This is a genomic window from Thauera sp. WH-1 (assembly GCF_047806685.1).
Lineage (GTDB): Bacteria > Pseudomonadota > Gammaproteobacteria > Burkholderiales > Rhodocyclaceae > Thauera.
The window spans coordinates 1-56,443 of record NZ_JBLQGP010000001.1; the positions used below are offsets into that span (position 1 = coordinate 1).

Annotated in this window: 50 protein-coding genes and 1 pseudogene; 33 read left to right on the plus strand and 18 right to left on the minus strand. The window is 68.4% G+C overall.

Going from position 1 to position 56,443, the window contains the following annotated elements; all coding sequences use genetic code 11:
* Both ACMV5O_RS00005 and fba read left to right on the plus strand, forming a co-directional pair.
* The coding region (locus ACMV5O_RS00005; protein ID WP_416161537.1) for a pyruvate kinase alpha/beta domain-containing protein at nucleotides 1-342 on the plus strand (342 nt) is incomplete at its 5' end.
* 153 nt (nucleotides 343-495) lie between these two features.
* Nucleotides 496-1,560, plus strand: a complete 1,065-nt coding sequence (fba, locus tag ACMV5O_RS00010; protein ID WP_416161538.1) for a class II fructose-bisphosphate aldolase — start codon at nucleotides 496-498, stop codon at nucleotides 1,558-1,560.
* A gap of 56 nt (nucleotides 1,561-1,616) precedes the next feature.
* On the opposite strand, the gene ACMV5O_RS00015 is transcribed toward fba, so the two are convergent.
* Entirely contained in the window at nucleotides 1,617-2,537 is a 921-nt protein-coding gene (locus ACMV5O_RS00015) for a LysR substrate-binding domain-containing protein (protein ID WP_416161539.1), read from the minus strand.
* A 106-nt stretch (nucleotides 2,538-2,643) separates the two neighbouring features.
* On the opposite strand from ACMV5O_RS00015, the gene ACMV5O_RS00020 reads away from it, so the two are divergent.
* The 19 genes and pseudogenes from ACMV5O_RS00020 (at nucleotide 2,644) to ACMV5O_RS00110 (ending at nucleotide 21,296) form a co-directional block, all read left to right on the plus strand.
* The gene (locus ACMV5O_RS00020) at nucleotides 2,644-4,110 is read left to right on the plus strand and encodes a form I ribulose bisphosphate carboxylase large subunit (RefSeq protein WP_416161540.1); all 1,467 of its coding nucleotides are present in this window, start codon (nucleotides 2,644-2,646) and stop codon (nucleotides 4,108-4,110) included.
* 35 nt (nucleotides 4,111-4,145) lie between these two features.
* Nucleotides 4,146-4,571, plus strand: coding sequence for a ribulose bisphosphate carboxylase small subunit (locus ACMV5O_RS00025; protein ID WP_416161541.1), 426 nt, complete (start codon nucleotides 4,146-4,148; stop codon nucleotides 4,569-4,571).
* A 190-nt stretch (nucleotides 4,572-4,761) separates the two neighbouring features.
* On the plus strand, nucleotides 4,762-5,664 hold the full coding sequence (gene cbbX / locus ACMV5O_RS00030) for a CbbX protein (RefSeq protein ID WP_416161542.1): 903 nt from the start codon (nucleotides 4,762-4,764) through the stop codon (nucleotides 5,662-5,664).
* A gap of 71 nt (nucleotides 5,665-5,735) precedes the next feature.
* Nucleotides 5,736-6,824 carry a class 1 fructose-bisphosphatase gene (locus ACMV5O_RS00035; protein ID WP_416161543.1) on the plus strand — a complete coding sequence of 363 codons (1,089 nt, stop codon included), beginning with the start codon at nucleotides 5,736-5,738 and terminating at the stop codon, nucleotides 6,822-6,824.
* 18 nt (nucleotides 6,825-6,842) lie between these two features.
* Nucleotides 6,843-7,724 (plus strand): phosphoribulokinase, encoded by an 882-nt coding sequence (locus ACMV5O_RS00040; RefSeq protein WP_416161544.1) that lies wholly within the window; start codon nucleotides 6,843-6,845, stop codon nucleotides 7,722-7,724.
* A 25-nt stretch (nucleotides 7,725-7,749) separates the two neighbouring features.
* A complete protein-coding gene (gene tkt / locus ACMV5O_RS00045; protein WP_416161545.1) occupies nucleotides 7,750-9,777 on the plus strand; it encodes a transketolase in 2,028 nt (675 codons plus the stop codon).
* 34 nt (nucleotides 9,778-9,811) lie between these two features.
* Nucleotides 9,812-11,050: a phosphoglycerate kinase gene (locus ACMV5O_RS00050; protein ID WP_416161546.1), complete on the plus strand. Its 1,239-nt coding sequence runs from the start codon at nucleotides 9,812-9,814 to the stop codon at nucleotides 11,048-11,050.
* 27 nt (nucleotides 11,051-11,077) lie between these two features.
* Nucleotides 11,078-11,242: pseudogene (locus ACMV5O_RS00055) on the plus strand (class II fructose-bisphosphate aldolase); the annotation flags it as partial.
* A gap of 425 nt (nucleotides 11,243-11,667) precedes the next feature.
* Nucleotides 11,668-12,966, plus strand: a complete 1,299-nt coding sequence (locus ACMV5O_RS00060) for a DUF3422 family protein (protein ID WP_416161547.1) — start codon at nucleotides 11,668-11,670, stop codon at nucleotides 12,964-12,966.
* Nucleotides 12,967-13,123: 157 nt separating this feature from the next.
* A complete protein-coding gene (locus tag ACMV5O_RS00065) occupies nucleotides 13,124-13,786 on the plus strand; it encodes an intradiol ring-cleavage dioxygenase (protein ID WP_416161548.1) in 663 nt (220 codons plus the stop codon).
* Nucleotides 13,787-13,875: 89 nt separating this feature from the next.
* Nucleotides 13,876-14,400, plus strand: a complete 525-nt coding sequence (def, locus tag ACMV5O_RS00070; RefSeq protein WP_416161549.1) for a peptide deformylase — start codon at nucleotides 13,876-13,878, stop codon at nucleotides 14,398-14,400.
* A 197-nt stretch (nucleotides 14,401-14,597) separates the two neighbouring features.
* Complete coding sequence (locus ACMV5O_RS00075; RefSeq protein WP_416161550.1) at nucleotides 14,598-14,843, plus strand: FitA-like ribbon-helix-helix domain-containing protein; 246 nt, start codon at nucleotides 14,598-14,600, stop codon at nucleotides 14,841-14,843.
* Complete coding sequence (locus ACMV5O_RS00080) at nucleotides 14,840-15,232, plus strand: type II toxin-antitoxin system VapC family toxin (protein ID WP_416161551.1); 393 nt, start codon at nucleotides 14,840-14,842, stop codon at nucleotides 15,230-15,232. The genes ACMV5O_RS00075 and ACMV5O_RS00080 overlap by 4 nt, the downstream gene beginning before the upstream one ends.
* Nucleotides 15,233-15,352: 120 nt before the next feature.
* Complete coding sequence (locus ACMV5O_RS00085) at nucleotides 15,353-16,288, plus strand: phosphoribosylaminoimidazolesuccinocarboxamide synthase (RefSeq protein WP_416161552.1); 936 nt, start codon at nucleotides 15,353-15,355, stop codon at nucleotides 16,286-16,288.
* A 170-nt stretch (nucleotides 16,289-16,458) separates the two neighbouring features.
* Entirely contained in the window at nucleotides 16,459-17,232 is a 774-nt protein-coding gene (locus tag ACMV5O_RS00090) for a DUF2189 domain-containing protein (RefSeq protein WP_416161553.1), read from the plus strand.
* Nucleotides 17,233-17,348: 116 nt separating this feature from the next.
* Nucleotides 17,349-19,457 (plus strand): M3 family metallopeptidase, encoded by a 2,109-nt coding sequence (locus ACMV5O_RS00095; RefSeq protein WP_416161554.1) that lies wholly within the window; start codon nucleotides 17,349-17,351, stop codon nucleotides 19,455-19,457.
* Nucleotides 19,454-20,218, plus strand: a complete 765-nt coding sequence (xth, locus tag ACMV5O_RS00100) for an exodeoxyribonuclease III (protein ID WP_416161555.1) — start codon at nucleotides 19,454-19,456, stop codon at nucleotides 20,216-20,218. The genes ACMV5O_RS00095 and xth overlap by 4 nt, the downstream gene beginning before the upstream one ends.
* Nucleotides 20,219-20,257: 39 nt before the next feature.
* Nucleotides 20,258-20,977 carry a Crp/Fnr family transcriptional regulator gene (locus ACMV5O_RS00105; RefSeq protein WP_416161556.1) on the plus strand — a complete coding sequence of 240 codons (720 nt, stop codon included), beginning with the start codon at nucleotides 20,258-20,260 and terminating at the stop codon, nucleotides 20,975-20,977.
* A 127-nt stretch (nucleotides 20,978-21,104) separates the two neighbouring features.
* The gene (locus ACMV5O_RS00110; protein WP_416161557.1) at nucleotides 21,105-21,296 is read left to right on the plus strand and encodes a DUF2892 domain-containing protein; all 192 of its coding nucleotides are present in this window, start codon (nucleotides 21,105-21,107) and stop codon (nucleotides 21,294-21,296) included.
* Nucleotides 21,297-21,376: 80 nt separating this feature from the next.
* Here the strand turns inward: ACMV5O_RS00110 and rsmA are convergent, their stop codons facing one another.
* From rsmA to ACMV5O_RS00130, 4 genes are read right to left on the minus strand one after another with little or no spacing between them, the layout of a single operon-like run.
* Entirely contained in the window at nucleotides 21,377-22,192 is an 816-nt protein-coding gene (gene rsmA, locus ACMV5O_RS00115) for a 16S rRNA (adenine(1518)-N(6)/adenine(1519)-N(6))-dimethyltransferase RsmA (protein WP_416161558.1), read from the minus strand.
* Between the two features lie 32 nt (nucleotides 22,193-22,224).
* On the minus strand, nucleotides 22,225-23,250 hold the full coding sequence (gene pdxA / locus ACMV5O_RS00120) for a 4-hydroxythreonine-4-phosphate dehydrogenase PdxA (protein ID WP_416161559.1): 1,026 nt from the start codon (nucleotides 23,248-23,250) through the stop codon (nucleotides 22,225-22,227).
* Complete coding sequence (locus ACMV5O_RS00125; RefSeq protein ID WP_416161560.1) at nucleotides 23,247-24,563, minus strand: peptidylprolyl isomerase; 1,317 nt, start codon at nucleotides 24,561-24,563, stop codon at nucleotides 23,247-23,249. Before ACMV5O_RS00125 ends, pdxA begins: the two co-directional genes overlap by 4 nt.
* Before the next feature lie 30 nt (nucleotides 24,564-24,593).
* A complete protein-coding gene (locus tag ACMV5O_RS00130) occupies nucleotides 24,594-27,230 on the minus strand; it encodes an LPS-assembly protein LptD (RefSeq protein ID WP_416161561.1) in 2,637 nt (878 codons plus the stop codon).
* 102 nt (nucleotides 27,231-27,332) lie between these two features.
* Here ACMV5O_RS00130 and ACMV5O_RS00135 point away from each other — a divergent pair, with 102 nt between their 5' ends.
* From ACMV5O_RS00135 to ACMV5O_RS00150, 4 genes are read left to right on the plus strand one after another with little or no spacing between them, the layout of a single operon-like run.
* A complete protein-coding gene (locus ACMV5O_RS00135; RefSeq protein ID WP_416161562.1) occupies nucleotides 27,333-28,373 on the plus strand; it encodes an aminoglycoside phosphotransferase family protein in 1,041 nt (346 codons plus the stop codon).
* Between the two features lie 17 nt (nucleotides 28,374-28,390).
* Nucleotides 28,391-29,086 carry an N-acetylmuramate alpha-1-phosphate uridylyltransferase MurU gene (gene murU, locus ACMV5O_RS00140; RefSeq protein WP_416161938.1) on the plus strand — a complete coding sequence of 232 codons (696 nt, stop codon included), beginning with the start codon at nucleotides 28,391-28,393 and terminating at the stop codon, nucleotides 29,084-29,086.
* Between the two features lie 8 nt (nucleotides 29,087-29,094).
* Entirely contained in the window at nucleotides 29,095-30,468 is a 1,374-nt protein-coding gene (locus ACMV5O_RS00145; RefSeq protein ID WP_416161563.1) for an aminopeptidase P N-terminal domain-containing protein, read from the plus strand.
* Nucleotides 30,461-31,669 (plus strand): FAD-dependent monooxygenase, encoded by a 1,209-nt coding sequence (locus ACMV5O_RS00150; protein ID WP_416161564.1) that lies wholly within the window; start codon nucleotides 30,461-30,463, stop codon nucleotides 31,667-31,669. The genes ACMV5O_RS00145 and ACMV5O_RS00150 overlap by 8 nt, the downstream gene beginning before the upstream one ends.
* A 104-nt stretch (nucleotides 31,670-31,773) precedes the next feature.
* Here the strand turns inward: ACMV5O_RS00150 and ACMV5O_RS00155 are convergent, their stop codons facing one another.
* Genes ACMV5O_RS00155 through ACMV5O_RS00165 form a run of 3 tightly spaced genes read right to left on the minus strand, consistent with a single transcriptional unit; the run spans nucleotide 31,774 to nucleotide 34,285 of the window.
* Entirely contained in the window at nucleotides 31,774-32,574 is an 801-nt protein-coding gene (locus ACMV5O_RS00155) for a MetQ/NlpA family ABC transporter substrate-binding protein (protein ID WP_416161565.1), read from the minus strand.
* Nucleotides 32,575-32,597: 23 nt separating this feature from the next.
* The gene (locus tag ACMV5O_RS00160; RefSeq protein ID WP_416161566.1) at nucleotides 32,598-33,257 is read right to left on the minus strand and encodes a methionine ABC transporter permease; all 660 of its coding nucleotides are present in this window, start codon (nucleotides 33,255-33,257) and stop codon (nucleotides 32,598-32,600) included.
* Nucleotides 33,257-34,285, minus strand: coding sequence for a methionine ABC transporter ATP-binding protein (locus tag ACMV5O_RS00165; RefSeq protein WP_416161567.1), 1,029 nt, complete (start codon nucleotides 34,283-34,285; stop codon nucleotides 33,257-33,259). The genes ACMV5O_RS00160 and ACMV5O_RS00165 overlap by 1 nt, the downstream gene beginning before the upstream one ends.
* A gap of 194 nt (nucleotides 34,286-34,479) precedes the next feature.
* Between ACMV5O_RS00165 and ACMV5O_RS00170 the strand changes: the two genes are divergently transcribed.
* The 6 genes from ACMV5O_RS00170 to hemF all read left to right on the plus strand — a co-directional run bounded on the left by ACMV5O_RS00170 (nucleotide 34,480) and on the right by hemF (nucleotide 40,996).
* Nucleotides 34,480-35,628, plus strand: coding sequence for a trans-sulfuration enzyme family protein (locus tag ACMV5O_RS00170; RefSeq protein ID WP_416161568.1), 1,149 nt, complete (start codon nucleotides 34,480-34,482; stop codon nucleotides 35,626-35,628).
* A 176-nt stretch (nucleotides 35,629-35,804) separates the two neighbouring features.
* Nucleotides 35,805-36,839 (plus strand): tRNA dihydrouridine synthase DusB, encoded by a 1,035-nt coding sequence (gene dusB, locus ACMV5O_RS00175; protein ID WP_416161569.1) that lies wholly within the window; start codon nucleotides 35,805-35,807, stop codon nucleotides 36,837-36,839.
* Nucleotides 36,836-37,072, plus strand: coding sequence for a helix-turn-helix domain-containing protein (locus ACMV5O_RS00180; protein ID WP_324543935.1), 237 nt, complete (start codon nucleotides 36,836-36,838; stop codon nucleotides 37,070-37,072). The genes dusB and ACMV5O_RS00180 overlap by 4 nt, the downstream gene beginning before the upstream one ends.
* 96 nt (nucleotides 37,073-37,168) lie before the next feature.
* Complete coding sequence (purH, locus tag ACMV5O_RS00185) at nucleotides 37,169-38,758, plus strand: bifunctional phosphoribosylaminoimidazolecarboxamide formyltransferase/IMP cyclohydrolase (protein ID WP_416161570.1); 1,590 nt, start codon at nucleotides 37,169-37,171, stop codon at nucleotides 38,756-38,758.
* Between the two features lie 34 nt (nucleotides 38,759-38,792).
* Complete coding sequence (gene purD / locus ACMV5O_RS00190) at nucleotides 38,793-40,085, plus strand: phosphoribosylamine--glycine ligase (protein ID WP_416161571.1); 1,293 nt, start codon at nucleotides 38,793-38,795, stop codon at nucleotides 40,083-40,085.
* Nucleotides 40,082-40,996: an oxygen-dependent coproporphyrinogen oxidase gene (gene hemF, locus ACMV5O_RS00195; RefSeq protein WP_416161572.1), complete on the plus strand. Its 915-nt coding sequence runs from the start codon at nucleotides 40,082-40,084 to the stop codon at nucleotides 40,994-40,996. The genes purD and hemF overlap by 4 nt, the downstream gene beginning before the upstream one ends.
* Nucleotides 40,997-41,110: 114 nt before the next feature.
* Here hemF and ACMV5O_RS00200 read toward each other — a convergent pair whose 3' ends face one another.
* From ACMV5O_RS00200 to hemC, 4 genes are all read right to left on the minus strand, one after another.
* Entirely contained in the window at nucleotides 41,111-42,298 is a 1,188-nt protein-coding gene (locus ACMV5O_RS00200) for a heme biosynthesis HemY N-terminal domain-containing protein (protein ID WP_416161573.1), read from the minus strand.
* A 10-nt stretch (nucleotides 42,299-42,308) separates the two neighbouring features.
* Complete coding sequence (locus ACMV5O_RS00205; protein ID WP_416161574.1) at nucleotides 42,309-43,838, minus strand: uroporphyrinogen-III C-methyltransferase; 1,530 nt, start codon at nucleotides 43,836-43,838, stop codon at nucleotides 42,309-42,311.
* Nucleotides 43,839-43,847: 9 nt separating this feature from the next.
* On the minus strand, nucleotides 43,848-44,630 hold the full coding sequence (locus tag ACMV5O_RS00210) for a uroporphyrinogen-III synthase (protein WP_416161575.1): 783 nt from the start codon (nucleotides 44,628-44,630) through the stop codon (nucleotides 43,848-43,850).
* Nucleotides 44,631-44,698: 68 nt separating this feature from the next.
* A complete protein-coding gene (gene hemC, locus ACMV5O_RS00215; RefSeq protein ID WP_416161576.1) occupies nucleotides 44,699-45,631 on the minus strand; it encodes a hydroxymethylbilane synthase in 933 nt (310 codons plus the stop codon).
* 114 nt (nucleotides 45,632-45,745) lie between these two features.
* Between hemC and ACMV5O_RS00220 the strand changes: the two genes are divergently transcribed.
* Together ACMV5O_RS00220 and ppc are read left to right on the plus strand one after the other, a co-directional pair.
* A complete protein-coding gene (locus tag ACMV5O_RS00220; protein WP_416161577.1) occupies nucleotides 45,746-46,180 on the plus strand; it encodes a thioredoxin fold domain-containing protein in 435 nt (144 codons plus the stop codon).
* Between the two features lie 85 nt (nucleotides 46,181-46,265).
* Nucleotides 46,266-49,019, plus strand: coding sequence for a phosphoenolpyruvate carboxylase (gene ppc / locus ACMV5O_RS00225; protein ID WP_416161578.1), 2,754 nt, complete (start codon nucleotides 46,266-46,268; stop codon nucleotides 49,017-49,019).
* A 60-nt stretch (nucleotides 49,020-49,079) separates the two neighbouring features.
* Here ppc and ACMV5O_RS00230 read toward each other — a convergent pair whose 3' ends face one another.
* The 6 genes from ACMV5O_RS00230 to ACMV5O_RS00255 are packed head-to-tail and all read right to left on the minus strand — an operon-like array spanning nucleotide 49,080 to nucleotide 56,388.
* Nucleotides 49,080-49,484: a type IV pilin protein gene (locus ACMV5O_RS00230; protein ID WP_416161579.1), complete on the minus strand. Its 405-nt coding sequence runs from the start codon at nucleotides 49,482-49,484 to the stop codon at nucleotides 49,080-49,082.
* A gap of 1 nt (nucleotide 49,485) precedes the next feature.
* Entirely contained in the window at nucleotides 49,486-53,781 is a 4,296-nt protein-coding gene (locus ACMV5O_RS00235; RefSeq protein ID WP_416161580.1) for a pilus assembly protein, read from the minus strand.
* 7 nt (nucleotides 53,782-53,788) lie between these two features.
* Complete coding sequence (locus tag ACMV5O_RS00240) at nucleotides 53,789-54,358, minus strand: PilX N-terminal domain-containing pilus assembly protein (protein WP_416161581.1); 570 nt, start codon at nucleotides 54,356-54,358, stop codon at nucleotides 53,789-53,791.
* On the minus strand, nucleotides 54,355-55,398 hold the full coding sequence (locus tag ACMV5O_RS00245; RefSeq protein ID WP_416161582.1) for a PilW family protein: 1,044 nt from the start codon (nucleotides 55,396-55,398) through the stop codon (nucleotides 54,355-54,357). The genes ACMV5O_RS00240 and ACMV5O_RS00245 overlap by 4 nt, the downstream gene beginning before the upstream one ends.
* Nucleotides 55,395-55,859: a type IV pilus modification protein PilV gene (gene pilV / locus ACMV5O_RS00250; protein WP_416161583.1), complete on the minus strand. Its 465-nt coding sequence runs from the start codon at nucleotides 55,857-55,859 to the stop codon at nucleotides 55,395-55,397. Before pilV ends, ACMV5O_RS00245 begins: the two co-directional genes overlap by 4 nt.
* Nucleotides 55,849-56,388, minus strand: coding sequence for a GspH/FimT family pseudopilin (locus ACMV5O_RS00255; RefSeq protein WP_416161584.1), 540 nt, complete (start codon nucleotides 56,386-56,388; stop codon nucleotides 55,849-55,851). The genes pilV and ACMV5O_RS00255 overlap by 11 nt, the downstream gene beginning before the upstream one ends.
* Nucleotides 56,389-56,443: the final 55 nt, after the last annotated feature.

A 56,443-nucleotide genomic window follows, 5' to 3' on the forward strand; every position in this document is an offset into this window, starting at 1 on the left:
GCGATCGCCTCGCTCACCCAGACCGGCTCGACCGCGCTGTGGATGAGCCGGCTCAATGCCGGCGTGCCGATCTACGCCCTGACCCCGGAGGTGTCGGCGCGCAACCAGATGACGCTGTACCGCGAGGTCCATCCCCTGCTGATGAGCCAGACCCACCAGGACCGCGACGTGCTGCTGTGGGAGGCCGAGCAGGTGCTGCTGGAACAGGGCGTGGTCGATTACGGCGACCTCATCGTGCTCACCATCGGCGAGCCGATCGGCGCCTCGGGCGGCACCAACACGCTCAAGATCGTGCGCGTCGGCGAACACCACATGCCGGGCACGCTCGACGACCCGGTGTGAGCCACTCGCGGCGGCGAGCCGCGCCGCCCGCTTCGCTTCGACCTCACGCCTGTGCCGCACGGGCCGTGCTGCGCTCATGCAGCGCACGACACAGGCTAAAATAGCGTTCTCAACCTCGCCCCGCGCCACCGGCGCCCCCTGACGGAGATACTCATGCCCCTCGTTTCCATGCGCCAGCTGCTCGACCACGCGGCCGAACACAGCTACGGCCTGCCCGCCTTCAACGTGAACAACCTCGAACAGGTCCAGGCCATCATGGAAGCGGCTGCCGAATGCGACAGCCCGGTGATCATGCAGGCCTCGGCCGGCGCGCGCAAATACGCGGGCGAGGCCTTCCTGCGCCACCTCATCGACGCCGCCGTCGAGGCCTATCCCAACATCCCCATCGTCATGCACCAGGACCACGGCCAGAGCCCGGCGATCTGCATGGGCGCGATCCGCTCGGGCTTTTCCAGCGTGATGATGGACGGCTCGCTGCTGGAAGACGGCAAGACGCCCTCCTCCTACGACTACAACGTCGCCGTCACCCGCGAGGTGGTGAAGTTCTCGCACGCGATCGGCGTCAGCGTCGAAGGCGAGCTCGGCTGCCTCGGCTCGCTGGAGACCGGCCAGGCCGGCGAGGAAGACGGCGTCGGTGCCGAAGGCACGCTCGACCACAGCCAGATGCTGACCGACCCCGACCAGGCCGCCGACTTCGTCAAGCAGACCGACTGCGACGCGCTCGCCATCGCCATCGGCACCAGCCACGGCGCCTACAAGTTCAGCCGCAAGCCCACCGGCGACATCCTCGCCATCGAGCGCATCAAGCAGATCCACGCCCGCATCCCCAATACCCACCTGGTGATGCATGGCTCCAGCTCGGTGCCGCAGGAGCTGCTCGAGATCATCCGCCAGTACGGCGGCGACATGAAGGAGACCTACGGCGTGCCGGTCGAGGAGATCGTGCAGGGCATCAAGTACGGCGTGCGCAAGATCAACATCGACACCGACATCCGCCTGGCGATGACCGGCGCGGTGCGCAAGTTCCTGGTCGAGAACCCGTCCAAGTTCGACCCGCGCGAGTTCAACAAGCCCGCACGCGAGGCCGCCAAGCAGGTGTGCAAGGCCCGCTTCGAAGCCTTCGGCTGCGCCGGCATGGCGAGCAAGATCAAGTCGGTGCCGCTGGAGAAGATGGCCGCGCGCTACAAGGCGGGCGAGCTGACGCAGGTCGTGCGCTGAGCGCCTACCCCGCCCCTTGACAGACGCGCCTCCGGGCGCGTTTTTCGTTTACCTGCTCACCGTTCCATCGCCCGCATCCGCGCCGCCCCCTCGGTCTGCAGGAACTCCAGCAGCGCATCGAGCGCGGGCGTCATCGGCCGGTCGGTGCGCGAGACCACGTTCCATTCCCGGATCACCGGCGTATCGGCCACGTCCAGGCGCACCAGGCGGCCGCTTTCCACCTCCATCGCGAAGGTGTGGTGCGACAGGAAGGCGATGCCCATGCCGGCCATCACCGCCTGCTTCAGCGTTTCGTTGCTGCCGAGCTCGTCCGCCGCCAGCGGCTTGACGCCGTGCGCGCGCAGGAAGCGCTCGAGGTTGTCGCGCGTGCCCGATCCCTGCTCGCGCAGCAGCAGGCGCTCGTCGGTGAGCGCGGCGGGCGGGATGCGCTTGCGTCCGGCCAGGCGGTGATCCGGGCGCGCCACGAACGAGAGCCGGTGCGGCGCGAACGGGATGCGGCGCAGATCCAGCCCACGTGGCGGCTGGCCCATGATCGCGACGTCGCAGCGCTGCTCCTGCAGCAGCGTGCGCACGCGTTCGCGGTTTTCCACCGTCAGGCGGAAGGTGATGTCCGGGTGGCGGCGGCCGAATTCGGCCAGCAGGTGCGGCACGAAATATTCCGCGGTGGTGATCGCCACCACGTCGAGCGTACCTGCCGCCACGCCCATGCGCGCCTTCAGTTCGACCTCGGCCAGTTCCAGGCTGTGCAGCGCCTGGCGCGCCGCTCGCACCAGGATCTCACCCGCCTGGGTGAGGTGGATCTCACGCCGGCCATCGACCAGCACCTGACCGACCACGGCCTCCGCATCGCGGATCTGCATCGAGATCGCCGGCTGCGTGAGGTGCAGCAGGCGCGCGGCCTGGGTGAAGCTGGCGCTGTCGGCCACCGCCACCAGGGCGCGGAGCTGCTTCAAGGTCAGGCGTTGCGCCAGCTTCATCAGAAAACCTTATCTCAATAGAGCAAAAAACGTCATTTGAGCTTATTCAAGCACCGCCCTATTGTCCAGTCACCACCTCGAAGCACACACAGGAAGGAGACAGAAAATGGGCGCCGCAGAAAACCCGCAACAGATCCTCGATCCCAAGAAGCGCTACCAGGCCGGCGTGCTCAAGTACGCGCAGATGGGCTACTGGGACGCGGACTACGAACCGAAGGACACCGACGTGCTCGCCGTCTTCCGCATCACCCCGCAGGAAGGCGTCGATCCGATCGAGGCCGCCGCCGCGGTGGCCGGCGAATCGTCCACGGCGACCTGGACCGTGGTGTGGACCGACCGCCTGACCGCCTGCGACAAATACCGCGCCAAGGCCTATCGCATCGACCCCGTGCCGGGCCAGGAGGGCCAGTATTTCTGCTGGGTCGCCTACGACCTCGACCTGTTCGAGGAAGGCTCGATCGCCAACCTCACCGCGTCCATCATCGGCAACGTGTTCAGCTTCAAGCCGCTCAAGGCCGCGCGCCTCGAGGACATGCGCCTGCCGGTGGCCTACGTGAAGACCTTCCGCGGCCCGCCCACCGGCATCGTGGTCGAGCGCGAGCGCCTGGAAAAATACGGCCGCCCGCTGCTGGGCGCGACGATGAAACCCAAGCTCGGCCTCTCCGGCAAGAACTACGGCCGCGTGGTCTATGAAGCCCTGCGCGGCGGGCTGGACTTCACCAAGGACGACGAGAACATCAACTCGCAGCCCTTCATGCACTGGCGCGACCGCTTCCTGTACTGCATGGAAGGCGTCAATCAAGCTGCGGCGCAGACCGGCGAGAGCAAGGGCCACTACCTCAACATCACCGCCGGCACCATGGAGGAGATGTACAAGCGCGCCGAATTCGCCCGCGACCTCGGCTCCTGCATCGTCATGATCGACCTCGTGATCGGCTGGACCGCGATCCAGTCGATCAGCAACTGGTGTCGCGATAACGACATGATCCTGCACATGCACCGTGCCGGCCACGGCACCTATACCCGGCAGAAGAACCATGGCGTGAGCTTCCGCGTGATCGCCAAGTGGCTGCGCCTGGCCGGCGTCGACCACATGCATGCCGGCACCGCGGTCGGCAAGCTCGAGGGCGACCCGATGACGGTGCAGGGCTTCTACAACGTCTGCCGCGACATGGTGACGAAGCAGGACCTGCCGCGCGGCCTGTTCTTCGACCAGGACTGGGCCAGCATCAAGCGCGTGATGCCGGTGGCCTCGGGCGGCATCCACGCCGGCCAGATGCATCAGCTGCTCGACCTCTTCGGTGATGAAGTGGTGCTGCAGTTCGGCGGCGGCACCATCGGCCACCCGATGGGCATCCAGGCCGGCGCCACCGCCAACCGTGTCGCCCTCGAGGCCATGGTGCTCGCCCGCAACGAGGGCCGCGACATCGCCAACGAAGGCCCGCAGATCCTCGCCGATGCCGCCAAGTGGTGCCAGCCGCTGCGCGCGGCGCTCGATACCTGGGGTGACATCACCTTCAACTACACCAGCACCGACACGTCCGACTTCGTGCCGACCGCCAGCGTGGCCTGAAGCCGACGCCCATCCCGGAACCGAGGAGACACATCATGCGCATCACCCAAGGCTGCTTTTCCTTCCTGCCCGACCTCACCGACACCCAGATCGCGGCCCAGGTCAACTACTGCCTCGACCAGAACTGGGCGGTCGCGATCGAATTCACCGACGACCCCCACCCGCGCAACACCTACTGGAACATGTGGGGCCTGCCGATGTTCGACCTGCGCGACCCCGCCGGCGTGATGGGCGAGTTGAAGGCCTGCCGCGAGGCCAACCCCGAGACCTACATCCGCATCAACGCCTTCGACTCGACCAAGGGCTGGGAGACGGTACGCATGTCCTTCATCGTCCAGCGCCCCACCGCCGAGCCGGGTTTCCGCCTCGTCCGCCAGGAGACGAAGGGGCGCAGCCTGCGCTACACGATGGAGAGCTACGCCGTCGGCCGTGCGCCGGAAGGTGCACGCTACGCCGGCTGACAACCCGGCGCCTGAGCAAAGGCGCCGGAACAGGCCGATCGGGTGATCTGCGAAGCGCGGCGAGGACTGTCCGAGCGCGCGCAGCGTGCGAGTTCCGCAGCCAAGCGGCGCAGATCACCCGGTCGGCCGGCGAGCCCGCGCACACGCCCACCCACGCCCCGATGAACCGACACCCGCAGGAGACGCGACCATGAACGCCCCCGAGAAGGCCCCCGCCCCCGCCCGCATCGACCTCGGCGCCGAGTTCCGCGACGCCGGCATCGGCGAAGTGCTCGACGCCCTCGAACGCGACCTCGTCGGTCTCGCCCCGGTCAAGCGCCGCGTGCGTGAGATCGCCGCCCTGCTGCTGGTCGACCGCGTGCGCCAGCGCCTGGGGCTGGCCACCGAGCACCCCTCGCTGCACATGAGCTTCACCGGCAACCCCGGCACCGGCAAGACCACGGTGGCGATGCGCATGGCCGAGATCCTGCACCGGCTGGGCTACTGCCGCCGCGGACACGTGGTGGCGGTGACGCGCGACGACCTCGTCGGCCAGTACATCGGCCACACCGCACCCAAGACCAAGGAGGTGCTCAAGCGCGCGATGGGTGGCGTGCTCTTCATCGACGAGGCCTACTACCTCTACCGCCCGGAGAACGAGAAGGACTACGGCCAGGAGGCAATCGAGATCCTGCTGCAGGTGATGGAGAACCAGCGCGACGATCTGGTGGTGATCCTCGCCGGCTACGCCGAGCGCATGGAGCGCTTCTTCGAATCCAACCCGGGCATGAAGTCGCGCATCGCCCACCATGTCGACTTCCCCGACTACAGCAACGACGAGCTCGGCGAGATCGCCCAGCGCATGCTCGCCGGCTGGAACTACCGTTTCGACGAGGCCGCGCGCCGCGCCTTCGACGAATACATCGTGCTGCGCCGCCGCCAGTCGCACTTTGCCAACGCACGCAGCATCCGCAACGCACTCGACCGCATGCGCCTGCGCCAGGCCCTGCGCCTGTTCGAATCCGGCGCCACGGTCGACGCCGAGGCGCTGACCACGATCACCGAGGCCGACGTCCGCGCCAGCCGCCACTTCCAGCCCGCCGAGCCGAGCTAGGCGCCACGGCCCACCGCCCCGCGACCCAAAACAACACGCACCGATCCGGCACCGCATCGGAGGAGACCCTCATGTTCAGCCTCGACCGCAGCACGCTCACCGAATACCTGATCGAACACCGCCGCCGCAACCCGGAGGCCACCGGCGAATTCAACGCCCTGATCCTGCAGGTCGCCCAGGCCTGCAAGGCGATCTCGCGCGCGGTCGCCCACGGCGCGCTGGCCGACGTGCTCGGCAGCCAGGGCAGCGCCAATGTGCAGGGCGAGGAGCAGAAAAAGCTCGACGTGCTCGCCGACGAGATCTTCCTGCGCGCCACGCACTGGGGCGGCGACCTCGCCGGCATGGTCTCCGAAGAGAACGAAGCCCCCATCCCGCTGCCGGCCAGCGACCAGCGCGGCAAGTACCTGCTCGCCTTCGACCCGCTCGATGGCTCGTCCAACATCGACGTCAATGTCGCGGTGGGCTCGATCTTCTCCATCCTGCGCGCGCCGCGCCCGGGCGAGGACGCCGCCGCCGAGGACTTCCTGCAGCCCGGCAGCCGCCAGGTCGCCGCCGGCTACGCCATCTACGGCCCCTCGACGATGCTGGTGCTGTCGGTCGGCAGCGGCGTCGCCGGCTTCACCCTCGACCCCATCATCGGCGAGTTCTACCTCACCCATCCCGACATCCGCGTGCCCGAGACCACGCGCGAGTTCGCCATCAACGCCTCCAACTCGCGCTTCTGGGAGCCGCCGGTGCGGCGCTACGTGGACGAGTGCCTGGCCGGGCGCAGCGGGCCGCGCGGCGTCGACTTCAACATGCGCTGGATCGCCTCGCTGGTGGCCGAGACCCACCGCATCCTGATGCGCGGCGGCGTCTTCCTCTACCCGCGCGACCGCAAGGACCCCGCCAAGCCCGGGCGGCTGCGGCTGCTCTACGAATGCAACCCGATCGGCTTCCTGATCGAGCAGGCGGGCGGGCGCGCCAGCACCGGCGTGCGCCCGGTGCTCGAGGTCCAGCCCGAGAGCCTGCACCAGCGCATCGGCTTCGTGTTCGGCTCGCAGGCAGAGGTCGAGCGCATCGAGCGCTACCACCACGAGCCGATCGTCGGCGGCGTCGAGGACGAGCTGCCGCTGTTCCACGCCCGCTCGCTGTTCCGCGACACCGAATTCGCTCAATAAGCCCCGGGGAGAAGCACCATGTCCGAACGTCATCCGATCGTCGCCATCACCGGCTCGTCCGGTGCCGGCACCAGCACCGTGCAGCGCACCTTCGAGGAGATCTTCCGCCGCGAGGGCGTCACCGCCGCCGTCATCGAGGGCGACAGCTTCCACGCCTACGACCGCAAGACCATGCGCGAGAAGCTCGCCGCCTGCGAGGGCGACCCCCGCTGCCAGCTCAGCCACTTCGGCCCCGAGGCCAACCTGTTCGGCGAGCTCGAGCACCTGTTCCGCAGCTACGCCGAGTCCGGCGGCGGCAAGCGGCGCAAGTACCTGCACAGCGCGGAGGAAGCCGAGCCCTGGAAGCAGGAGCCGGGCACCTTCACCCCGTGGGAAGAGCTCCCCACCGGCACCGACCTGCTGTTCTACGAGGGCCTGCACGGCGCCGTGCAGCATGAGCAGGTGGATGTGGCCCGCTTCGTCGACCTGCTGATCGGCGTGGTGCCGGTGGTGAACCTGGAGTGGATCCAGAAGCTGCACCGCGACAAGAGCACCCGCGGCTACTCCACCGAGGCGGTCACCGACACCATCCTGCGCCGCATGCACGACTACGTGCATTACATCTGCCCGCAGTTCGCCCGCACCCATGTGAACTTCCAGCGCGTGCCGATGGTGGACACCTCCAACCCCTTCATCGCGCGCTCGATCCCGACCGCCGACGAGTCCATGGTGGTGATCCGCTTCGCCAACCCCAAGGGCATCGACTTTCCCTACCTGCTCAACATGATCAACGACAGCTTCATGAGCCGGGCAAACACCGTCGTGGTGCCGGGCGGAAAGATGGAGCTGGCGATGCAGCTGATCTTCACCCCCTTCATCTGGCGCCTGATGGACCGCCGCCGCAAGGCGCTGGCGCAATGACGCACACCGAACTGGAGATGCCCCGATGAACATGCGACTCACCCAGGCCCCGATCGACACCCTGTGCGCCAACGCGCTGCGCTTTCTCGCCATCGACGCCGTCGAGGCGGCCCAGTCCGGCCACCCCGGCATGCCCATGGGCATGGCCGAGATCGCGGTGGCGCTGTGGACGCGGCATCTGAAACACGACCCCGCCGACCCCGCCTGGCCCAACCGCGACCGCTTCGTGCTGTCCAACGGCCACGGCTCGATGCTGCTCTACGCCCTGCTGCATCTCTCGGGCTACGACCTGCCGCTGGATGAGCTCAAGCGCTTCCGCCAGCTCGACAGCCGCACGCCCGGCCACCCCGAGGTCGGCCACACGCCCGGCGTCGAGACCACCACCGGCCCGCTCGGCCAGGGCCTCACCAACGCGGTGGGCATGGCGCTGGCCGAGAAGCTGCTCGCCGCCGAGTTCAACCGCCCCGGCCACACCCTGGTCGATCACCGCACCTGGGTCTTCCTCGGCGACGGCTGCCTGATGGAAGGCATCAGCCACGAGGCCGCCAGCTTTGCCGGCGTGCAGCGCCTGTCCAAACTCATCTGCTTCTGGGACGACAACCGCATCTCGATCGACGGCGACGTCGCAGGCTGGTTCGCCGACGACACCCCGGCGCGCTTCCGCGCCTATGGCTGGAACGTCATCGAGGCGGTCGACGGCCACGACGTCGAGGCGGTCGACCGCGCGATTCGCGAGGCGCGCGCCAACGCCGACAACGACATCGGCCCCACCCTGATCTGCTGCCGCACCACCATCGGCCGTGGCAGCCCGGCGCGCGCCGGCACGGCGGATGTGCACGGCGCGCCGCTCGGCGCCGACGAGCTCGCCGCCACCCGCGCCGCGCTCGCCTGGCCGCACCCGCCCTTCGAGATCCCCGCCGAAATCCGCAGCGCTTTCGACGCCCGCGCCCGCGGTGCCGAACAGCGCGCCGCCTGGCAGGCCGCCTGCGAGGCCTATGCCGAAGCCTACCCGGACGCGGCGAAGGAGTTCGGCCGGCGCATGGCCGGCACGCTGCCGGTCGGCTTCCCGGTGCTGGCCAATGCCATCCTGCGCGGGGTGCACAACGAAGCGGCCACGCTCGCCACCCGCAAGGCCAGCCAGCAGGCCATCGGCCGCCTGGCGCGCGCGCTGCCCGAGCTGCTCGGCGGCTCGGCCGACCTCACCCACTCCAACCTCACCGACTGGCCGGGCTGCGGCGCGGTGCGCGCCGACGACGCCGGGCGCCACATCAACTGGGGCGTGCGCGAATTCGGCATGGCCGCCGCCCTCAACGGCATCGCCCTGCATGGCGGCTTCATCCCCTTCGGTGCCACCTTCCTGGTGTTTTCCGACTACGCCCGCAACGCGATCCGCATGAGCGCGCTGATGAAGCAGCGCGTGGTGTACGTGATGACGCACGACTCGATCGGCCTCGGCGAGGACGGCCCCACCCACCAGCCGGTCGAGCACCTGCCCAGCCTGCGCCTGATCCCCGGGCTGGACGTGTGGCGCCCGTGCGACGCGGTCGAGACCCAGGCGGCCTGGAACGCCGCGGTGATGCGCGCCGACGGTCCCAGCCTGCTCGCGCTGTCACGCCAGAACCTGCCCCACCAGGCGCGCGACGGCGAACAGCTGCAGGCCATCGCCCGCGGCGGCTATGTGCTGGCCGATGCCGCGGAACCGGCGCTGGTGATCATCGCCACCGGCTCGGAGGTGGCGCTGGCGATGGCGGCGCGCGCCACCCTCGCCGCCGAAGGTGTCGCCGTCCGCGTCGTGTCGATGCCCTGCACCGCGGTGTTCGACCGCCAGGACGCCGCCTACCGGCAGCAGGTGCTGCCGCCCGACGCACCGCGCCTGGTCATCGAGGCCGCGCGCAGCGACGGCTGGTGGCGCTACCTCGCCGGGGTGCGCGGCGCCGTGATCGGCATGGACGGCTTCGGCGAATCGGCCCCCGCCGCCGCGCTGCTGCGGCGTTACGGCTTCGAGGCCGAGTCCGTCCTCGCCCACGCCCGCGCGCTGCTGCAGGCCGCGTGACGATACCCGCCCGCCCCTGAAGGAGGATTTCCCGATGAACTTCCTGCGTCTCTCCGAGCTCGACCTCGCCGGCAAACGGGTCTTCATCCGCGCCGACTTCAACGTCCCCTTCAACCCCGACGGCAGCCTGGCGGACGACACCCGCATCCGCGCCACCCTGCCCGCCATCCGCCACTGCCTGGACGCCGGCGCCGCGGTGATGATCACCTCCCACCTCGGCCGCCCCGCCGAAGGCGCGCTGACCGCGGCCGACTCACTGGCGCCGGTCGCCGCCGCCCTGTCCGCCCTGCTCGGCCGGCCGGTGCCGCTCATCCAGGGCTGGGCCAGCGGTCACTTCCACGCGCAGCCGGGCGAGGTCGTGCTGCTCGAGAACTGCCGCGGCAACGTCGGCGAAAAGGCCGACGACCCCCGGCTCGCCGCGCGCATCGCGCGCTTCATCGACGTCTATGTGAACGATGCCTTCGGCACCGCCCACCGCAAGGAATGCACGCTGCACGCGCTGGCGCTGGCCGCCCCGGTCGCCTGCGCCGGCCCGCTGATGACGGCCGAGCTCGACGCCCTGGGCCGCGCGCTCGCCCAGCCGGCACGCCCGCTCGCCGCCATCGTCGCCGGCTCCAAGGTGTCGACCAAGCTCACCATCCTCGAGAGCCTGGCGGACAAGGTCGACGTGCTGGTGCTCGGCGGCGGCATCGCCAACACCTTCCTCGCCGCGCGCGGCTGCGAGGTCGGCGCCTCGCTGCACGAGCCCGACCTGCTCGAGGCCGCGCGCCGGGTCGAACGCCGGCTCGCCGAACGCGGCGGCGTGGTGTGGCTGCCCGAGGACGTGGTCATCGCCGACCGCTTCGCCGCCGATGCCGACGCCCGCATCAGCGACGCCGAGCGCGTGCCGGCGGGCTGGATGATCCTCGACATCGGCCCCAAGAGCCGCAACTCGCTCGCCGCCGTGCTCGCGCGCGCCGGCACCATCGTCTGGAACGGCCCGGTCGGCGTGTTCGAGTTCGACGCCTTCGCCGCCGGCACCCGCTGCCTGGCCGAGGCCATCGCCGCCAGCCCCGCCTACAGCATCGCCGGCGGCGGCGACACGCTGGCCGCGATCGCGCGCTTCGGCGTCGGCGAGCGCATCGACTACATCTCCACCGGCGGCGGCGCCTTCCTCGAGTTCCTCGAGGGCCGCGAGTTGCCTGCCGTCGCCGCGCTGCGCGCCCGCGCCCGTCCGGCGAGCCGACGCATCGAGCCCGTGCCGCAGTTCGAGCACGAACCCGAACCGAGCTGAGCCCTTTCACTTACGGAGACCCACCCCATGGCCATGATCGCCCTGCGCCAGTTGCTCGACCACGCCGCCGACCAAGGCTACGGCGTGCCCGCCTTCAACATCAACAACATGGAGCAGATCCAGGCCATCCTGCTGGCCGCCGAGGCCACCGCGAGCCCGGTCATCCTGCAGGCCTCGGCCGGCGCGATGCGCCGGCTGATGAGCACGGACCGCAAGGAGTTCGACCCGCGCAAGTTCTTCAAGGCCGCCCGCGACGCCGCGCGCGACATCTGCCGCGACCGCTTCGAGGCCTTCGGCTGCGCGGGCCAGGCCAGCCGCATCAAGCCGCTGCCGCTCGAGGCGCTGGCGCGCCGCTACGCCAGCCACAACGCCTGACGGGCTGCGCCGCCCTTCCTCTTCTCGTCAGCGACTCGCGCATCACCCCTGCCGTCGCCTCGCAGCCGTCCTGACCCCGCTCTCTCCCTGCCCACGGGCATTGCGCCCGCCTCCCATCCAGGAGGCGGGCACTTTTCTGGGCGGCATCCGGCCACGGCGAGCCATCCACACGCCAGGCCGGCTTGTCATCGCCTGCGCCGGCGGGCAAGAATGCCGCTCCACCTGCCGCCCACCCCGCCTCCATGTCCTTGTTCGAACAGCACCCCCTGCGCCAGACCCTCAGCGACGAGGTGCACGCCCGCCCGCCGGTCCCGCTCGACACGCCCGAATTCGTCACCTACCTCGCCTTCCTGCATCACGACGGCAGTGCCACCCGCGAGCATGCCCACCTCGCCGCGCTCGCCGCCCAGCTCGGCCTGCCGCCGCCGAGCACCGCCAGCGGCCATGTGCTGCTCGAGGCCGAAGGCTTTCGCCTGAAGTGGGAGCGCCACAACGAGTTCTCGAGCTACTGCTTCTTCCGCCGCATCGAGGCCGAGGACAGCCCGGACGAATACGCCCTGCTGCACGTGCCGGCGGCCTGGCGCAAGGGCATTCCCGGCCTGCTGATCGCCGCCACCCACATCGAGCTGCGCAGCGTGGCCGACGTCCCGCTCGAGACCGTGCTGCACCAGCAGTCGCGCCGCGGCCAGCCGCTGGTCGCCTCGGCGGTGTCGGACGGCGCCGGCTGGGTGCTGACCGACTTCCACCTGCACGAAGGCTTCTCGCATTTCCTGCTCGTCGACAACGGCTTCACGCCGCGCCAGGCCGGCCGCATCGCGCAGCGCCTGGTCGAGATCGAGACCTACCGCGTGATGGCCGTGCTCGCCTTCCCGGTCGCCAAGGAGGTGGGACGACTGGTGTCGCGCGCCGAGGACGAGCTCGCCGACCTGATGGACGGCATGGGCCAGTCGCGCAGCGCCGAGGACGACCGCGCGGTGCTCGCCCGCCTGTCGCGCCTGGCGTCCGAAGTCGAGCGCTCGGTGGCGCGCACGACCTTCCGCTTCGGCGCGGCGGCGGCCTATTACCGCCTCGTGCGCCAGCGCATCGACGACCTGCGCGAGCAGCGCCTGTCGGGATTCTCGCCGATCGGCGAGTTCATGGACCGCCGCCTGGTGCCGGCCATCGACACCTGCTCGTCCATCGCCCGCCGCCAGGACGACCTCTCGGCCCGCATCGCGCGCAACTCGCAGCTGCTGCGCACCCGCGTCGACATCGAGATCGAGCGCCAGAACCAGGAGCTGCTGGCGCAGATGAACCGCCGCGCCAAGATCCAGCTTCACCTGCAGGAGACGGTCGAAGGCCTGTCGGTGGTGGCGATCACCTACTACGCCTCGCAACTGGTCAACTACCTCGCCAAGGGGGCGAAGGACTTCATCGCACCGGCCACGCCCGAGGTGCTCACGGCGCTGTCGATCCCGGTGATCGCGGGGCTGGTGTTCATGGGGCTGCGGCGCATGCGCAAGCTGCTGGGCAAGGAAGAAGGCGGCGAAGCCCACTCCTGAGCATCGGGCGCCCCGCGCCGTCCCGTGCTGCACGGCGAACCGCGCAGAGGCCAGTCCCGCGCCTGGCCTCGGTCGGGCAATCCGGAGCCCGTCAGGGCGCGGAACCGAGCGAGGCACGGGCGGTCCTCTGACCATGCACGACAAAGGAACCGCAGCCATGTCCCAACCATCCGGACGCCGCCGCCAACTCGTCCTCGGCGGCACGGCCGCGCTGGTGTCCGCGCCGCTCGCCGCGGCACAGCGCACACTGACACCGAGCCAGATGCTCGGCCCCTTCTACCCGGTCACGCCGCCGCTGCACAAGGACAACGACCTCACCCTGGTTGAAGGCAGCAAGGTGCGCGCCGCCGGGCAGATCGCCGATCTGTCGGGCCGCGTGCTCGACCTCGACGGCCGCCCGCTGGCCGGCCTGCGCGTCGAGATCTGGCAGTGCGACGCCAACGGACGCTACCGCCACCCGCGCGACCGCGGCGGCCTCGAGGAGGACCCGAACTTCCAGGGTTTCGGCCACACGATCACCGACGCCGAAGGGCGCTACCGCTTCCGCACCATCCGCCCGGTGCCCTATCCCGGGCGCACGCCGCATATCCACGCCGCGGTGTTCCAGGAGGCCGCCCGTCCCTTCGTCACCCAGATCTACGTCGCCGGCGAACCCTTGAACCTGCGCGACGGCCTCTTCACGCGCGTACCCGAGGCGCTACGGCCCTTGCTGCTGGCCGACTTCGTCGCTGTGGATGACCCGGTCGCCGAACTCGCGGCAGAATTCGATTTCGTGTTGTCGCCGGTGCTGGCCGGACTCTTCGAGGCCCATACGGCCTGAGCCCGGGCCGGAGGCTCGCTTGCGGATGTCCCTGCCGGCCTGAACCTTCAACGCGCGAACCCAGGCCCCATCTGGAAAACCACCCGTCCATGACCATCCGTTCCGTCCTGCGCATGGGCGATCCTCGCCTGCTGCAGCCCGCCGCCCCGGTCACCGAATTCGGTACGCCAGAGCTCGCCACACTCATCGCCGACATGTTCGACACGATGGCAGCCGAAGGCGGCGTCGGCCTCGCTGCCCCGCAGATCGGTGTCGGCCTGCGCGTGGTGATATTCGGCTTCGAGCACAGCCAGCGCTACCCGGACGCGCCGCCGGTGCCGATGACCATCCTCGTCAACCTGGTGATCACGCCACTGGATGACGAGACCGAGGAGGGCTGGGAAGGCTGCCTGTCCGTGCCCGGCCTGCGCGGCGTCGTGCCGCGCCACCGCCGCATCCGCTACCAGGGCTTCACGCCCGACGGCCAGGTGATCGACCGCCTCGCCGAGGGCTTCCACGCCCGCGTGGTGCAACACGAATGCGACCACCTCGACGGCACGCTGTATCCGATGCGGGTGCGGGACTTCAGCAAGTTCGGCTTCACCGATGTGCTGTTTCCCGAGCTTGGGGGGTAGGGCGGCGCGCAAGAAGCCCACGTTCCTGTGCGTAATGCGACCACATTCCGAGCACGCGAACCACGTGCTCGTCGGCGAAGACCTCATGGACGAGGCGGTGCTGGGTGTTGATCCAACGCGTGCTCGATGGGGCGATTGCTTTCGCCATGGCGTTACACCAGAATGAAACCGTTTTGGTTCCTCTGTAGAGCCTGGAAATGCCAACTTCCCTGACGCTGAAGAACATCCCCGACACCTTGTACGAGCGCCTGAAGGCGGCTGCCGAGTTGCATCGCCGCAGCCTTAACAGTGAGGCGATTGTCTGCCTGGAAACGGTGCTGCTGCCAAGCCGCGTTGCGCCCGGCGACCGACTGGCGCGAGCCCGCGCGCTCCGGGCCGGTTTGCCTGAAGGTCTGTTTACTGCCAAGGACATCGACGCAGCCAAACGCGCGGGACGCCCGTGATTGTCGTCGACACCAACATCCTGGCGTACCTGTATCTGCCCGGCGAGTTCACCGAGGGGGCAGAAGCCTTGCTGGAGCGCGAGCCGGAGTGGGCCGCACCGCTACTATGGCGCAGCGAGTTTCGAAACATCCTGATGGGCTACCTTCGGCGCGGCCTGCTGAGCTTCGAGCACGCCTGCAGTCTTCAGGCGGAAGCCGAGGCCTTGATGGACGGGTTCGAGTTCGAGGTGCCCTCGCGCGATGTGCTGGAATTGGCTAAGGACAGCGACTGCTCCGCCTACGACTGCGAGTTCGTGGTGCTCGCCAATCGCCTGGACGTCAAGCTGATGACGATGGATAGGAAAGTCCTCAAGGCGTTTCCGAAACGCGCCTTTTCCCTTTTAGCCTGACGATTTGATTTCGCATTCGACCGCCCGGCGCATGTCGATTACTCGACGCGCCTGCGCAGCCCCGAAAGCGAGCGCCCCTCGCCTATAATCCCGCCTTTGCCAGCAACCCGAGGCCCAATCGTGGCGACGCCCCTTTTCGAAACCTCCATCAAGAGCCTGCCGCTGCTTGGCCGCGGCAAGGTGCGCGACATCTACGCCGTCGACGAAGAGAAGCTGCTGATCGTCACCAGCGACCGCCTGTCGGCCTTCGACGTGATCCTGCCCGACCCGATCCCGGACAAGGGTCGCGTGCTGGTGGCGCTGGCCAACTTCTGGTTCGACAGGCTCGCCCACATTCTGCCCAACCAGCTCACCGGTATCGACCCCGAGACCGTGGTGGCCGCCGACGAGCGCGAGCAGGTGCGCGGCCGTGCGCTGGTGGTCAAGCGTCTGAAGCCGCTACCGATCGAGGCGGTGGTGCGCGGCTACCTGATCGGCTCGGGCTGGAAGGACTACCAGGCCACCGGCGCCATCTGCGGCATCGCGCTGCCGGCGGGCCTCAAGCAGGCCGCCAGGCTGCCGGCGCCGATCTTCACGCCCTCGTCCAAGGCCGAAATGGGCGAGCACGACGAGAACATCTCCTTCGCGCAGGCGCAGGCACGCTGCGAAGCGATGCTGAAGGACGCGCTCGCCGGCAGCGGCAAGACCGGCGCCCAGCTGGCCGAAGAAGCCCGTGCGGCGGCGATCGCACTGTATTCCGAGGCGGCCGAATTCGCGGCCAGCCGCGGCATCATCATCGCCGACACCAAGTTCGAGTTCGGCATCGACGCCGCCGGCACGCTGCACCTGATCGACGAGGCGCTCACCCCCGACTCGTCGCGCTTCTGGCCGGCCGACAGCTACCGCGAAGGTATCAGCCCGCCGTCCTTCGACAAGCAGTACGTGCGCGACTACCTGGAGACGCTCGACTGGAACAAGGCGCCGCCGGCGCCCAGGCTGCCCGCCGACGTCATCGAGCACACCGCTGCCAAGTACCGCGAGGCCTACGAGCGCCTGACCGGCCGCACGCTCGCCTGACAACCCGCGCAGCATCAGCAATACCGGGAACAACTCGTATTCGCGAACTCACGAAATCTGTCCTACTCTAAGAAGCAGCCCGCCGCTTCAAGGACCGACTGCCGGGGCCGTGTGCCTCGCGGTCCTTGAAGCGTGAGGCTCATTCCGCTGCAACCAACAGGGAGGCTGCCATGGACAAACCGATGAATTCGCTTGACCAGCATTTCCACCTGCCGCACGTACGCCATGTCGATCGCTCGCGACCGATGCAGTGGCTGAAGATGGGGTGGGAGGACATGCGCGCCAATCTTGGGGCGAGCTTGCCGTACGGGATCATCCTGGCAGCGCTCGGTTACGTCATCCTGTCCTTCGCGGCAGACAAGCCTTACCTGTTCACCGCGGCGATCTCGGGCTTCTTCCTCATCGGGCCGATTGCCGCAGCCGGCCTGTACGAGATCTCGCGCCGCCAGGAGCGCGGCGAAAAGATCTCCTTCCTCGCCTCGCTCAGCAGCTTGCGCGCGCACGCCGACAGCGTGGCCTACTTCGGCGCCTTCCTCGCGATCGCGCTGATCAGTTGGGAGCGCATGTCCGCGATCCTGTTCGCGCTGCTCTTCCAGGGCGAACTGGCCGAGGTGTCGAACTTCTTCAGCAGCGTCTTCCTGTCGGGCGACAACCTGTCCTTCGTGTTCACCTACGCGCTGGTGGGCGGCATCCTGGCGGCCGTGGTGTTCGCGCTGTCCGCGATCGCCATTCCGATGCTGATGGATCGCGACACCGACAGCGTGACGGCGGCGATGACCAGTCTGCGCGCCGTGCAGATGAACTTCGACACCATGGCGCTGTGGGCCGCGATCATCGTCGCGATGGTGCTCATCGGCTTCGCCACCATGATGATCGGCATGGTGATCCTGCTGCCGCTGCTGGGTCATGCAAGCTGGCACGCCTACCGCGAACTGGTGGAATGACCAGCGCCGACTGATTCCGAAGTCCGATTGAATTTGCTGCGGGCGCCCATAGCGGCGCCCGCAGCAATTTTTGCGGCACAATAGCCCGCATCAACCACCTCCAAGACCGCTCAAGCATGGACAACGCCATCCCCAGCCCGACGACGAATCCGCTGCTCGATTTCAGCGGCATGCCGCGTTTTGCCGACATCAAGCCCGAACACGTCGAGCCCGCGATCCGCGGCCTGATCGACGAGAACCGCGCCCTCATCGAGCGCCTCACCGCCGACTCGGCGACGCCGACCTGGGACGGCTTCGTCAGCCCGATGGACGAGGCCGGCGAGCGCCTGGGCCGCGCCTGGGGCGTCGTCGGCCACCTGCACAGCGTGTTCGACGTGCCCGAGTGGCGCGAGGCCTACAACGCGATGCTGCCCGAGATCTCGCGCTTCTACGCCGAGGTCGGGCAGAACCTGGCGCTGTTCCAGAAGTACAAGGCGCTGCACGACAGCGCCGAGTTCGCCACCCTGTCGCCGGTGCGCCAACGCATCCTCGAGCACGCGCTGCGCGACTTCCGCCTGTCCGGCGCCGAACTGCCCGACGCGCAGAAGCCGCGCTTCCAGGAAATCCAGGAAGAGCAATCCCAGCTCGCCGCCAAGTTCTCCGAAAACCTGCTCGACGCCACCAACGCCCATGCCGAGTGGATCACCGACGAAGCCGGCCTTTCCGGGATTCCCGAGGACGCCCGCCATGCCGCCCGCGCTGCCGCCGAGGCCGAAGGCAAGGACGGCTGGAAGTTCACGCTGCAGATGCCCGCCTACCTGCCGGTGCTGCAGTACGCCGACGACCGCGAACTGCGCGCGCGCATGTACCGCGCCTACGCCACCCGCGCCTCCGAGCTCGGCAAGCCCGAGCTCGACAACGGCCCGCTGATCGGGCGCATCCTCGCGCTGCGCGATGAGGAAGCACGCATGCTTGGCTACAAGAACTTCGCCGAAGTGTCGCTGGTGCCCAAGATGGCCGACACGCCGCAGCAGGTGCTCGGTTTCCTGCACGACCTTGCCGCCCGCGCCAAGCCCTTCGCCGAGAAGGATCTGGAAGAACTCAAGGCCTTCGCCAAGGCCGAGCTCGGCCTCGACACGCTCGAGCCCTGGGACGTCGCCTACGCCTCCGAGAAACTCCGCCAGGCACGCTACGCCTATTCCGACCAGGAGGTGAAGCAGTACTTCCCCGAGCCCAAGGTGCTCGACGGCCTGTTCGGCGTGATCCGCGCGCTGTATCGCGTCGACATCCTGCCGGACGAGGCGCCGAAGTGGGACCCGGACGTACGCTTCTTCCGCATCGAGAAGGAGGGTGCCAACGGCCCGGAACTCGTGGGCCACTTCTACCTCGACCTGCACGCGCGCAGCACCAAGCGCGGCGGCGCGTGGATGGACTCGGCGCGCAGCCGCCACCGCAACACCTGGGGCAGCGACACGCCGGTGGCCTACCTGGTGTGCAACTTCCCCGGCCCGGTCGGCGAGGGTACGAAGAAGCGGCCGGCCACCTTCACCCACGACGACGTGCTGACCCTGTTCCACGAGTGCGGCCATGGCCTGCACCACCTGCTCACCCAGGTGGACGAGCTTGCGGTGTCCGGCATCCACGGCGTGGAGTGGGACGCGGTCGAGCTGCCCAGCCAGTTCATGGAGAACTTCTGCTGGGAATGGGACGTACTGCAGGGCATGACCGCACACGTCGACACCGGGGAGCCGCTGCCGCGCGCGCTCTACGACAAGATGATCGCCGCCAAGAACTTCCAGAGCGGCATGCAGACCGTGCGCCAGCTCGAGTTCTCGATGTTCGACCTGCGCCTGCACAGCGAAGTGGATGCCTCCTCGGGCCCCGTGCCGATCGAGCGCGTGATGGCCCTGCTTGACGAGGTCCGCCGCGAAGTCGCGGTGATGATCCCGCCCGCCTGGCACCGCTTCCCGCACAGCTTCTCGCACATCTTCGCCGGCGGCTACGCGGCGGGCTACTACAGCTACAAGTGGGCCGAGGTGCTGTCGGCCGACGCCTTCGAGGCCTTCGAGGAAGCCGGCGCCGGCCGTGGCAGCCTGCTCGACCCCGAAACCGGCGAACGCTTCTGGCGCGAGATCCTCGCCGTCGGCGGCAGCCGCCCGGCGCTCGATTCCTTCAAGGCCTTCCGCGGCCGTGAACCGAAGGTCGACGCCCTGCTGCGCCACAGCGGCATGGTGGCGCAGGCATGAAGATCGTCACCTGGAACGTCAATTCGCTGAAAGTCCGCCTGCCCCAGGTCCTCGACTGGCTGGCGGCCAACAAGCCCGACGCGCTGTGCCTGCAGGAGCTCAAGCTCGAGGACAAGGCCTTCCCGGTCGCCGAGCTGGAAGCGGCCGGCTACCACGCCGTCTTCATCGGCCAGAAGACCTACAACGGCGTCGCCATCCTGAGCCCGCAGCCGATCGACGAGGCCAGCGTGGTGCGCAACATCCCCGGCTTCGAGGACGAGCAGAAGCGCATCATCGCCGCCACCATCGCCGGCGTGCGCGTAGTGTGCGGCTACTTCCCCAATGGCCAGGCGGTAGGGTCGGACAAGTTCGAGTACAAGCTGCGCTGGCTCGCCGCGCTGACCGACTGGCTGCGCGAGGAGCTGACGACGCACGAGCGCCTGGTGCTGGCGGGCGACTTCAACATCGCGCCGGAAGACCGCGACGCCCACCCCGACTGGAAGGACGAGATCCATGTCTCCGAGCCCGAACGCGCCGCCTTCCGAGCGCTGCAGGACCTCGGCCTCATCGACGCCTTCCGCCTGTTCGAGCAGCCCGAGCGCGCCTTCTCGTGGTGGGACTATCGCATGATGGCCTTCCGCCGCAACTTCGGCCTGCGCATCGACCATCTGCTGGTGTCGCCGGCGCTGCGCGAGGCCTGCCGTAGCTGCGTGGTGGACAAGGAACCGCGCCGGCTGGAGCGGCCGTCGGATCACGCGCCGGTGGTGCTGGAGCTGGCCTGAGGCCAGGCGCCGCGCCGACGCCTGCCCGGAATACCCTCCATGACGCCGACTCCCGCCGCCTCCCCTGCTGCCGCGCCCACGCCCGTGCCCGCCGATGAGGCCCGCCTGGATGCGTGTTACCCGGTGCTCGCCGCACTGTCCGCGCCGGCGCGCGCGCGCCTGGCGCACAGTGCGCAGTGGCTGCACGTGCCGGCCGGCACCTTGCTGTTCGACGACCACCAGGCCTGCGAGGGCTTTCCCTTCATCGTCGAGGGCTCGGTGCGCGTCAGCAAGTGCGCGCCCAACGGGCGCGAGTTGCCGCTGTACCGCGTCGGCGCGGGCGAGACCTGCATCATCTCCTCGTCCTGCCTGCTCGGCCACGAGGACTACAACGCGCGCGGCGTCACCGAGGCCGACACCGTGCTGATGCTGCTGCCCAAGCCGGTCTTCGACGCCATGATGGGCGAACGCGCCTTCCGCGACTTCGTCTTCCACCTGTTCGCCGAGCGCATCGCCGACCTGATGCAGCTGATCGAGGAAGTGGCTTTCCGCAAGCTCGACCAGCGCCTGGCCGCGGTGCTGCTCGGCAAGGGGCGCACGATCCACGTCACGCACCAGCAACTCGCCGACGAGCTGGGCAGCGTGCGCGAGATCGTCAGCCGCCTGCTCAAGGGCCTCGCCGAGCAGGGCCTGGTGCGCCTCGGCCGGGAGCAGGTCGAGATCCTCGATCCGGCCGGGCTGCGCCGGCTTGCTGCCGACGGCTCGACCAAGGCGGGCTGAGCACCGGCACCTTGTGCCCTTGCCGCTGTCGATCGGATGCAGTCGCTATGTAACCGTGGTTACAGACCACGCTGCGGCAGGCGTGCTTCAATGGCCTCACTCATTCATCGGCAGCAAGGAGAACTCCATGAAGACGAACGTTGGTGGCATCGACAAGATCCTGCGCATCCTGGTCGGCGTCGCGCTGATCGCATGGGCGCTGTTCGGCGGCCCGGTGTGGGCGTGGATCGGCATCCTGCCGCTGGTGACCGGCCTGATGGGCTGGTGCCCGGCCTACATGCTGGTCGGCGTCAATACCTGCCCGCTGAGCAAGAAGTAGGCGGCAGGACGCAAAGACGACGAAGCCGGGGCGCCCCGGCTTTTTTTCGTTGACCAACCGCCGCCGGCCCACCCCGCCCTTCAGCCCCGTCGCGCACAGTGGTTGGCGATGGCGACAAACTGCTCGACGGCCAGCCGCTCGCCGCGCAGTCCGCCGTCGATGCCCAGCGCCTCGAAGTCGGCATCGCCGATGAACTCGCGCAGCGTGTTCTTGAGCGTCTTGCGGCGCTGGCCGAAGGCGGCGGTGACGATGCGTGCGAGCAAGGCCTCGTCCTGCGCGCCGAGCTGCTCACGCGGCAGCGGCGCCATGCGCACGATGCTCGACATCACCTTGGGCGCCGGACGGAACGCTCCTGGCGGCACATCGAAGAGCCGGCCCATGCGGAAACGGTACTGCAGCATCACCGACAGGCGGCCGTACTCCTCGGTGCCCGGCTCGGCCACCATGCGCATGACGACCTCCTTCTGCAGCATGAAGGTCATGTCCTTCACCCGGTCGGCAAACTCCGCGAGGTGGAACAGGATGGGGGTGGAGATGTTGTAGGGCAGGTTGCCGACGATGCGCAGCGCCGGCGCGGCATCGGCATCCAGGCCGGCACACAGGCTGCCGAAATCGAACTTGAGCGCGTCGCCCTCGTGGATCGTCAGCTGCGCCGGCGAGTAGCTGTCGCGCAGCCGCGCGATCAGGTCGCGGTCGATCTCGACCACGTGCAGATGGCCCAGGCGCTCGATCAGCGGCGCGGTCATCGCCCCCAGGCCGGGGCCGATCTCCACCATCAGCTCGCCCGGCTGCGGCCGGATGCCGTCGATGATCTTGCGGATGATGTTGGGGTCGGACAGGAAGTTCTGGCCAAAGCGCTTGCGGGCGCGGTGGCCGTCGGTGTCGTGATCGTGCATGTGGGCTCTCGAGCGGGCGCGCGCGGCGTGGGCTAGGCGGCGGCGCGTGCGGCCACCATCGCGGTCGCCAGATCGACCGCGGCAAACAGGCTGCCGGCGTCGGCGCGGCCGCTGCCGGCGAGGTCGAGCGCCGTGCCATGGTCCACCGAAGTGCGGATGATCGGCAGCCCCAGGGTGACGTTCACACCACCACCGAAGCTGGCATGCTTGAGCACCGGCAGGCCCTGGTCGTGGTACATCGCCAGCACCGCGTCGCCACGCTCGAGCGTGTGCGGCACGAACAGCGTATCGGCCGGCAAGGGGCCGAGCAGGTGCAGGCCCTCGGCGCGCAGGCGGGCCAGCACCGGCCCCATGACCTCGATCTCCTCGCGCCCCATGTGCCCGCCCTCGCCGGCATGCGGGTTGAGGCCGGCGACCAGGATGCGCGGGGCGACAAGGCCGAAGTGGCGGACGAGGTCGCGGTGCACGATGCGCAACGTCTCCTCCAGCAGCGCCGGCGTGATCGCCGCCGGCACCGCGGCGAGCGGCAGATGGGTGGTGGCGAGCGCGACCCGCATGCCGCCGCCGACCAGCATCATCACCACGCGCGGCGTGCCGGTGTGCTCGGCGAGGTATTCGGTATGGCCACTGAAGGGCAGCGTGTCGCGCGCGCCCAGCCCCTCGCAGATCACGCCCTTGTGCACCGGCGCCGTCACCATGGCGGCGAACTCGCCGCGCATGCAGCCGTCGATCGCACGATCGAGCAGGCCGAGCACGTAGCGCGCATTGGCTGGGTCGAGCCTGCCCGGGCGCGAGCGCTGTGCGAGCGGCAGGTGCAGCACGTCGAGCGTCCCAGCGGCGGGCTGCGCAGCGGCCTCGAAAGGCACGAGCCGCACGCCACAGCCAGCCGCCGCGGCGCGCTCGCGCATCATGTCGATGTCACCGAGCACCACCAGGCGCGCCGCCCAGGCGCGGTCGGCCAGACGTGCGCACAGCTCGGGCCCGACGCCCGCCGGCTCGCCGCTGGTGACGGCAATCAACGGCGAGCCGGCGGGCGGGCGGGCGTGGTTGGGATTCATTCGCGCTCGAGGCGGAGGTCGACGTAGGTGCTGTCGCGCAGCTGGCGCAGCCAGTCCTCGTAGGCTTCCGCGGCCTTGCGCTCGCGCAGCGCCTGGCGCGCGGCGTTGCGCTTGCGCTCGTCGGTGACGTCCTGCAGCCGGCGCTCGACGACCTGGATGAGGTGCCAGCCGAAGGGCGAGCGCACCGGCGGGCTCATCTCGCCCGGCTGCAGCGCATTCATGGCACGCTCGAACTCGGGCACGGTATCGCCCGGATTCAGCCAGCCGAGATCGCCGCCGCTGGCGGCGGACAGGTCGGCCGAATTGGCCTTTGCCAGCTCGCCGAAGTCGGCCCCGTTTGCCACCCGTTCGCGCAGGGCGAGCAGGCGGGCTTCGGCGTCGGCGTCGGACAACACCTCGGAGGTTCGCACCAGGATGTGTCGCGCGCGCGTCTGCTCGAGCTGCTGCACGGCATCCACTCCCCCGCCGCGGCGATCGACCAGGCGCACGATGTGCAGGCCGGCGGCACTGCGCAGGATGGGCGAGGTCTCGCCCGGACGCAGCTCGCGCACCGCATCGGCAAACAGCGCCGGCAGGCGGTCGAGCGGGCGCCAGCCGAGCGCACCGCCGGACAGGCCATCAGGCGCATCCGAGACCTCGGCGGCAACACGGGCGAAGTCCTCGCCCGAGCGCAGCCGCGCCATGACCTGCTCGGCACGCTGGCGCACGGCGTCGACCTGCTGTGGCGACGCGCCCTCGGGCGTACGCAGCAGGATGTGGGCGACGGCGAACTCCTGCCCCGAGAAGGCGTCCGGGTTGCTGGCGATGAAATTGTCGATCTCGGCGTCGGTCACGACGATGCGGCTGTCGACCTCGCGCTCGCGCAGGCGGGTGAGCAGGATCTCGGTGCGGATCTCGTCGCGAAAACGCGACCAGCTCACCCCGTCGGCCTCCAGCGCCGCCCGCAACTGCTCGGCAGAGAGGTTGTTGTTGCCGGCGATGCGGTCGATGGCGCGCTCGAGGGTGGCGTCATCCACCCGCAGCGCGGTCTCCTGGGCCAGCTGCACCTGCGCGCGCTCGACGATCAGCCGCTCGAGCAGCTGGCGCTCGAGCACCTCCATCGGCGGCAGCTCCACGCCCTGACGGCGCAGCTGGCGTTCGGCCTGGGCGACGCGCGCGCGCAGCTGAAGCGCGGTGATGACCTCGTTGTTGACGACCGCGACGATGCGATCGACCTCGACCGCGCGCGTCGCGGCCTGAGCGGGAAGTCCGAAGCTGGCAGTGGCAAGCGCGATGACGAGGGCGCTGCGGGAGCGCGAAAGGAAACGATTCATGTTCATGTGCAAGGGTTCGCTTGGCGGCGGTCAGTCCTGACCGAAGACACGGTCGGCCGAAGAGTCGTTGATCTTGCCATAGCCCGGCACGCTGCGCTTGATCAGGCCGATGGGGTTGGAGCCGATGCCGGCGAGGTCGTTGAGTTCGAGCTGCACGAAGACCGCCTTGGTGACGTCGCTCTCGTCGATGGCGAAGCGGTGGACCGCGACGCGAAAGGCCCAGCAGCCGCCGTCGTACTCGAGGCCACCGATCGCCTCGGTGATGCGGTCATCCTTGAGCGAGTGGGTCACCCGGCCGACACCGTACCAGCCACGGGCGATCGGCCACTGGCCGGACACGTCGACGTCCTCGAGGCCGACGATGTTGTCGGCGATGCGCAGGTTGGGCGCGTAGCGGTAGCTGAGGTTGAGCACCTTGGCGAAGTCCGGCTGATAGCGGACGCTGGCATTGATGCGCTCGCTGCGCCCGAGATCGGTGTTGTACTGGACGTAGGAGTCGGCGGTCACGGTGCGCGACAGGCGGCCGCCAATGCCCGCCAGCAGCTCGGCCCCTTGGCCCGAGGGGCGCAGGGTGTCGGCGGCATTCAGCGACACCTGCTGGTCGGAGAAGTAGTAGCGCTGGCCGATCAGCGCGCGCAGGCGCTCGACGCCGGTGTCGGATTCGATGAAGCGCGTCGTCACCGCCGCCGTCAGGTCATTGGCGTCGCCGATGCGGTCGCTGCCCGAGTAGCGGTTCTCGGCGAAAAGCTGGGCAAAGCCAACGTCGAAGCGGTTGGTGTCGAACAGCGGAATGTCGTCCTGATTGCGGCTGGGCACGCGCAGGTAGTACAGCCGCGGCTCCAGCGTCTGCAGGTAGTCGCCGCCGAAATAGCGCGCCTGGCGCTCGAAGAACAGGCCGGAATCCACACTCAAGATGGGTACCGAGCGCGTGATCGAATCGGGCTGGTCCGTCGTGCCACGTCGGCGGTCGATGTCGTAGCTCGAGTAGTGCACGCCCGCCTTGGGCGTCAGGAACCAGGCCGCGCCCTGCAGCGGCAGCGACAGCTGCGGATAGACGGTGAAACGCGAGGCCTCGTCCTTGTCGCGCCGCGGATCGGGGTTGCCGGCATCCTGATGGGCGAAGCGCACGAACTCGGACTCGAACTCGGCCACCACCCCGCCGGGCAGGTCGGGTCTCGCCGCCGTCAGCAGCACCTGCGGCAGCCGGCGGTAGGGGCTGACGTTGGCAAACGGCCTGTCCGCGTCCGGGTTCAGCGTCTGGTAGCTCTGCGCCAGCGCCGAGGCGGTCCACCAGCCGCCGCTGTAGATCAGCCGGCCTTCACGCAGCAGGTTGACCCGCGAGGCCACGCCGATGCGCGAGGACAGGTCCTCGAAGTAGCTATCGTCCGACACCGCGTTGAGGTCGAGCGAGCCGTACAGATTGGGGGCGATGCGCTGCTGATGCTGCAGCGCCCCCAGGCGGCGTTCCTCGCCGGTGATGCTGTCCTTGGGCATCCACTCGACGCGGCTGCTGCCCAGGTAGTCCTCGCCCAGGTAGCGAAACTCGCCGCCCACCTGCAGGCCGCGCCGGCTCATGATGCGCGGCGCGATCGTGGCGTCGTAATTGGGCGCGATATTGAAGTAGTACGGCTGGGTGAAATCGACACCGGTCTTGTTCGACGAACCGAAGGTCGGCGGCAGCAGGCCGGACTGGCGCTGGCCGTTGAGCGGGAACTCGGCCCACGGCATCCAGAAGATCGGCACGTCCTTGAACACCACCGAGCCGCCGCGTGCCGTGCCCACCTCGCGGTCGTAGTCGAGCTGCAGGTCGCGTGCCTTGATGTACCAGTCCGGATCGACCGGCTTGCAGGTGGTCCAGGTGGCGTTCTCCAGCCGGTACTGGTTCTCGCCCTCGAGGCGCAGCAGATCGGCCTCGCCGCTACCCGACACCGAGCGCGGCTCGCCGCCCACCTCGCGCGGCCCCTGCTCGCGCGACAGCGCGTAGCGCGGCGACTCGAAGCTGCCCACCTGGTCGCCGACGATCAGCGTCGCGCGCGGCCCCTCGATGCGGTCGCCGCCCTGGCGCAGCACCACGTTGCCCTCGGCGACCACCTCGTCGGTGGGCTCGCGGTAGGTCACACGGTCGGCGGTCAGGACCAGGTCGTCGCGCTGCAGCTCCGCCTCGCCCTCGGCGACGAGCTCGATGCCGCGCGCACCTTGGATGCGCAGGGCGCTGACCGCGGTCGTCCCCAGCGGCAGCGCCGGCGCGGACGCAGTCGCGCCCGACGTCGGAGCCGGGCTCTCGCTGGTGGCCGGCGGCGGGACTTCGGGCGTTGCGGTCTCCGGCGTTGCGGTCTCGGGCGTTGCGGTCTCGGGCGCTGCGGTCTCGGGCGCAGCCGGGGCGGGCAGTCTGCGCTCCTCGACCGGGGCGGCGCCGGCCGCGGTGGGGGTAGCCGGAGCGGCAGGGATGGTCGCGGGGGTGACCGGCGCAGCCGGGGCGGGCGAGGGAACCGGCTCTGCCACCGGCGCTGCCTCCACCGCCTGCGGCACGGGCGGCACGGGCGCAGGCGCACGGCCACGCAACAGGTCGGGCGACACCTTGAGGGGCGGCAGGCTGTCCGCAAGGCTCACGCCCGACATGCAGAGCAGCATCAGGGGGATCAGACGTAGTCGCGTATTAAGAGCCATGAAGCCCAAGCCTTTGCCGTCGTTCGCAATGTGCGGACGCGCACCCGAACCATCGTGTTGATAAACTCGCGGATTGTACACGAACGCCCACGGAGAACCCGTTTGCATCGCCTCGAACAGCTCAACGCCTGGCTTGCCGCCACCCTGCCCGGCCAGCCCTGCCAGCTCGCCCCGGCCTCGGCCGATGCCAGCTTCCGCCGCTACTTCCGCGCCAGCTTTGCCGACGGCAGCCCCTCGCGTATCATCATGGACGCCCCGCCCGACAAGGAGGACGTGCGCCCCTGGCTGGCCGTCGCCGCCCTCTTTCGCGCCGCCGGCGCCCATGTCCCCGAGGTGCTGGCGCAGGACCTCGAGCAGGGCTTCCTGCTGCTGTCCGATCTTGGCTCGACCACCTACCTCGCCGCCCTGCAGCCCTCCGACGGACAGGCGCCCGACCTGCAGCACGCCCACGGCCTCTACGCCGACGCGCTCGGTTCGCTCGCCGCCATTCAGTGCGCGAGCCGCCCCGGCGTGCTGCCCGAGTACGACCGCGCCCTGCTGCTGCGCGAGCTGCAGCTCTTCCCCGAGTGGTACGTCGCCCGCCACAAGGGCATCGCGCTCACCGACAGCGAGACCGCCACGCTCAACGCCGCGTTCGACAAGATCCTGGCCGTCAACCTCGCCGAACCGCAGGTCTTCGTGCATCGCGACTACCACTCGCGCAACCTGATGCGGCTCGAACCGGCCGACGGCCTCGGCCCCAACCCGGGCATCATCGACTTCCAGGACGCGGTGTACGGTCCGATCAGCTACGACCTGGTGTCGCTGTTCAAGGACGCCTACATCCGCTGGGACGAGGACTTCATCCTCGACATGCTGATCCGCTACTGGGAGACGGCAAGGAAGCTCGGTCTGCCGGTGCGCGCGGAGTTCGCCGACTTCCACCGCGACTTCGAATGGATGGGCGTGCAGCGCCACATCAAGGTGCTCGGCATCTTCGCCCGCCTGTGCCACCGCGACGGCAAGGACGGCTACCTCGCCGACATGCCGCTGGTGATGGACTACCTGCGTCGCGCCTGCAAGCGCTGGCGCGACCTCGGCCCGCTGCTCAAGCTGCTCGACCGCCTCGAGCCCGAGGACGTCCAGGTCGGCTACACCTTCTGATGGCGACCCCCAAAGCGATGATCCTCGCCGCCGGCCGCGGCGAGCGCATGCGCCCGCTCACCGACCACACCCCCAAACCCTTGCTGGCGGTGGGCGGCAAGCCCTTGATCATGTGGCACATCGAGCGCCTGCGCGCGGCCGGCATCACCGAGCTGGTGATCAACCACGCCCACCTCGGCCACCGCCTGGAGGAAGCGCTCGGCGACGGCGCGGCCTTCGGCGTGCGCATCGCCTGGTCGCCCGAGGCGAGCGCGCTCGAGACCGCCGGCGGCATCCGCCACGCCCTGGCGCTGCTCGGCGACGCGCCCTTTGTCGTCGTCAATGGCGACGTATTCTGCGACGCCGACTTCGCGGCCCTGCACACCGCCACCGAAAGCCTGCGCGCCGACGGCCCGCTTGCCCACCTGCTGCTGGTCGACAATCCCGCGCACCACACTGAGGGCGATTTCCGCCTCGCCGCCGACGGTCACATCCACGCCGACGGCAAACCGCGCCTCACCTTCTCCGGCCTCGGCGCCTACCACCCCGCGCTCTTCTCGGCCCTCGCCGACAACACCCCCGCCAAGCTCGCCCCCCTGCTGCGCGAGGCCATGAACGCGGGCAAGGTCACCGGCAAGCGCCACGCCGGGCGCTGGATCGACGTCGGCACCCCGCAGCGCCTGGCCGAACTGGACCGCGCGCTCAGCGCAGCCGCCGTTCGCCCCGTGACATAATTCCACGCATGAACGCACCCACCGCAAACCTCGTCGACACCGCCCCCTTCCGCGCCCGCCGCGCCCGCCTGCTCGCGCGCATGCAGGCCGCCGGCGGCGGCGTCGCGATCCTGCCCACCGCGCCCGAGCGCGTGCGCAACCGCGACGCCCATTACGCCTACCGGCACGACAGCTACTTCTACTACCTCACCGCCTTCCGCGAACCCGAGGCGGTGGTCGTGCTGGTAGCCGGCAAGGACACGAAGCAGATCCTGTTCTGCCGCGAGAAGAACGAGGAACGCGAGATCTGGGACGGCTACCGCTGGGGCCCGGAGGCCGCGCGCGAAGCCTTCGGCTTCGACGAGGCGTGGACCATCGGCGACCTCGAGAAGCGCCTGCCCGACTACCTCGCCGACCAGCCCCTGCTGTGGACCAGCCTCGGCTACGACAACGACTGGGACGCGCGCGTGCTCGGCGCGCTCAACGCCGTGCGCGACAAGGCCAGGAGCGGCCTCACCCCGCCGCACTCGGTGCGCGACCTGCGCGCCGAGCTCGACGAGATGCGCCTCGTCAAGGACGCCGCCGAGCTCGCCACCATGCGCCGCGCCGCGCAGATCTCCGCCGCCGCGCACTGCCGCGCGATGCGCGCGACACGGCCCGGTCGCTTCGAATACGAGATCGAGGCCGAGCTGCTGCACGCCTTCCGCGCCGCCGGCAGCCAGGCGCCGGCCTACACCTCGATCGTCGCCGGCGGCGCCAATGCCTGCGTGCTGCACTACGTGGAGAACGACCAGCCCCTGGCCGACGGTGCGCTGCTGCTGATCGACGCCGGCTGCGAGCTCGACGGCTACGCCTCCGACATCACCCGTACCTTTCCGATCAACGGGCGCTTCTCCGGCCCGCAGCGCGACGTGTATGAGATCGTGCTCGCCGCCCAGGCCGCCGCGCGCGAGGCGACCCGCCCCGGCGCGCACTGGAACGAGCCGCACGACGCTGCGGTGAAGGTGCTCGCCCAGGGCATGCTCGACCTCGGCCTGCTCAAGGGCAGCCTCGACGCCGTGCTCGAGAACGGTGACTACCGCCGCTTCTACATGCACCGTACCGGCCACTGGCTGGGCATGGACGTGCACGACGCGGGCGAGTACAAGCTCGGCGGCGAGTGGCGGCCGCTGGTCGAGGGCATGGTGCTGACGATCGAGCCCGGCTGCTACATCCGCCCGGCGGACGACGTGCCGGAGGCCTTCTGGAACATCGGCATCCGCATCGAGGACGACGCGGTCGTGACCGCCGGCGGCTGCGAGCTGATCACCGAAGACGTGCCCAAGGCCGTTGCCGAGATCGAAGCCTTGATGCGCGAGGCCCCGATGCGCGAGACACGGACGCAGGCGCGCGACCATGGCTGAAGCCGCGCCGGAGCGCGTCCATGACCTGCTCATCGTCGGCGCCGGGCCAGTCGGCCTCGCCCTGGCGCTGGCGCTCAAGGACAGCGGGCTAGACATCGTGCTCGCCGACGCGCGCCCGCGCGAGGCGGTGAGCCGCGACCCGCGCGACCTCGCGCTCGCCCATGGCAGCCGGCTCACCCTGCAGCGGCTCGGCGTGTGGGATGGCCTGCCGGTGACGGCGATCGAGCACATCCACATTTCGCACGAGGGCGGCCTCGGCCGCACCCTGATCGACGCCGACGAACACGAACTGCCGGCGCTCGGCTATGTCGTCTCCGCCGGCGCGCTCGCCGCCGCGCTGCGCCAGGCGGTGGACGCCGCCGGCATCCCGGTGCTGGACGACACCGAGGTCGCCCACCTCGCCCCGGGCGCCGACGATGTGATCGCCAGCCTCGCCGGCCCCGGCAAGCCTGCCGCCACGCTGCGCGCCCGGCTCGCCGCCTGCGCCGAGGGCGGCCTGCGCGCAGACGACAAGGACGTGGTCGAGCACGACTACGGCCAGCACGCGCTGATCGCCCAGGTCGAGGTCGCCGGCGGCCATCGCCACACCGCTTTCGAGCGCTTCACCCGCGAAGGGCCGATCGCGCTGCTGCCGCGCGGCGACGGCTATGCGCTGGTGCACGTCGCCCGTCCCGAGACGGCCGACACCCTGCTCGCGCTGGACGACGCCGCCTACCTTGCCCGCCTCCAGGGCCACCTCGGCCACCGCGTGCGCCTGACCGGCGTCGCCGCCCGCCTGCGCTATCCGCTCGCGCTGCGCTACCGCAGGACGGCGGTGGGCGAGCGCACCCTGTGGCTGGGCAATGCCGCGCAGACCCTGCATCCGGTGGCGGGCCAGGGCTTCAACCTGGCCTTGCGCGACGTCTGGGCACTGGCCGACACCCTGCTGCGCCAGTGCGTCGATGCCGCGCCCGCCGGGACTGCGGGCCGCGTCCGCGCCGACCCCGGCAGGGCCGAGGTGCTGGCCGCCTATGCGCGCAGTCGGGGGCTCGACCGCCTCGGCGCGATCCGCTTCACCGACACCCTGGTGCGGGTGTTCAGCAACGATCTCGCCCCACTGCGCCACGCCCGCGGCGCGGCGCTGCTCGCCCTCGACCTGTTGCCGCCGCTGCGCAACTTCCTTGCCCGCCGCATGATGTTCGGCGCCCGCGCCTGGCCCTGAGCGCCCACTGTGCGCCCGCAAAAAAAGGCCTGCACCCGGCGGCGGGTTGCAGGCCTTCTTGCTCATGCGCGCCGTCACCGCAGCGCGCGCCCTTCAGACAAGACTCAGAACGCCGGCACCACCGCGCCCTGGTACTTGTCGGCGATGAACTGGCGCACCTCTTCGGAGTTGAGCGCCGCCGCCAGCTTCTTCATCGCCGCGCTGTCGGCGTTGTCCTCGCGCGCCACCAGCAGGTTGGCGTAGGGCGAGCTCGCGTCCTCGATGAAGAGCGAATCCTTCAGCGGGTTGAGCTTGGCCTCGATCGCGTAGTTGGTGTTGATCACCGCCAGGTCGACCTGGTTGAGGATGCGCGGCAGGGTCGCCGCCTCGAGCTCGCGGATCTTGAGCTTCTTCGGGTTGTCGGCGATGTCCTTCTGGGTGGCCGAGATGTTGTTCAGGTCCTTGAGCGTGATCAGGCCGTTCTTGGCCATCAACAGCAGCGCGCGCCCGGAGTTGGACGGGTCGTTGGGGATCGCGACGGTCGCGCCGTCGGGGATGTCGGCCACCGCCTTGTGCTTAGCCGAGTAGGCGCCCAGCGGCTCGACGTGCACCTTGGTGACCACGGTCTGGATGTCGTTCTTCTGCTTCTTCTTGAACTCGTCGAGGTAGGGCTGGTGCAGGAAGAAATTGCCGTCGACGCGCTTCTCGTTGGTCTGCATCGAGGGCTGGACGTAGTCGGTGAACACCTTGACCTCGAGCTCGACGCCGTCCGTGGCCAGCATCGGCTTGACGAACTCGAGGATCTCGGCGTGCGGCACCGGGGTGGCGGCGATGACCAGGCGGTCGGCAGCGAACGCGGTAGCGCCGGCCGTGAGCGTGAGCGTGCCGAGGGCGGCAGCGAAGAGTTTGCGCAGGGTTAGCGACATCGTTGAAGACTCCTTCGTGGGGATCACTTGCGGGTGAAATACAGCACCAGGCGGTCGCCCGAGTACTGGATGATCTGCACCAGCACCACCAGCAGGGCGACGGTGATCACCATCACCTCGGTCTGGAAGCGCTGATAGCCGAAACGGATGGCGAGGTCGCCGAGGCCGCCGCCGCCGATCACGCCGGACATCGCGGCGTAGGACATCAGCGTGATCGCGGTCACGGTCACCGCCGCGATCAGTCCGGGCAAGGCCTCGGGCAGCAGGGCGCCAAAGATGATGCGTGCTGTGCGGATGCCCATCGCCTGGCAGGCCTCGATGACGCCGCGGTCGACCTCGCGCAGCACGTTCTCGACCAGACGCGCGAAGAAGGGCGCGGTGCCCACCACCAGCGGCGGAATCGCGCCTTCGACGCCCAGCGAGGTGCCGATCAGGATCACCGTGACCGGGATCATCACGATCAGCAGGATCAGGAAGGGCACCGAGCGCAGCACATTGACGACGAAGGACAGCACCGCATACACGACGCCTTGCTCGAGCAGCTGGCGCCTGGCGGTGACGAACAGCAGGATGCCCAGCGGCAGGCCGAGCAGGATGGTGAAGAACAGCGACACCCCGGTCATCACCAGGGTCTCCCAGGTCGCGATCCAGATGTCGCTCCAGTCGATGACGGACAGGTCCATTACTGCAGCACCTCGTGGTGGATCTGGTGGCGATCGAGCTCGGCGAACACCGCGCGGATGTCGTCCTCGCTGCCCTCGAGCTCGAGCAGCAGCTGGCCGAAGGGCACGTCCTTGATGCTGGAGACCTCGCCCTGCAGGATCGTCACCTGCACCTTCGCCCCGGCCATGATGCGGCTCAGGATGGGCTGGTAGGTGACGTCGCCGAGGTAGGTCAGGCGCACCAGGGTGCCGCGCAGCTTGTCGCTCATGTAGGCGTGCGCGGGGTCGAAGCTCGCCGCGGCGAGCGCGTCGCTCTGCGCCACCATGCTGCGCGTGACCGGGTGCTGCGGATGCAGGAAGACGTCGGCGACCTTGCCCGCCTCGACGATGCGCCCGCCCTCGATCACCGCGACGCGGTCGCAGATGGTGCGGATGACCTGCATCTCGTGGGTGATCAGCACGATGGTCAGCCCGAGCTGGCGGTTGATGTCGAGCAGCAGGCGCAGGATGGACTGGGTGGTTTCGGGGTCGAGCGCCGAGGTCGCCTCGTCGCACAGCAGCAGGCGCGGCCGGTTGGCGAGCGCGCGCGCGATGCCCACGCGCTGCTTCTGGCCGCCGGAGAGCTGGGCCGGGTACTTGTGGCCGTGCTCGGACAGGCCGACCAGCGCGAGCAGCTCCCTGACCCGCGCGGCGCGTTCGGCGGCATTCGTATGCCCGGTCGCCTTCAGCGGCCAGTCGATGTTGTCGGCCACCGTCTTGGCGTTGAGCAGGTTGAAGTGCTGGAAGATCATGCCCACGCGCCGGCGCAGCGCATACAGGCCCTCGCTGCCCAGCGCGGTGATGTCCTCGCCGTCGATCAGCACGCGCCCGGCCGAGGGGCGCTCGAGCAGGTTGAGGGTTCGGATCAGCGTGCTCTTGCCGGCGCCCGAGCGGCCGATGATGCCGAACACTTCGCCGCTGTCGATCTCGAGGTTGATGTCGGCAAGCGCCTCGACCTCGCGCCCGTCGGCGGCGCGGTAGGTCTTGTGCAGGTTTTCGATGCGGATCACGGCAGCTGCCCGGACGGGGAAAAAGCCGCTGATTTTACCCCCGCCCCCGACTCGACACCACCACGGCGAACTTGTAGGCTCGCCGCCAGCTGGCCTGCCGCTTCGGCGCCCATCTCGGCACTCACCTCGACGCCGCCTCTGCTCCCACCTCGCCGCGCCTGCCCCTCGCCCCTCGCTCTCAAGGACCGCGCCTCATGCAGCACCACGACCGCCTCTCCCCCGCCACCCTCGCCGCCCAGGGCGTCGGCGCCGAGCCGATGCCGCACCGCGACATCGTGCCGCCCATCCACATGGCGAGCACCTTCGAGCGCGCCGAAGATGGCAGCCTGCCCGGCGGGCGCATCTACGCCCGCGACGCCAGCCCGGCCTACGATCCGGCCGAAGCCCTGCTGTGCCAGCTCGAGGGCGGCGCCGCAGCAGCGCTGTTCGCCTCCGGCATGGCGGCCGCCACGGCCGTGCTGCTCGCGCTCGAGCCGGGGGCGCGCATCGTCGCCCCGCGCGACATGTACTGGTCGCTGCGCAACTGGCTGATCGGCTTCTCGACCAACTGGCAGATCACGCTCGATTTCTACGCCGACGACGACGAGCTCGCCGCCCTGCTGCAGCGCCCGGCCGCGCTCGTGTGGGTGGAGACGCCCGCCAACCCGACCTGGGACATCACCGACATCGCCCGCGCGGCCACGCTCGCCCACGCCGCCGGCGCGCGCCTGGCGGTGGACTCCACCGTGCCGACGCCGGTGTTCACCCGTCCGCTGGCGCTGGGCGCCGACATCGTGATGCACTCGGCCACCAAGTACCTGAATGGCCACTCCGACGTTGTCGCCGGCGTGCTGGTCACGCGCGCGACCGACGACTTCTGGGCCCGCATCAAGACCGCGCGCGCGGCCGGCGGCGCGGTGCTCGGCCCCTTCGAGGCCTGGCTGCTCAATCGCGGCCTGCGCACGCTGTTCCCGCGCGTGCGCACCGCAGCGGCCTCGGCGCTGCGTATCGCGCAACACTTCGAACACCACCCGGCGCTGGTCAAGGTGCTCTACCCCGGTCTGCCCTCGCACCCCGGCCACGCGGTGGCCGCGCGCCAGATGGAAGGCGGCTTCGGCGCCATGCTGTCGCTGCGCGTGCGCGGCGGCGCAGCGGCGGCCCAGGCGGTGGCGGCGCGGGTGCGCCTGTTCCGCCGCGCGACCTCGCTCGGCTCGGTGGAAAGCCTGATCGAGCATCGCGCCGTGGTCGAGGGGCCGGGCACCCGCTGCCCGGATGATCTGCTGCGCCTGTCGGTCGGCATCGAGGACACGAACGACCTGATCGCCGATCTGGCACAGGCGCTCGAGGCCGGCCACAGCGCGTAGCACGCGCGCCGCAGCAGCCCGCTCGCGGGTGGGCACGGCGCAGATCGGCGGGGCCAGCGCCGCTGCCCGACGCCCGCGCGGCGTTGTCAATGCGCCGCGCGCGACAGGCGACACGCCCAAGGGCTTGAACGATGGGGTAAAATGCGCGCCTTTCCCTGCCCGCCCGACCCCCGTCCATGCAGTTTGCCGGCTTCACCTTGCGCAACAATCTTTTCGTCGCCCCCATGGCCGGGGTGACGGACCGTCCTTTCCGCCAGTTGTGCAAGAAGCTCGGCGCAGGCGTCGCCGTGTCCGAGATGGTCACCTCCAACTCGCTGCTCTATGGCAGCGAAAAGACCCGCCGCCGCGCGGACCACACCGGCGAGGTCGACCCGATCTCGGTGCAGATCGCCGGCGCCGACCCGGCGATGATGGCCGAGGCGGCGAAGTACAACGCCGACAACGGCGCGCAGATCATCGACATCAACATGGGCTGCCCGGCCAAGAAGGTGTGCAACGTGATGGCCGGCTCGGCGCTGATGCAGGACGAGCCGCTGGTCGCGCGCATCCTCGAGGCGGTGGTCAAGGCCGTGCCCGATACGCCGGTCACGCTCAAGTTCCGCACCGGCTGGAACCGCGCCAACAAGAACGCCCCCACGGTCGCCCGCATCGCCGAGGAATCCGGCATCCGCGCCATCGCCATCCATGGCCGCACCCGTGCCGACCAGTACATGGGCGAGGCCGAGTACGACACCATCGCCCACGTCAAGACGCGGGTGAAGATCCCGGTGATCGCCAACGGCGACATCACCAGCCCGCAGAAGGCCAGGTACGTGCTCGACTACACCGGCGCCGACGGCGTCATGATCGGCCGCGCCGCCCAGGGCCGGCCCTGGATCTTCCGCGAGACCGAGCATTTCCTCGCCACCGGCGAGCTGTTGCCGCCGCCGCTGGTGAGCGAGATCCACCGGGTCTGCCGCGAGCACCTCGCCGACCTCTATGCCTTCTATGGCGACGAGCGTGGGGTCAAGATCGCGCGCAAGCACATCTCCTGGTACACCAAGGGTCTGGTCGGCTCGGCGGCCTTTCGCCGCGCGATGAACCAGATCCCCGACATTCCCGCCCAGCTCGCCGCCGTCGACGACTTCTTCGGCCAGCTCGCCGAGGCCGACGCCCGCCTGAGCTATGAGACGGACCCGCAAGCCGAATACCCGCAGGAACTCGCAGCATGAGCCGCAGCAACGAGATCGCCGACGCCGTCCTCCGTACGCTGGACCAGTATTTCCGCGACCTCGACGGCGAAAAGCCGGCCGCCATCCACGACATGGTGATCCGCAACGTCGAGCGTCCGATGCTGCAGTTCGTGCTGCAGCAGGCCAAGGGCAACCAGACCGTCGCTGCCGAGATGCTCGGCATCAACCGCAACACCCTGCGGCGCAAGCTCACCGACTACGAACTGCTGTAGGCCGCCCTCGCGGCCTGCCGTCCGACAGGCGCCGCGACACGGCCCTGTCATCGCAACGATTTTCCGATCCTCTCCATCCTTGCTCCAGGCATCACGATGAACGTCACCCAAGCCCTGATCAGTGTTTCCGACAAACGCGGTGTGCTCGACTTTGCCCGCGAACTCGCCGGCCTCGGCATCAAGCTGCTGTCGACCGGCGGCACCGCCAGCCTGCTGCGCGAAGCCGGGCTGGCGGTGACTGACGTCTCCGAGCACACCGGCTTCCCGGAAATGCTCGACGGCCGCGTCAAGACGCTGCATCCGAAGGTGCACGGCGGCATCCTCGCCCGCCGCGACCTGTCCGAGCACATGGACACCATCGCCGCCCACGACATCGGCCGCATCGACCTGGTGGTGGTGAACCTCTACCCCTTCCAGCAGACCGTGGCCAAGCCCGACTGCACACTGGAAGACGCGATCGAGAACATCGACATCGGCGGCCCCACCATGGTGCGCGCGGCAGCCAAGAACCACGGTAACGAGCAAGGCGGTGTCGGCATCGTCACCGACCCCGAGGACTACGTCGCCATCGTCGCCGAGCTCAAGTCGAACGCCGGCAAGCTCAGCCACAAGACGCGCTTCGCGCTCGCGGTGAAGGCCTTCACCCACACCGCGCGCTACGACTCGGCGATCTCCAACTACCTCACCGCGCTGGTCACCAACGAGGCCGGCGACGTGTCGCTGCAGACCTACCCCGAGCGCCTGCAGCTGGCCTTCGACAAGGTGCAGGACCTGCGTTACGGCGAAAACCCGCACCAGAGCGCCGCCTTCTACCGCCAGCCAGGCGCCGCCGAAGGCGGCATCGCCGGCTACACCCAGCTGCAGGGCAAGGAGCTGTCCTACAACAACATCGCCGACGCCGACGCGGCGTGGGAATGCGTCAAGGCCTTCGACAGCGCGCTGCCGGCCTGCGTCATCGTCAAGCACGCCAACCCCTGCGGCGTGGCGCTCGGCGCCAGCCCGCTCGAGGCCTACACCAAGGCCTTCTCCACCGACCCCACCTCGGCCTTCGGCGGCATCATCGCCTTCAACGGCGAAGTCGACCGCGCCGCGGCCGAAGCGGTGTCGGCGCAGTTCCTCGAGGTGCTGATCGCCCCGTCCTACAGCGCCGACGCGCTCGAGCTGCTCGCCGGCAAGAAGAACGTGCGCGTGCTCACCTGCCCGCTCGGCCAGCCCGGCGGCGCCTTCGACTACAAGCGCGTCGGCGGCGGCCTGCTGGTGCAGACCGCCGACGAGGCCCGCATCGAGGTCGCCGATCTCAAGGTCGTCACCCAGCGTGCGCCTTCTGAGACCGAGATGCGCGACATGCTGTTCGCCTGGCGCGTGGCCAAGTACGTCAAGTCCAACGCCATCGTGTACTGCAAGGACGGCATGACCATCGGCGTCGGCGCCGGCCAGATGAGCCGCGTCGACTCGGCCCGCATCGCCAAGATCAAGGCCGAGAACGCGGGTCTTCAGATCGCCGGCTGCGTGGTCGCCTCGGACGCCTTCTTCCCCTTCCGCGACGGCCTCGACGTGCTCGCCCAGGCCGGCGCCACCGCGGTGATCCAGCCGGGTGGCTCGATGCGCGACGAAGAGGTGATCGCCGCCGCCAACGAGCAGAACATCGCCATGGTGTTCACCGGCTTCCGCCATTTCCGCCACTAAGAACGACCACCCCAGCAGAGATTCGGAGCAGCACATGAAAGTCCTCGTCATCGGTTCCGGCGGTCGCGAACACGCGCTGGCCTGGAAACTCGCCCAGTCGCCCAAGGTCACCCGCGTACTGGTGGCGCCGGGCAACCCCGGCACCGCTGCCGAGAAGCTGCTGCAGAACGTGCCGGTCACCTCGATCCCGGTGCTGGTCGAGCTGGCCAAGCGCGAGCAGGTCGCCTTCACCGTGGTCGGCCCCGAGGCACCGCTGGCCGCCGGCGTGGTCGACGCCTTCCGCGCCGCCGGGCTGCCGATCTTCGGCCCGACCAAGGCCGCCGCCCAGCTCGAGAGCTCGAAGGACTTCGCCAAGCAGTTCCTCGTCCGCCACAACATTCCCACCGCCCGCTACCGCACCTTCTCCGACCCCGCCGAGGCGCATGCCTACATCGACGCCGAAGGCGCGCCGATCGTGATCAAGGCCGACGGCCTGGCCGCGGGCAAGGGTGTCGTGGTCGCGATGACGGCCGATGAGGCCCACGCCGCCATCGACGTCATGCTGCGCGACAACAAGATGGGGGTGCAGTACACCGAGGCCGGCGCCCGCGTCGTCATCGAGGAGTTCATGGAAGGCGAGGAGGCCAGCTTCATCGTCATGGCCGACGGCAAGAGCGCGCTCGCGCTCGCCACCAGCCAGGACCACAAGCGCCTCAAGGACGGCGACCAGGGCCCCAACACCGGCGGCATGGGCGCCTACTCGCCCGCCCCGGTGGTCACCCCCGACGTCCATGCGCGCGTGATGCGCGAGATCATCAATCCGACCCTGGCCGGCATGATCGCCGACGGCCTGCCCTACACCGGCTTCCTCTATGCCGGCCTGATGATCGACGGCGACGGCCGTCCGCGGGTGGTGGAATTCAACTGCCGCATGGGCGACCCCGAGACGCAGCCGATCATGATGCGGCTCAAGACCGACCTCGCCGATCTCATCGAAGCGGCCATTGCCGGCAAGCTCGACCACACCGAAGCCGAGTGGGACCGCCGCTTCGCGCTCGGCGTGGTGCTGGCGGCCGCCGGCTACCCGGAGAACCCGCGCAAGGGCGACGTCATCAGCGGCCTGCCCGGCAACGCCCAGGACGACGTGCACGTATTCCACGCCGGCACTGCCGAACAAGACGGCAGAATCGTCACCGCCGGCGGCCGCGTGCTGTGTGTCACCGCGCTCGGCGACAACGTGCGCAGCGCCCAGAAGCGCGCCTACGAGGTCGCCGATGCGATCCAGTTCGACGGCCGCCAGTACCGTCGCGACATCGGCCACCGCGCCATCGGACGCAAGCTCGGATGAGCCTGCAGGCCGACACCGTCAAGCCCTGGTTCACCGGGCTGCAGGCGCGCATCGTCGAGCGCCTCGAAGCCTTCGATGGCGGCCGCTTCCGTGCCGATGGCTGGGACCGTCCGGGCGGCGGTGGCGGGCTGACGCGGGTCATCGAGGACGGTGCCTTCTTCGAGCGCGGCGGGGTCAATTTCTCCCACGTCACCGGCGACACCATGCCGGCCTCGGCCACGGCCCACCGCCCGGAACTCGCCGGCCGGCGCTTCGAGGCGATGGGCGTGTCGCTGGTCCTGCATCCGCGCAATCCCTATTGCCCGACGGTGCACATGAACGTGCGCTGCTTCATCGCCATGGCCGAGGGCAAGGAGCCGGTATGGTGGTTCGGCGGCGGCATGGACCTGACGCCTTATTACGCGTTTGAAGAGGACGTGCGCCACTTCCACCGGGTGTGCCGCAACGCGGTGCTGCCGTTTGGCGGCGAGGCCGAATACGCGCGCCTCAAGGACTGGTGCGACCGCTATTTCTTCCTCAAGCACCGCAACGAGCCGCGCGGCGTGGGCGGGCTGTTCTTCGACGACCTCGGCGCCGACGGCCAGACCGACTTCGACACCGCCTTCGGCCTCACGCGCTCGGTCGGCGAGGCCTTCCTCGAGGCCTGGCTGCCGATCGCGGAACGCCGCCGGCACATGGCCTATGGCGAGCGCGAGCGCGACTTCCAGGCCTACCGGCGCGGCCGCTACGTCGAATTCAACCTGGTGTTCGACCGCGGCACGCTGTTCGGCTTGCAATCGGGCGGTCGCACCGAATCGATCCTGATGTCGATGCCGCCGATCGTGAAATGGCGCTACGACTGGCATCCCGAGCCGGGCAGCGCCGAGGCACAGCTCTACGAGGTCTTCCTCAAGCCGCAGGACTGGGCCTGATCCAAGTCTGATGCAGGCCTGATGGGCCGGCGCGGACCCCCTTGCGGGGCCCATCCGGGGCAATCGAATCCCTCAATCGAATTCCAGCGCGGCCGCCGCATCGCCGCGCCTGCGTCAGGCCGCGGCACCGGCCACCTTCTCGGCCGCCGCGCGGTAATGACGCTGGGCGTCGGCGGGGCGCTGCAGGGTATCGAACAGGTGCGCCAGCGCGAGGTGGGTATCCACCGCCGGCGCCAGCTTGAGCGAGGCCTCGAGGTAGCTCTGCGCCTTGCCCCACAGCTCGCTGCGGCGGCACAACTGGCCCAGCGCAAACAACAGGCCGCCGTCCTGCGGGTGCGCCTCAAGCCAGCCTTCGGCCTTCTGCAGGCAGGTGCGCGCGTCCGCCTCGGACTCGGCACAGTAGGCATACAGCCGCGCCAGCGCGCTATCCCAACGCTCGTCGAGCAGACGCTCGACCTGGCGCCTCACCATCACGCCATGGCCGGCGCGCGCCATCAGCGGCAGGGCGCGCTCGACCAGGCCGCGATCCTGCAGTTCTTCGGCCGGGATCTCCGTCCAGTAGGTCGCGAGCGCAGCCGGATCGGCGGCGAGCTGCTTCATGCGTTCGATGTGCGCACGCCGCAGCTTGGGCGCGGCCTGCTCTTCGGTCAGCGCCTTGTGCTTGCGCAGCTGACGCACGATGTGCACCAGCTCGTCCCAACGCCCCAGCGCCAGCGCCACCCGCGACTCCAGCCGCAGCATGGCAATGTGCTTGTGCCCGCCCTCGCGCAAGGTTGCCAGTCGCTTGGCGGCGAGGTCGAACTGGCGGCTCTCGATGGCGAGCTCGGCCTCGGTCATCAGGCGCGCAACCTCGGTGCCCTTGCTCTCGGCGGCATGGCCCAGCCACTCGGTATAGCGCGCCTCGTCCTGCAGGCCGTGGGCCGCGCGCGCCGCCACCAGCGCCGCCATCGATGACCCCTCGCTGGCCGTATAGGCAGTGGAGGCAGATTTGAGCGACTGCGCGAAGCGTCCCTCGAACAAGGCGTTGATCGCGGCGTGCAGCGAGCGATCCGCCTTCTGGCGCCGGCGCCGATCGCGCCAGTTCGCCACCCGTGTCGGCAAGGACAGCGTGCGGCTGATCAGACGCAGCAGCAGATGGATCAGCAACACCGCGGCCACCAGCAGCACGATGAAGAGGTTCAGGGAAATCTGCGCCCGCCACGGCGACAGCACGACGAGAACGTAACCATCGTTCACCCCGGCAACCATCGCCACGCCGACCGCGAGGGCGAAGATGCCGATCAACCAGATCAGTGCACGCATCGATCGGCCCTCACTCGCTCACGCCGGGCGCCTGGCCCGCCGGAGCCTCGGCCTGTGCGGGCGCAGGCGCGGCATCGGTGCCCTCGGCCGGCGCGGCCTCGCTCGCCTCCGCGGCTGCCTCGGCTTCGGTCGCTGCGGCTTCGGCTGCCTCGGCTTCGGTCGCTGCTGCGTCTTCGGTCGCTGCGGCCTCGGCCGCCTCGGGCGCCGGCTGTGCCGCTGCGGGCGCTTCGACTGCTGTGGGCTCGGCCGCCGGAGCCGGCGCGGCCGACTCGGGCTGCAACGCCGCCGGCAGGGGCGGGCGGCCGCTGCGCGCCTGCGCGGTCCGCAGGGCGCTGAAGGTCTGGGCCAGGTTGGGCGGCTCGTAGCGCACGCGCACCGCTTCGAGCGCCTTGATCTCATTGAGCGCGGCCTGCACGCGCTCGTCGCGCAGATTGAAGAAGCGCTCCATCCACACCCGCGCCTGGGCCAGGTCGGCCTCGTAGGTGCGGCCGTCGCGCGCCAGCAGCGCCAGGCGCGCGGTGAGCAGGCGGATCTTGAGGTTCTCGCGCAGGAAGGTGTTCTGCGCCGGCGCCAGCAGCACCGGCTCGGTCTGGTCAAGGCGTTCGACACGGACCAGCGTGCGCACCTCGTGCCACACATCGGCGGCCAGCGCCTGCGTGAAGCGCCACGCCCCCGCCATCCAGCCCGCCAGGCCGCCGCTGTCGCCGGTGGCGAGGTCGCGCCCCACGGCCGCCTCGATCGGCAACTGGCCCTCGAAGGCCAGCGGCAAGGCGTCGGCGCGCTCGAGCAGGCGCTCGAGGCGCAGGCTCAGGCCCGACACATCGAGCACCGGCTGCAGCTTCAGTTCGTCGATGTCGCTCGCCAGCGCACGGCGCAGGCCGGCAAGCTGGCCGCGATCGTGGATCGCCAGCCGCGCCTCGGCCTCCTGCAGCGCGATCAAGGCCGCACCGACATTGCCGGCGATCTGCAGCTGCTGCGCGGCCAGCGCCACCGCCTGCTCGACCTCGGCGAGCACGCCGTCCTCGCGGGTGCGCGAAAATTCCTGGTACATGGCCTCGAGCGCGGCCGCCTGGCCCTCGGTGGCCTCGACCTTGGCATCGAGCACGCCGAGCTTGCCCTGCAGCGAGGCGATGACCTCCTGCTGCTGGCGGACAATGCCGCGCGCCTCGGTGGCGATGGTCTCGCCCTCGGACAGGCGTTGCGCGAGCTCTTCGCGCAGGGTGATCGCGCCGATCTGGGTTTCGCGCGCCTGCCACAGCGCCCAGCCCGCCGCCGCGATCGCGATCAGGGCAAGCAGCAGGGCCCACCATGCCGCCGGACTACGGCCTGGCTCGGCCGCCTCGCTGGCGGCGCCCGCGGGCGGCGGCGAGACGGGATCCGAGCTGGAGACGGAGGCCGAGGCCAGCGCAGACTCGGGCGGCGGATCGCCCGCCGTGGCGGCAGGCTCGCGCTCGGCGTTGGACCCGGAAGGAATGTCGTCCTTGCGCACGGACTGAGCGGACGCCGGCGGCTGGATGAGGGCGGGGATCTCTTCTTTCATGGCCTCAGTTTAACCAAAGTGGTTCTCAAGTGCCTGCATCAGGCCGTCATCGCCCGCAGGCGCCTCGACCACATGGGCAAAACCCGCGGCATGCGCCTGGGCGACGATGCGCGGATGGGTGGCAAACACGGTCACCGGGCGCAAGGCGGCAAGCCCGTCCGCGCCCAGCATCTGCTCGAGGTTGCGCACGCCCTCGCTGCTGGTCAGCAGCAGCGCATCGACCTCGCCGCGGGCGACCGGCTGCAGCAGCAGCTCGGGGTCGAGATCGGGGCAGTAGCGCCGGTAGCAGGTCACATAGTCGACGCTCGCGCCGCGCTCGCGCAGGGTATCGGCCAGCAGTTCGCGCCCGCCATCGCCGCGGAAGATGAGCACCTTGCGCCCGGCGACCGCATCCGGCGCAAACTCGGGCAGGGCGATCACGGCCTCGCTGTCGAAGCCGGACTGCGGCGCGATCACGTCGGCAAAGCCATAGCCGTGCAGCACGCGCTCGCTGCCCTTGCCGACCGTGCTCAGGCGCAGCCGTGGCGGCCACGCGCGGCGCGGCAGGATGAACTGCATCGCATGGTCGACCGCGTTGGGGCTGACGAAGAAGGCCAGGTCGAACTCGTCCAGGCGCGGCACGATCGCCTCGAGCGGGCCGGGGTCCAGCGCCGGGCCGATGGCGATGACCGGAAAGCGCAGCGCGCGGCCACCGGCGGCCTCGATGCGACGGCACAGGCTGTCGGCCTGCTCGCGCGGGCGCATCACCACCAGCGTACGTCCGGCCAGGCCATGCCCGGCCGCGCCGGACATGGCAGCGGCGGCAGACTGGGGCGAGGGTGAGGACGACAGCGGCGACGACATCGGAGCCCGCGGCGCCGTCAGCCGAGATCGGCCAGGATCAACTCGGCGCCCTGGGCGCGCAGGTCGTCGGCCAGGGCGCGTCCGAGCGCCTCGGCTGCCGCCGGATCCCCCTCGCGCTCGGCGCGCACGATCTCGCTGCCGTCGGGGCGGGCGACGAAGCCGCGCAGCCACAGCTGCCCCTCGCGCATGATCGCGTAGGCGCCCAGTGGCACTTCGCAGCTGCCGGCCAGCGCACGGGCCACGGCACGCTCGGCGAGCACGCAGGCGCGGGTGTCGGCGTCGACCAGCGGCTGCAGCCAGCCGATCACATCCTGGCGCGCGGCCAGGCACTCGATGCCGAGCGCGCCCTGCCCCGGCGCCGGCAGCGAGACTTCGGCCGGCATCACCGAGCGGATGCGCTCGCCCAGCCCGAGCCGGGTCAGGCCGGCCGCGGCGAGGATGATGGCGTCGTACTGCCCTTCGTCGAGCTTGCGCAGGCGGGTGTCGAGGTTGCCGCGCAGGCTGGTCACGCCGAGGAAGGGGTACTGGGCGTGGATCTGCGATTCGCGGCGCAGCGAGGAGGTGCCCACCACCGCACCGGGCGGCATGTCGGCGAGGCTCTCGTAGCGGTTGGAGACGAAGGCATCGAGCGGCACCTCGCGCTCGGTGATGCAGGGCAGCACGAAGTCGGCGCCCATTTCCATCGGCACGTCCTTCATCGAATGCACGGCGATGTCGGCGCGGCCGTCGAGCAGCGCGGTCTCGAGCTCCTTGACGAACAGGCCCTTGCCGCCGACCTTCGCCAGCGGACGATCGAGAATCTGGTCGCCCCGCGTAGTCATGCCGAGAAGCTCGACGCTGCAGCCGGGATACAATCCCTCGAGCCGGGCCTTGATGTGTTCGGCTTGCCACAGGGCGAGGCGGCTCTCACGGGTGGCGATGACGATACGCTCGGGGGTCGCTTGGCTCACGATGAATAAACTCACGTAACAGGAAGGAACATGCTGAACACGGCCGCGTTTCGCCGCACTGCAGCATCAGGGTTCGCACCAATGGTGCGCGGAGTGGCCTGGATTCTAGCATGCGTGCCGATCGCACTCGCCGCAGCCCCCGATGCACTGCCCAAGGCCGACGACCTCGCCCGCGACGCCGCGCTGATGCGCGCGGACAACATGCCGATGGTCGTGCTCTACAGCCAGGCCAATTGCAGCTACTGTGAGCAGGCGCGCCGCTACCTGGGCCCGATGGCGCACGACCCGGCCATGAGCCAGCGCGCCCTGTTCCGCCAGATCGACATCGACTCGGACGCCACGCTGACCGACTTTGGCGGTCGGCCGGGCACGCACCGCAGCCTGTCGCGCGCGCAGAAGGCACAGTTCACCCCGACCGTGGTGGTGCTCGACGCCGACGGCCGCACGCTGGGCGAACCGATCATCGGCATGCGCCTGGCAGACTTCTACGGCCAGTACATCGAGAATGCGATCGACGACGCACGCCGGGCGCTCGGCGCGCCGGACTGAGCCCGGCCCGCCGAGCGCCTGCCGGCAGCAAGCAGCACCCCGACAACCCGCCCAGACAACCTACGACGACGGACCAGACACTCACATGACCCAGGACAAGGACGCTCCGCTGCGTGAAGACATCCGACTGCTCGGGCGCCTGCTCGGCGACACCGTGCGCGACCAGCAAGGCGCAGCCGCCTTCGAGCTGATCGAACGCATCCGCCAGAACTCGGTGCGCTTTCGCCGCGACGACGACATCGCCGCCCGCCGCGAGCTCGAGGACATCCTCGACGCCCTGTCGCGCGACCAGACCATCCAGGTCGTGCGCGCCTTCAGCTACTTCTCGCACCTGGCCAACATCGCCGAGGACCAGCACCACATCCGCCGCTCGCGCGCCCACCTGGTGGCCGGCTCGGCGCCGCGCGAGGGCAGCCTGCCGCACGCGCTGCAGACGGTGTTCGACAGCGGCGCGATCGACGCCGCCGGGCTGGTCGAATTCTTCGACACCGCGCTGGTGTCGCCGGTGCTCACCGCCCACCCGACCGAGGTGCAGCGAAAGAGCATCCTCAACTGCGAGACCGTGCTCGCCCGCCTGCTCGACGAACGCGACCGCATGCAGCTCACCCCCGAGGAGGCCGAGGCCAACCTCGAGGCCCTGCGCCGCGCCGTGCTCACGCTGTGGCAGACGCGCATGCTGCGCACCGCCAAGCTGTCGGTGATCGACGAGGTCAACAACGGCCTGTCCTACTTCGACACCACCTTCCTGCGCGAGCTGCCCCGCCTCTACGCCAGCCTGGAAGACCGCCTCGTCGCCGCCGACCCCGCGCTCGGCGCGCCCGAGCTGGCCGCCTTCGTGCAGGTGGGGAGCTGGATCGGCGGCGACCGCGACGGCAACCCCTTCGTCACCGCAGAGGTGCTCGAGCGCGCGCTGTCGATGCAGGCGGCGGTGGCGCTGGGTTACTACCTGGGCGAGCTGCACACCCTGGGCTCGCAGCTCTCGCTCGGCCTTGGCCTGGTGTCGGCTTCGGATGCGCTGCTGGCGCTCGCCGGGCGCTCGCCCGACCATTCCCCGCATCGCAGCGACGAGCCCTACCGGCTCGCCATCTCGGGCATCTACGCCCGGCTGGCGGCGAGCTACCGGCAGTTGCTCGGCCATGCCCCGGCGCGCCCGGCGGTGGCCGAGGCCGAGCCCTATGCCAGCGCCGCGGCCCTGCTCGAGGATCTCGACATCCTGCACCGCTCGCTGGTCGCCAACGGTTCGGCCGCGCTCGCGCGTGGCCGGTTGCGTCATCTGCGCCGCGCGGTGAAGGTGTTCGGCTTTCATCTCGCGCCGGTGGACCTGCGCCAGAACTCCGACGTGCACGAGCGCGTGGTGGCCGAGCTGCTCGAAGTCGCCCGCCCCGGCAGCGCCTATTCCAGCCTCGACGAGCAAGGCCGCTGCGCACTGCTGCTCGAGGAACTGGCCACCGCACGCCCGCTCGCCTCGCCCCACGTGCACTACTCGGACGAGACTGAAGGCGAGCTGGCGATCTTCCGCACCGCGCGCAGCATCCACCTGCGCTACGGCCCGGCGGCCATCCGCAACTGCATCATCTCGAAGACCGACGACGTCTCCGACCTGCTCGAACTCGCCGTGCTGCTCAAGGAAGCCGGCATCCTGCGCCCGCTGGAGAACGCGCTCGACGTCAACATCGTGCCCCTGTTCGAGACCATCGGCGACCTCGAGAACGCCGCCGGGGTAATGGAGCGCATCTTCTCGCTGCCCGCCTACCGCGGCCTGCTCGAAGGCCGCGATCACACCCAGGAGGTGATGCTGGGCTACTCCGACAGCAACAAGGACGGCGGCTTCCTGACCTCGGGCTGGGCGCTGTACAAGGCCGAGGGCGAGCTGGTCGACACCTTCGCCCGCCACGGCGTGCGCCTGCGCCTGTTCCACGGTCGCGGCGGCTCGGTCGGCCGCGGCGGCGGCCCCAGCTACCAGGCCATCCTCGCCCAGCCCGACGGGGCGGTGCAGGGCCAGATCCGCCTCACCGAACAGGGCGAGGTCATCGGCGCCAAGTATGGCAACCCGGAAGTCGGTCGCCGCAACCTCGAGGTACTGGTCGCCGCCACGCTCGAGACCAGTCTGCGCCCGGCCAGCGCCAGCCCCACGCCGCCCGCCTTCCTCGAGGCCATGCAGGCGCTGTCGGATGCGGCCTTCACCGCCTACCGCGGCCTGGTGTACGAGACCGAAGGCTTCGAGCGCTACTTCTGGGAATCGACCGTGATCAGCGAGATCGCCGCCCTCAACATCGGCTCGCGCCCCGCCTCGCGCAAGAAGAGCACCGCGATCGAGGACCTGCGCGCCATCCCCTGGGTGTTCTCGTGGTCACAGTGCCGCATCATGCTGCCCGGCTGGTACGGCTTTGGCAGCGCGGTGCAGGCCTTCCTCGCCGCCCGCCCCAAGGACGGGCTGGCGCTGCTGCAGCAGATGAACCGCGAGTGGTCCTTCTTTGCCACGCTGATGTCGAACATGGACATGGTGCTGTCCAAGACCGACCTCGCCATCGCCAGTCGCTATGCCGCCCTGGTCAAGGACGTGGCGCTGCGCGACGCGATCTTCGGCCGCATCCGCGCCGAGCATCAGGCGGCGGTGCACGCCCTGCTGCAGATCACCGGCCAGCAGGAACTGCTGGACGGCAACCCGCTGCTCAAGCGCTCGATCCGCAACCGCTTCCCCTACCTCGACCCGCTCAACCACGTACAGGTCGAACTGCTGCGCCGCCACCGCGACAGCGACGGCAGCGACGAGCGCATCCGCAACGGCATCCACATCTCGATCAACGGGATTGCGGCGGGCTTGCGCAACAGCGGGTAAGCGGGCCGCAGTTGGCGGGCGGCCTGCACGACTGCCCGCCAATCTCCGCCCAAGCCTCGGTTACCAGCAGTCCGCCACGCTGCCCGTACCGGTCTCGGTACGCGCGCCTGCTTGGTTGATGCCCAAGGTACCGCAGCGCGCGTCACTTGTCTGAGCCCCCTGGGGGCTGGCCTCGAGTTCGAAAGTCGAAGCGGTAACCGCATTTGCCGAGAAGCCAAACGTATAGAAGCCAGCCAGATCGGTCCGGCATGCCGTATTCGGCAATACCGCCCCCGCATAACTCATGTTGGTCGTGTAGTGGCGCTCCATGAACTGCGCCAATTCGAGCAGACAACCCGCAGCCGCAGCACGCCGCGTCTTGCGCACATGCTCCTGGTAGCTCGGATAGGCCACCGCTGCGAGGATGCCCACGATCGCCACGACGATCATCACCTCGATCAAGGTAAAACCGCTTCCTCGCTTCATCTCAATCCCTCACGATCTCGCGCCACGAGATACGTCCCGTGCGCTTCAGCCCAAGGTTGATCCGCATGTCGGCAATGTCGCCACTCGAGCCGCCGACGACGAGTCGATCGCCAACGATTGTCGGCTCACCCGGCATCCCGATCCTGGGATCGAAGGAGCCGACCACCTTGTCGCCGCCCAGCTTGTCGCTGTCATCGAAGCGACCATCGTTGTTCAGGTCGAAGGGCGAGTAGGCAAGCCGTGCCCCAGTAAATGGATTGATCGCATTGACATAGCCACCGCCACCCGCCTCGCACGGGTCAGGGTCAGGGATGATGCTGCTCACCAGCAGCACGGGCTCAAGGAAGCGATAAAGGATGGAGCTCGTCACGATGCGCTCGCCGCGCGCAGTCGGATCCTTCAGATCGACGAACCAGCCCTTCTTCCCGCTCATGTCGCCGTTGGTCCCCTCCGAGAAGACCCGCGTCTGGAACATGCCAACCGTCCCGAGCAAATCGATCGTTCTCTGCTTCAGGTCGGCCCGACCGCCCGTGATAGGTCCAACGTCAACATTCGGGGCCGGGCCCCGGTCGATCAGCCCATACCACGACTGGACCTGCGTGCTGGTCACATCGCTCGCATAGACGTAGCTGCCCGTGCCGAAGAACACGAAGATCTTGCCGTAGTTCAGCAAGTCGGTCGTGACCGTGTTCTGTGCGACGGTAAGCTGCGCCGTGATCGGTTGAGGGTTGCCATCGGGGTCTAGCGCAGTAAACAGGGGCAGCGGCGTACTGCCACTGCGATAGTGCGATTGCCACTGGTTGGCGTTCTTGTCGCTCAAGTCGAAACGCCAGACGTTACCCTGCAGGTCGCCCGCATAGACGGTATCAATGTTGCCGTTCGCATCGCTATCCACGAGCGCCGGCGTCGACAGCCCGTTCGGATTCGCGCCCCCACCGACACCCGTGTCGATCTTCTTGATCAAGGCACCCGTCTCGAGGTTGAAAACGTACAGCACTGCCCGCTCATTCACGCTGTTGTGTCCGTTCCCCACCAGGACCGCCTTGGTACCGTTCTCAAGGGTGGCGATCTGCGGTCGGCCAAGCATGTGTCCGAGATCGTTGTCGGCCGCGCTGCCATACTCCCACAGCACGTTTGCCGCAACGAAGCTGGCGGGATCAGTGACGTCCAGCGCGAAGAGCCCCTTTGCTCCGCGACCTGTCGACCCCACCAGGATGTTCTTGCCTGGCGTCTGCGAACGCGTGGATACCGCAATATCGCCATCGACGAAGAAGGTATGGGCATAGGCGGGCGAGGCCAAGGTGGGCAGCTTGTTGAACACCAGCCCCGGTATGTAGGCAAACACCTCCGCCCCCGTGCTTGCCGAAAAGGCGTGGAGCATGCCGTCGTTCGCGCCGACGAAGACCGTGTTGTTGTCCTTCACGAAGTAGGGTGAGGAATGCACGACGTCACCCAGCAAGCGATTCCGCGTGCGCAATGTCCCGCCCTGCTGGATCTCGTTGCTCCGATCTCCGCGCAGGTAGTTGAACACCGCAGTCCCGCCCAGCGTTGTCTGTTGCGCGCCCGACAGGCTGTCCCAGAGGAAGGGAACGCCCTTGGTCGTTGCGTCCTTCCAGGTGAATATGCTGCGCGATGCGGCAGCGGGGATCATCGTCGAGGCACGCCATGTCGGAATCGTGCTGACGCCGGAGGACGTGATCGCATAAGAGAAAAGCTCGCCTTCCCAGTTCGCGCTATTGAACTGGGTCTGGAAGACGCGGCTCTCTGCCTGCAACTGCTGGCCGTTGGAGGTGATGTTGCCGGCACTGGCGCTACGCGCCACGATCGTGTCGAAGCTGCGCTTGAGCGCCTCGCGCAATCTGAGCGGGTTCTGCACGAGGAAATAGGTATCTGGAACGCCGTCGCCGTCCGCATCCCATTCCAGCGGCAGGTCCGGGCGATTGTTGCCATTGCGATCGACGAACCCTCCCCACTTCGCCGCGTACCACAAGGGGTCCCTGAGCAGACTCGCCGACGATGCGCCCGGGGAAAAGAAACGTTCGCTGTAGCGGAGGTTGGTCGGGTTTATTGGACCGTTGGTGTAAGGCAGCTTCCCGCAGGCCGCAGGCGGGTTGCTGACGTCGCATGCGCCCGGATTGAGGCCCGGCGGCACATTGAGGTGATAGTGCCTGTCCACATCCTCGTCCTGCACCACCAGATAGATGCCGTCATTGGTGGTGCCGGAAATCACGTAACCCATGCTGTGCTGAATGCCACCTTGCTGGTACTCAGGAGTCAGTCGCACACGCAAGGTGTTGTTGGCGGTCGCCGCCACCTCGTAGACGACGATCGCGTCCATATCGTGGTCAGCGCCCTGCTCGACGTCTTCGAAGTTGATGCGAAAACGCGCAAAGTAGCGTCCGCCATTGACCGTCGAGTCATGATCTGCGGTGGACGAATTGGCAATCGTATCCACATAGAAGTCCACGATCTGGTTGGTCGGCTGAAAGGAGCCTTTGGCATTACTGATACTGGAGCCGCCAATCGACTTGGCAAATGGCACCAAGGTAATGCTGCGGCCACCCACCGGCACCTCGATCCGAGGCAGGGGCGAACTCAACACCACGGCGTAAGTATCGACCGACTGTTGTCCGGTCAGGCTCGGCCGCAAATCTGTGGTCTTGCCGAAATGCGCCACTGAGGCCGAGTAGAAACTGCCCTGCTTCGTCGGCTCTTCAGGTGCCAGGCCCCGAATGTTGCCCAGCGAAGTCACATTCTTCGCCGTAGGCGCACCGTCATAATCGGTGCCCACCTGCCCGATGTAACGAGGCCCCACGATGTTGGGCTCATGAGACGTAATGGTCTGGGCGATATCCGCCACATTGAGACCCGTGAGGTCCCCGGAAAAAGAGCCAAAGGCAGCGCCCGGCAGCTGATCCGAATCGAAGGACGGGTTGATGCCCGACACGACGAGCATGTTCGGTCGTGCACACCATTGGGCACTGGCTGCACTCCCCGCCTCGTAGGGGTCGTCCCAGGTCGCCACCGGTAAGCCGAGATGTGCATCGTGGCTACCCGAGGTCTGGAACGCGGACGTTGCCGCCTTCTTGCCCGCAAAATAGCGCAGCGCCTCGTACATGATCTCGCCGATCGGATTGCCCCAATCGACAAACTCGCCTTCAGTCATCGCTCGCGTCGTCACCCACCCGCCACGATACTGATTGGAGGTGTTGCCGTTATTGAAGTCTCGGATACGCAAACTGTTGAGCGCATTCACGATCGTGGCATTGGCGGTGAATCGCCCCGTCGTTTGGTCAACCTCCGCCTTGAAGGACGAGACGACCCTGCGCAACACGCCGCCCGACATGTTCTTGTTGTAGCTGCCCGTCAGCAAGCCGAAATACATCGACTCGTTCTCGCCATACTCGTGCAAGAGCCCGTATGGCTTCAAGTTGCCGTTCGGATAGCGCTTGCACCCGTTATTGAAATTGGCCGTGCAGACCAGAACACGCACGGAATAATCTGTACGTGTGCCGTTGTGGTTGTTCGTCTCGTGCAAGACGGGAACCTCCGTCGACGCCCATTGCCATACGCGCCGATCCTTACTGTTCGTGATCACCCGCAGCAGGGGAGGTCGATCACTACAACTGCTGAGCGTGGCGCAGTTTATCCCTCTGGTGTCCGTGAGATTGCCAAAGAAATGCCGCCTTCCAGAAGTAGGCTTGGAAAGCGGGGTGTACTCACTGATATCGTAGCCGTCATTGGCTACGCTGGTGTATTCCTTTGCCCAGGAGTGTGCATCCTGCGGAATGTAACTCCGCCGCAGGATGGTCTCAGCGTCGGTATCGACTTCACGGTGACCACCATAGAACACCTTGCGCAACGCATCGATGCGGCTGGTGGTGACATAGTTCAGCCAGTTCCCCGACCACCTAGCATTACTGGGGCACTTTCCCAGCGCACCTGCCGCTGCCCTTGGCGAAAAAAGACCCGTGCTATCGTCATACGTATAGCAGACTCCCGAATCGAACAGCCCGTAATAGGTGATGGACGGCTTGAACCGGATATCGAGTACACCATCGCCATTGAGGTCGCTCGCATCGTTATACGCTTCATAGAAAAGCGTATGGTCACGACCAACGGTGAGCATGCTCAGCGGCACCGCCGCCTGCGTCGCGACAAGCGGCGTCTCGGGAATGGTGGGCGCGCCAATCGCCACGGGCTGCATTGTGAAGGAAGCAACAAGCAAGCAGCACGCAGCAAGTGCGCGTCTGATGAGGGGACGGGCGCGCGCCGGCCTGGAATCGAAAGTCATCATGCACCTCTCATTCTGTCGCATATATCGATTGCAGAATCACCATCGCCCGATCCCCACCGCCATGGCTTCGTGCAGTGACTCGGTAACGGTTGCAGTCCTGCGCCCCAGTCGTGGGGTCTTCGATATTGCAGGGAAAGTTGTCCCCAAGAAGCTCGACGATGTATTGCGGCGTGGTCGAAAGCGCACCCAGACCCAGCCCCGCTGCATTCACCCAGCCGGCGAAGTTCTGGTCCAGCCAGCGCGCCGGGCAATCCTTGTCGGGAGTGGAGCACAAACCGTTCTGGCACGGCGACGCGACGCAACTGGCATCCGCATCCACATACACGCCGTAATTGTCAAAGCCGCTGTTTGGCGGGATGGCGTCAGCCTGAGCCTGCGCTGCGTTTTCCCCCGCACGCAGACCCGCCTCGGCGATCTGGAAGGCGAGGCTTCGGTCACGGGTATTGGCCGTCATCCGCTCCTCGAGCGCGACGGTTCGCACGCTCGACAATCCAAGCAGAGTCATGATAACGAGAAGAATCAGGGCCACGATGAGGGCCGCTCCACCTTGCGCCCCAGAGGAAGCGAGTTTTCTCATTGCAGCGCCTCCCGATGCCGAAGGCTGACAACGTGAATCAATTGCCGCCGGAGCACCGTATTGGGATTCGTCGCATCGGTCCCGACCGCTTCAAGCGACTCGAGATCCATTGCAATCCTCACCGCAATCACGGGCGAAACGGCGTCATTTGCCCACGAACCGATCAGCGCGGCATTGGCGTAACTTGATGCGGGGCTGGTACCGACCCGCGTCAGATACTCCATTTGCAGATCCATGACGCCTTCCGCAACCTCCTGGGGCGCGCCCGCATTCTCGATGCGGAACAAAGAGCGTCCTCCGCGCGCGTTGTTTCCGATGTACCAGTTGATCACAGCCAGGCGGCTCAGAAAGCCGTTGCTCTTGAATTCATAGAGATTACCCAGGGTCGAACTGCAGTCGGTTGGGAAGCCGAGCCCTTTGCTGCAATTCCCAGGGCCAGTAGGGACATTTCCATCATTGTGAACGATCGTCTTAGTCGGGGTCGACGGACCTGTCATCTGAAAGATCGCAGCCTGCCTGTAATCGCAGGCCATGAGAATAGCGTTAACTTCAAATCCATGCGCATCCGTATTGACCTTGAACTGCGCCGACGTCGGCGGATTATGATCGGTGATGATGACTCCAGTATTGAGCGAGGCCGTACGGATCGTCACGGCATCCGTGCCCGCGACACGTTGCCCCGTGCCGTTGCCCGTCACCACTCCCGGCATTGAAACGTTACCTTCATATCCCTGAATCCCGCCGCGACTCCAATCGAGCCAGTGTGATCCGCCCGATCCGTTCACGACATTGGCGACCCGGCTCGTACCGCAGGGGTTTCCGCCGGCCTCGCGCAATTCACGCGCCATCAACTCGAAAGCAATACGCGCATTGTCCTGCATGCGTGCAAGGTTATCGTTCACGCGGAAGGACTGACGTTGGGCGAGATAGACATTGCTCAAACCCAGGATCAGGAGCAGTCCGAGCACCATGGCGATCATGAGCTCGATCAAGGTGACCCCGGCCTGGCCCTTTCCTTTCGGCCTCAAGAACTGTTTCATAGCCCGCTCGCCGTCTCGAACATTTCCTGCGCGGCGCCGCCGGTGCCGCGGTCATCACGCCAGTAGATTCGCACCGTGCATGTCATGCCGGTGCAATCAATCTCGCCACAGGTGGCATTGTCATTACCGAGATTGTCCTTGAGTGCCTGCATCCAGAAATGCTGATCACCCGACACCAGGGAACCGCCGGCCACGGGCACGGCACAGGTCTTGGCCATGTCGTAGTTGCCGTCTGCAACGTCACCGCGATTGGTGCGCATCGCATCGAGCATGAAGTAGCTGAGCATGACGGCCTGCGTGCGCTGGTAGCTGCTCTGATTGTTCTTCATCGCATTGATCTGGAGTGCGGCCATTCCCAGCAAACCGACCGACAGCACCAGCACGGCAATCAGAACTTCAAGCAGGCTGAAACCGGTCTGATTCCGTTTCGACGCGCGCGAATTGCCTCGACTAGCCAGCATGGATCGCTCCCATCCTGATATTGATCACCCTCGTGCTTCCGTTGGCGAGGCTGAGCGTGATGCTGCCAGCGCCCATGGGCCCACCACCTGTGCCATAAGACACCCCATCAGGGCGAAAACGGACGCACGCATGATCAGCCACAGTGGTCGTATCAAGGTTTCCGAATGCAAGCCCGACCGTTGCGTTCAACTGACCCACGCGGATGTCCGTCCCTGCCGTGTTTTCGACCATCCAGGCGCGCGAGGTGGAATTGACGCAAAAACGGATCGAGGTGTTTTGACGGATTGCCTCGCTCTTTGCCAGATGCAGGCCCGAGAACACGTCATTGGCAGCCGTATTCAGGCGGCTGTTCGCCATCATGCCCTGGAAGGATGGAGCGGCAATCCCGGCCAGAATTGCGATGATCGCCACGACGACCATCGCCTCGATGAGGGTGATGCCGCGCACGCCCCTGGGGCCGCTGCGCCGCTCACTGCGTGGGCCGTTGCCCAGAATGGATTTTGCTGACATTAGGGTTCGATCTACCATGGCACCTTGCCCTCACGTTAGCGCGGGCGTGTGGACACAGGCAAACACCCAATGG

Excerpts from the sequence above, each read along its gene's own strand:
- fba (WP_416161538.1), top strand. The coding sequence starts at position 496 with ATGCCCCTCGTTTCCATGCGCCAGCTGCTCGACCACGCGGCCGAACAC.
- ACMV5O_RS00015 (WP_416161539.1), bottom strand. The coding sequence starts at position 2,537 with ATGAAGCTGGCGCAACGCCTGACCTTGAAGCAGCTCCGCGCCCTGGTG.
- ACMV5O_RS00020 (WP_416161540.1), top strand. The coding sequence starts at position 2,644 with ATGGGCGCCGCAGAAAACCCGCAACAGATCCTCGATCCCAAGAAGCGC.
- ACMV5O_RS00025 (WP_416161541.1), top strand. The coding sequence starts at position 4,146 with ATGCGCATCACCCAAGGCTGCTTTTCCTTCCTGCCCGACCTCACCGAC.
- cbbX (WP_416161542.1), top strand. The coding sequence starts at position 4,762 with ATGAACGCCCCCGAGAAGGCCCCCGCCCCCGCCCGCATCGACCTCGGC.
- ACMV5O_RS00035 (WP_416161543.1), top strand. The coding sequence starts at position 5,736 with ATGTTCAGCCTCGACCGCAGCACGCTCACCGAATACCTGATCGAACAC.
- ACMV5O_RS00040 (WP_416161544.1), top strand. The coding sequence starts at position 6,843 with ATGTCCGAACGTCATCCGATCGTCGCCATCACCGGCTCGTCCGGTGCC.
- tkt (WP_416161545.1), top strand. The coding sequence starts at position 7,750 with ATGAACATGCGACTCACCCAGGCCCCGATCGACACCCTGTGCGCCAAC.
- ACMV5O_RS00050 (WP_416161546.1), top strand. The coding sequence starts at position 9,812 with ATGAACTTCCTGCGTCTCTCCGAGCTCGACCTCGCCGGCAAACGGGTC.
- ACMV5O_RS00060 (WP_416161547.1), top strand. The coding sequence starts at position 11,668 with ATGTCCTTGTTCGAACAGCACCCCCTGCGCCAGACCCTCAGCGACGAG.
- ACMV5O_RS00065 (WP_416161548.1), top strand. The coding sequence starts at position 13,124 with ATGTCCCAACCATCCGGACGCCGCCGCCAACTCGTCCTCGGCGGCACG.
- def (WP_416161549.1), top strand. The coding sequence starts at position 13,876 with ATGACCATCCGTTCCGTCCTGCGCATGGGCGATCCTCGCCTGCTGCAG.
- ACMV5O_RS00075 (WP_416161550.1), top strand. The coding sequence starts at position 14,598 with ATGCCAACTTCCCTGACGCTGAAGAACATCCCCGACACCTTGTACGAG.
- ACMV5O_RS00090 (WP_416161553.1), top strand. The coding sequence starts at position 16,459 with ATGGACAAACCGATGAATTCGCTTGACCAGCATTTCCACCTGCCGCAC.
- ACMV5O_RS00095 (WP_416161554.1), top strand. The coding sequence starts at position 17,349 with ATGGACAACGCCATCCCCAGCCCGACGACGAATCCGCTGCTCGATTTC.
- xth (WP_416161555.1), top strand. The coding sequence starts at position 19,454 with ATGAAGATCGTCACCTGGAACGTCAATTCGCTGAAAGTCCGCCTGCCC.
- ACMV5O_RS00105 (WP_416161556.1), top strand. The coding sequence starts at position 20,258 with ATGACGCCGACTCCCGCCGCCTCCCCTGCTGCCGCGCCCACGCCCGTG.
- ACMV5O_RS00110 (WP_416161557.1), top strand. The coding sequence starts at position 21,105 with ATGAAGACGAACGTTGGTGGCATCGACAAGATCCTGCGCATCCTGGTC.
- rsmA (WP_416161558.1), bottom strand. The coding sequence starts at position 22,192 with ATGCACGATCACGACACCGACGGCCACCGCGCCCGCAAGCGCTTTGGC.
- pdxA (WP_416161559.1), bottom strand. The coding sequence starts at position 23,250 with ATGAATCCCAACCACGCCCGCCCGCCCGCCGGCTCGCCGTTGATTGCC.
- ACMV5O_RS00125 (WP_416161560.1), bottom strand. The coding sequence starts at position 24,563 with ATGAATCGTTTCCTTTCGCGCTCCCGCAGCGCCCTCGTCATCGCGCTT.
- ACMV5O_RS00130 (WP_416161561.1), bottom strand. The coding sequence starts at position 27,230 with ATGGCTCTTAATACGCGACTACGTCTGATCCCCCTGATGCTGCTCTGC.
- murU (WP_416161938.1), top strand. The coding sequence starts at position 28,391 with ATGATCCTCGCCGCCGGCCGCGGCGAGCGCATGCGCCCGCTCACCGAC.
- ACMV5O_RS00145 (WP_416161563.1), top strand. The coding sequence starts at position 29,095 with ATGAACGCACCCACCGCAAACCTCGTCGACACCGCCCCCTTCCGCGCC.
- ACMV5O_RS00150 (WP_416161564.1), top strand. The coding sequence starts at position 30,461 with ATGGCTGAAGCCGCGCCGGAGCGCGTCCATGACCTGCTCATCGTCGGC.
- ACMV5O_RS00155 (WP_416161565.1), bottom strand. The coding sequence starts at position 32,574 with ATGTCGCTAACCCTGCGCAAACTCTTCGCTGCCGCCCTCGGCACGCTC.
- ACMV5O_RS00160 (WP_416161566.1), bottom strand. The coding sequence starts at position 33,257 with ATGGACCTGTCCGTCATCGACTGGAGCGACATCTGGATCGCGACCTGG.
- ACMV5O_RS00170 (WP_416161568.1), top strand. The coding sequence starts at position 34,480 with ATGCAGCACCACGACCGCCTCTCCCCCGCCACCCTCGCCGCCCAGGGC.
- dusB (WP_416161569.1), top strand. The coding sequence starts at position 35,805 with ATGCAGTTTGCCGGCTTCACCTTGCGCAACAATCTTTTCGTCGCCCCC.
- ACMV5O_RS00180 (WP_324543935.1), top strand. The coding sequence starts at position 36,836 with ATGAGCCGCAGCAACGAGATCGCCGACGCCGTCCTCCGTACGCTGGAC.
- purH (WP_416161570.1), top strand. The coding sequence starts at position 37,169 with ATGAACGTCACCCAAGCCCTGATCAGTGTTTCCGACAAACGCGGTGTG.
- purD (WP_416161571.1), top strand. The coding sequence starts at position 38,793 with ATGAAAGTCCTCGTCATCGGTTCCGGCGGTCGCGAACACGCGCTGGCC.
- hemF (WP_416161572.1), top strand. The coding sequence starts at position 40,082 with ATGAGCCTGCAGGCCGACACCGTCAAGCCCTGGTTCACCGGGCTGCAG.
- ACMV5O_RS00200 (WP_416161573.1), bottom strand. The coding sequence starts at position 42,298 with ATGCGTGCACTGATCTGGTTGATCGGCATCTTCGCCCTCGCGGTCGGC.
- ACMV5O_RS00205 (WP_416161574.1), bottom strand. The coding sequence starts at position 43,838 with ATGAAAGAAGAGATCCCCGCCCTCATCCAGCCGCCGGCGTCCGCTCAG.
- ACMV5O_RS00210 (WP_416161575.1), bottom strand. The coding sequence starts at position 44,630 with ATGTCCGGCGCGGCCGGGCATGGCCTGGCCGGACGTACGCTGGTGGTG.
- ppc (WP_416161578.1), top strand. The coding sequence starts at position 46,266 with ATGACCCAGGACAAGGACGCTCCGCTGCGTGAAGACATCCGACTGCTC.
- ACMV5O_RS00230 (WP_416161579.1), bottom strand. The coding sequence starts at position 49,484 with ATGAAGCGAGGAAGCGGTTTTACCTTGATCGAGGTGATGATCGTCGTG.
- ACMV5O_RS00235 (WP_416161580.1), bottom strand. The coding sequence starts at position 53,781 with ATGATGACTTTCGATTCCAGGCCGGCGCGCGCCCGTCCCCTCATCAGA.
- ACMV5O_RS00240 (WP_416161581.1), bottom strand. The coding sequence starts at position 54,358 with ATGAGAAAACTCGCTTCCTCTGGGGCGCAAGGTGGAGCGGCCCTCATC.
- ACMV5O_RS00245 (WP_416161582.1), bottom strand. The coding sequence starts at position 55,398 with ATGAAACAGTTCTTGAGGCCGAAAGGAAAGGGCCAGGCCGGGGTCACC.
- pilV (WP_416161583.1), bottom strand. The coding sequence starts at position 55,859 with ATGCTGGCTAGTCGAGGCAATTCGCGCGCGTCGAAACGGAATCAGACC.
- ACMV5O_RS00255 (WP_416161584.1), bottom strand. The coding sequence starts at position 56,388 with ATGGTAGATCGAACCCTAATGTCAGCAAAATCCATTCTGGGCAACGGC.